Annotated in this window: 52 protein-coding genes, 2 tRNA genes and 1 pseudogene (1 of these 55 running past the window's edge); 26 read left to right on the forward strand and 29 right to left on the reverse strand. The window is 66.6% G+C overall.

The window, feature by feature from the left end; genetic code table 11:
* A pseudogene (locus H0T81_RS09005) lies at window positions 1–353 on the forward strand (MFS transporter); the annotation flags it as partial.
* 3 nt (window positions 354–356) lie between these two features.
* Here H0T81_RS09005 and recA read toward each other — a convergent pair.
* Window positions 357–1,439 (reverse strand): recombinase RecA, encoded by a 1,083-nt coding sequence (recA, locus tag H0T81_RS09010; RefSeq protein WP_294012016.1) that lies wholly within the window; start codon window positions 1,437–1,439, stop codon window positions 357–359.
* Between the two features lie 189 nt (window positions 1,440–1,628).
* Here recA and H0T81_RS09015 point away from each other — a divergent pair, with 189 nt between their 5' ends.
* The gene (locus H0T81_RS09015) at window positions 1,629–1,856 is read left to right on the forward strand and encodes a hypothetical protein (protein WP_294012019.1); all 228 of its coding nucleotides are present in this window, start codon (window positions 1,629–1,631) and stop codon (window positions 1,854–1,856) included.
* 252 nt (window positions 1,857–2,108) lie between these two features.
* Here the strand turns inward: H0T81_RS09015 and H0T81_RS09020 are convergent, their stop codons facing one another.
* The 5 genes from H0T81_RS09020 to H0T81_RS09040 all read right to left on the reverse strand — a co-directional run bounded on the left by H0T81_RS09020 (window position 2,109) and on the right by H0T81_RS09040 (window position 8,621).
* On the reverse strand, window positions 2,109–2,768 hold the full coding sequence (locus H0T81_RS09020; protein WP_294012403.1) for an ATP-dependent Clp protease proteolytic subunit: 660 nt from the start codon (window positions 2,766–2,768) through the stop codon (window positions 2,109–2,111).
* Between the two features lie 133 nt (window positions 2,769–2,901).
* Window positions 2,902–5,712, reverse strand: coding sequence for a TonB-dependent receptor (locus tag H0T81_RS09025; protein WP_294012022.1), 2,811 nt, complete (start codon window positions 5,710–5,712; stop codon window positions 2,902–2,904).
* A gap of 131 nt (window positions 5,713–5,843) precedes the next feature.
* Complete coding sequence (locus tag H0T81_RS09030; RefSeq protein ID WP_294012025.1) at window positions 5,844–6,782, reverse strand: glycosyltransferase family 2 protein; 939 nt, start codon at window positions 6,780–6,782, stop codon at window positions 5,844–5,846.
* 97 nt (window positions 6,783–6,879) lie between these two features.
* Window positions 6,880–8,484, reverse strand: a complete 1,605-nt coding sequence (gene tig, locus H0T81_RS09035; RefSeq protein WP_294012027.1) for a trigger factor — start codon at window positions 8,482–8,484, stop codon at window positions 6,880–6,882.
* A 52-nt stretch (window positions 8,485–8,536) separates the two neighbouring features.
* Window positions 8,537–8,621, reverse strand: a tRNA-Leu gene (locus H0T81_RS09040).
* Between the two features lie 114 nt (window positions 8,622–8,735).
* On the opposite strand from H0T81_RS09040, the gene H0T81_RS09045 reads away from it, so the two are divergent.
* Entirely contained in the window at window positions 8,736–8,924 is a 189-nt protein-coding gene (locus H0T81_RS09045) for a hypothetical protein (RefSeq protein ID WP_294012029.1), read from the forward strand.
* Window positions 8,925–8,955: 31 nt separating this feature from the next.
* Here the strand turns inward: H0T81_RS09045 and H0T81_RS09050 are convergent, their stop codons facing one another.
* The 8 genes from H0T81_RS09050 to H0T81_RS09085 form a co-directional block, all read right to left on the reverse strand.
* Complete coding sequence (locus tag H0T81_RS09050; protein WP_294012032.1) at window positions 8,956–9,588, reverse strand: hypothetical protein; 633 nt, start codon at window positions 9,586–9,588, stop codon at window positions 8,956–8,958.
* Window positions 9,589–9,604: 16 nt separating this feature from the next.
* Window positions 9,605–10,831: a M48 family metalloprotease gene (locus H0T81_RS09055; RefSeq protein WP_294012035.1), complete on the reverse strand. Its 1,227-nt coding sequence runs from the start codon at window positions 10,829–10,831 to the stop codon at window positions 9,605–9,607.
* On the reverse strand, window positions 10,831–11,607 hold the full coding sequence (locus H0T81_RS09060; protein ID WP_294012038.1) for a hypothetical protein: 777 nt from the start codon (window positions 11,605–11,607) through the stop codon (window positions 10,831–10,833). The genes H0T81_RS09055 and H0T81_RS09060 overlap by 1 nt, the downstream gene beginning before the upstream one ends.
* A 100-nt stretch (window positions 11,608–11,707) precedes the next feature.
* Window positions 11,708–13,345, reverse strand: coding sequence for an alkaline phosphatase family protein (locus tag H0T81_RS09065; RefSeq protein WP_294012041.1), 1,638 nt, complete (start codon window positions 13,343–13,345; stop codon window positions 11,708–11,710).
* An 18-nt stretch (window positions 13,346–13,363) separates the two neighbouring features.
* Window positions 13,364–14,839: an Asp-tRNA(Asn)/Glu-tRNA(Gln) amidotransferase subunit GatB gene (gene gatB, locus H0T81_RS09070; protein ID WP_294012044.1), complete on the reverse strand. Its 1,476-nt coding sequence runs from the start codon at window positions 14,837–14,839 to the stop codon at window positions 13,364–13,366.
* Window positions 14,840–14,842: 3 nt separating this feature from the next.
* Window positions 14,843–16,321: an Asp-tRNA(Asn)/Glu-tRNA(Gln) amidotransferase subunit GatA gene (gene gatA, locus H0T81_RS09075; protein WP_294012047.1), complete on the reverse strand. Its 1,479-nt coding sequence runs from the start codon at window positions 16,319–16,321 to the stop codon at window positions 14,843–14,845.
* A gap of 61 nt (window positions 16,322–16,382) precedes the next feature.
* On the reverse strand, window positions 16,383–16,670 hold the full coding sequence (gene gatC / locus H0T81_RS09080) for an Asp-tRNA(Asn)/Glu-tRNA(Gln) amidotransferase subunit GatC (protein ID WP_294012050.1): 288 nt from the start codon (window positions 16,668–16,670) through the stop codon (window positions 16,383–16,385).
* A 45-nt stretch (window positions 16,671–16,715) separates the two neighbouring features.
* Entirely contained in the window at window positions 16,716–18,416 is a 1,701-nt protein-coding gene (locus H0T81_RS09085; RefSeq protein WP_294012053.1) for a DUF4153 domain-containing protein, read from the reverse strand.
* A gap of 176 nt (window positions 18,417–18,592) precedes the next feature.
* Here H0T81_RS09085 and H0T81_RS09090 point away from each other — a divergent pair, with 176 nt between their 5' ends.
* The 3 genes from H0T81_RS09090 to H0T81_RS09100 are packed head-to-tail and all read left to right on the forward strand — an operon-like array spanning window position 18,593 to window position 21,095.
* Entirely contained in the window at window positions 18,593–19,708 is a 1,116-nt protein-coding gene (locus H0T81_RS09090; RefSeq protein ID WP_294012056.1) for a DUF3089 domain-containing protein, read from the forward strand.
* Window positions 19,705–20,178, forward strand: a complete 474-nt coding sequence (gene ruvX / locus H0T81_RS09095; RefSeq protein ID WP_294012058.1) for a Holliday junction resolvase RuvX — start codon at window positions 19,705–19,707, stop codon at window positions 20,176–20,178. The genes H0T81_RS09090 and ruvX overlap by 4 nt, the downstream gene beginning before the upstream one ends.
* 11 nt (window positions 20,179–20,189) lie before the next feature.
* Window positions 20,190–21,095, forward strand: coding sequence for an aspartate carbamoyltransferase catalytic subunit (locus H0T81_RS09100; RefSeq protein WP_294012060.1), 906 nt, complete (start codon window positions 20,190–20,192; stop codon window positions 21,093–21,095).
* A 6-nt stretch (window positions 21,096–21,101) separates the two neighbouring features.
* On the opposite strand, the gene H0T81_RS09105 is transcribed toward H0T81_RS09100, so the two are convergent.
* The 3 genes from H0T81_RS09105 to H0T81_RS09115 are packed head-to-tail and all read right to left on the reverse strand — an operon-like array spanning window position 21,102 to window position 23,892.
* A complete protein-coding gene (locus tag H0T81_RS09105; RefSeq protein ID WP_294012062.1) occupies window positions 21,102–22,460 on the reverse strand; it encodes an SPOR domain-containing protein in 1,359 nt (452 codons plus the stop codon).
* A gap of 4 nt (window positions 22,461–22,464) precedes the next feature.
* A complete protein-coding gene (locus tag H0T81_RS09110) occupies window positions 22,465–23,166 on the reverse strand; it encodes a hypothetical protein (protein WP_294012064.1) in 702 nt (233 codons plus the stop codon).
* Window positions 23,167–23,178: 12 nt separating this feature from the next.
* On the reverse strand, window positions 23,179–23,892 hold the full coding sequence (locus H0T81_RS09115) for a ParA family protein (protein WP_294012065.1): 714 nt from the start codon (window positions 23,890–23,892) through the stop codon (window positions 23,179–23,181).
* Window positions 23,893–24,040: 148 nt separating this feature from the next.
* On the opposite strand from H0T81_RS09115, the gene H0T81_RS09120 reads away from it, so the two are divergent.
* Complete coding sequence (locus H0T81_RS09120; RefSeq protein ID WP_294012068.1) at window positions 24,041–24,955, forward strand: SPOR domain-containing protein; 915 nt, start codon at window positions 24,041–24,043, stop codon at window positions 24,953–24,955.
* A 4-nt stretch (window positions 24,956–24,959) separates the two neighbouring features.
* Here H0T81_RS09120 and serB read toward each other — a convergent pair whose 3' ends face one another.
* Window positions 24,960–25,838, reverse strand: coding sequence for a phosphoserine phosphatase SerB (gene serB / locus H0T81_RS09125; RefSeq protein ID WP_294012071.1), 879 nt, complete (start codon window positions 25,836–25,838; stop codon window positions 24,960–24,962).
* Between serB and miaA the strand changes: the two genes are divergently transcribed.
* Window positions 25,831–26,760, forward strand: a complete 930-nt coding sequence (gene miaA / locus H0T81_RS09130) for a tRNA (adenosine(37)-N6)-dimethylallyltransferase MiaA (RefSeq protein WP_294012074.1) — start codon at window positions 25,831–25,833, stop codon at window positions 26,758–26,760. The genes serB and miaA overlap by 8 nt on opposite strands.
* 77 nt (window positions 26,761–26,837) lie before the next feature.
* Window positions 26,838–27,824 (forward strand): ketol-acid reductoisomerase, encoded by a 987-nt coding sequence (ilvC, locus tag H0T81_RS09135; RefSeq protein WP_294012077.1) that lies wholly within the window; start codon window positions 26,838–26,840, stop codon window positions 27,822–27,824.
* Here ilvC and H0T81_RS09140 read toward each other — a convergent pair.
* A complete protein-coding gene (locus H0T81_RS09140) occupies window positions 27,799–27,975 on the reverse strand; it encodes a hypothetical protein (RefSeq protein ID WP_294012080.1) in 177 nt (58 codons plus the stop codon). The genes ilvC and H0T81_RS09140 overlap by 26 nt on opposite strands.
* Window positions 27,976–28,073: 98 nt before the next feature.
* Entirely contained in the window at window positions 28,074–29,858 is a 1,785-nt protein-coding gene (gene mutL / locus H0T81_RS09145; RefSeq protein ID WP_294012083.1) for a DNA mismatch repair endonuclease MutL, read from the reverse strand.
* A 153-nt stretch (window positions 29,859–30,011) separates the two neighbouring features.
* On the opposite strand from mutL, the gene H0T81_RS09150 reads away from it, so the two are divergent.
* From H0T81_RS09150 to H0T81_RS09205, 12 genes are all read left to right on the forward strand, one after another.
* Window positions 30,012–31,055 (forward strand): rod shape-determining protein, encoded by a 1,044-nt coding sequence (locus tag H0T81_RS09150; protein ID WP_294012086.1) that lies wholly within the window; start codon window positions 30,012–30,014, stop codon window positions 31,053–31,055.
* A 14-nt stretch (window positions 31,056–31,069) separates the two neighbouring features.
* A complete protein-coding gene (gene mreC / locus H0T81_RS09155) occupies window positions 31,070–31,945 on the forward strand; it encodes a rod shape-determining protein MreC (RefSeq protein WP_294012089.1) in 876 nt (291 codons plus the stop codon).
* The gene (gene mreD, locus H0T81_RS09160) at window positions 31,945–32,466 is read left to right on the forward strand and encodes a rod shape-determining protein MreD (RefSeq protein ID WP_294012092.1); all 522 of its coding nucleotides are present in this window, start codon (window positions 31,945–31,947) and stop codon (window positions 32,464–32,466) included. The genes mreC and mreD overlap by 1 nt, the downstream gene beginning before the upstream one ends.
* The gene (mrdA, locus tag H0T81_RS09165; protein WP_294012095.1) at window positions 32,463–34,391 is read left to right on the forward strand and encodes a penicillin-binding protein 2; all 1,929 of its coding nucleotides are present in this window, start codon (window positions 32,463–32,465) and stop codon (window positions 34,389–34,391) included. The genes mreD and mrdA overlap by 4 nt, the downstream gene beginning before the upstream one ends.
* On the forward strand, window positions 34,388–35,500 hold the full coding sequence (rodA, locus tag H0T81_RS09170) for a rod shape-determining protein RodA (RefSeq protein WP_294012098.1): 1,113 nt from the start codon (window positions 34,388–34,390) through the stop codon (window positions 35,498–35,500). The genes mrdA and rodA overlap by 4 nt, the downstream gene beginning before the upstream one ends.
* Window positions 35,501–35,622: 122 nt before the next feature.
* Window positions 35,623–35,698, forward strand: a tRNA-Lys gene (locus H0T81_RS09175).
* Window positions 35,699–35,851: 153 nt separating this feature from the next.
* A complete protein-coding gene (locus tag H0T81_RS09180; RefSeq protein WP_294012100.1) occupies window positions 35,852–36,697 on the forward strand; it encodes an aldo/keto reductase in 846 nt (281 codons plus the stop codon).
* A 435-nt stretch (window positions 36,698–37,132) separates the two neighbouring features.
* Entirely contained in the window at window positions 37,133–38,230 is a 1,098-nt protein-coding gene (locus H0T81_RS09185; RefSeq protein WP_294012102.1) for an ABC transporter ATP-binding protein, read from the forward strand.
* A gap of 24 nt (window positions 38,231–38,254) precedes the next feature.
* The gene (locus H0T81_RS09190) at window positions 38,255–39,142 is read left to right on the forward strand and encodes a sugar ABC transporter permease (RefSeq protein ID WP_294012105.1); all 888 of its coding nucleotides are present in this window, start codon (window positions 38,255–38,257) and stop codon (window positions 39,140–39,142) included.
* Window positions 39,132–39,968 carry a carbohydrate ABC transporter permease gene (locus tag H0T81_RS09195; protein ID WP_294012108.1) on the forward strand — a complete coding sequence of 279 codons (837 nt, stop codon included), beginning with the start codon at window positions 39,132–39,134 and terminating at the stop codon, window positions 39,966–39,968. The genes H0T81_RS09190 and H0T81_RS09195 overlap by 11 nt, the downstream gene beginning before the upstream one ends.
* On the forward strand, window positions 39,968–41,269 hold the full coding sequence (locus H0T81_RS09200; protein WP_294012111.1) for an extracellular solute-binding protein: 1,302 nt from the start codon (window positions 39,968–39,970) through the stop codon (window positions 41,267–41,269). Before H0T81_RS09195 ends, H0T81_RS09200 begins: the two co-directional genes overlap by 1 nt.
* A gap of 187 nt (window positions 41,270–41,456) precedes the next feature.
* Entirely contained in the window at window positions 41,457–44,387 is a 2,931-nt protein-coding gene (locus H0T81_RS09205) for a TonB-dependent receptor (RefSeq protein ID WP_294012114.1), read from the forward strand.
* 151 nt (window positions 44,388–44,538) lie between these two features.
* Here H0T81_RS09205 and H0T81_RS09210 read toward each other — a convergent pair whose 3' ends face one another.
* Window positions 44,539–45,567, reverse strand: a complete 1,029-nt coding sequence (locus tag H0T81_RS09210; protein WP_294012117.1) for a glycoside hydrolase family 43 protein — start codon at window positions 45,565–45,567, stop codon at window positions 44,539–44,541.
* Between the two features lie 64 nt (window positions 45,568–45,631).
* A complete protein-coding gene (locus tag H0T81_RS09215; protein WP_294012120.1) occupies window positions 45,632–47,017 on the reverse strand; it encodes a glycoside hydrolase family 43 protein in 1,386 nt (461 codons plus the stop codon).
* A 76-nt stretch (window positions 47,018–47,093) separates the two neighbouring features.
* Here H0T81_RS09215 and H0T81_RS09220 point away from each other — a divergent pair, with 76 nt between their 5' ends.
* Complete coding sequence (locus tag H0T81_RS09220) at window positions 47,094–48,188, forward strand: glycoside hydrolase family 43 protein (RefSeq protein WP_294012123.1); 1,095 nt, start codon at window positions 47,094–47,096, stop codon at window positions 48,186–48,188.
* Window positions 48,189–48,192: 4 nt separating this feature from the next.
* Here the strand turns inward: H0T81_RS09220 and H0T81_RS09225 are convergent, their stop codons facing one another.
* Window positions 48,193–49,545, reverse strand: a complete 1,353-nt coding sequence (locus H0T81_RS09225; protein ID WP_294012126.1) for an APC family permease — start codon at window positions 49,543–49,545, stop codon at window positions 48,193–48,195.
* A 67-nt stretch (window positions 49,546–49,612) separates the two neighbouring features.
* Here H0T81_RS09225 and H0T81_RS09230 point away from each other — a divergent pair, with 67 nt between their 5' ends.
* Window positions 49,613–50,572 carry a nitronate monooxygenase family protein gene (locus H0T81_RS09230; protein ID WP_294012129.1) on the forward strand — a complete coding sequence of 320 codons (960 nt, stop codon included), beginning with the start codon at window positions 49,613–49,615 and terminating at the stop codon, window positions 50,570–50,572.
* On the opposite strand, the gene H0T81_RS09235 is transcribed toward H0T81_RS09230, so the two are convergent.
* Window positions 50,569–51,057, reverse strand: coding sequence for a DUF1465 family protein (locus tag H0T81_RS09235; protein WP_294012132.1), 489 nt, complete (start codon window positions 51,055–51,057; stop codon window positions 50,569–50,571). The genes H0T81_RS09230 and H0T81_RS09235 overlap by 4 nt on opposite strands.
* 97 nt (window positions 51,058–51,154) lie before the next feature.
* On the reverse strand, window positions 51,155–51,355 hold the full coding sequence (locus tag H0T81_RS09240; protein ID WP_294012135.1) for a DUF465 domain-containing protein: 201 nt from the start codon (window positions 51,353–51,355) through the stop codon (window positions 51,155–51,157).
* 164 nt (window positions 51,356–51,519) lie between these two features.
* On the opposite strand from H0T81_RS09240, the gene H0T81_RS09245 reads away from it, so the two are divergent.
* Window positions 51,520–51,675: a YdcH family protein gene (locus H0T81_RS09245; RefSeq protein ID WP_294012138.1), complete on the forward strand. Its 156-nt coding sequence runs from the start codon at window positions 51,520–51,522 to the stop codon at window positions 51,673–51,675.
* 39 nt (window positions 51,676–51,714) lie between these two features.
* On the opposite strand, the gene dksA is transcribed toward H0T81_RS09245, so the two are convergent.
* Complete coding sequence (dksA, locus tag H0T81_RS09250; RefSeq protein ID WP_294012405.1) at window positions 51,715–52,080, reverse strand: RNA polymerase-binding protein DksA; 366 nt, start codon at window positions 52,078–52,080, stop codon at window positions 51,715–51,717.
* Between the two features lie 394 nt (window positions 52,081–52,474).
* On the opposite strand from dksA, the gene surE reads away from it, so the two are divergent.
* Window positions 52,475–53,242 (forward strand): 5'/3'-nucleotidase SurE, encoded by a 768-nt coding sequence (gene surE / locus H0T81_RS09255; RefSeq protein WP_294012141.1) that lies wholly within the window; start codon window positions 52,475–52,477, stop codon window positions 53,240–53,242.
* On the opposite strand, the gene H0T81_RS09260 is transcribed toward surE, so the two are convergent.
* The 3 genes from H0T81_RS09260 to H0T81_RS09270 form a co-directional block, all read right to left on the reverse strand.
* On the reverse strand, window positions 53,197–53,568 hold the full coding sequence (locus H0T81_RS09260) for a hypothetical protein (protein WP_294012144.1): 372 nt from the start codon (window positions 53,566–53,568) through the stop codon (window positions 53,197–53,199). The two genes, surE and H0T81_RS09260, sit on opposite strands and share 46 nt — an antisense overlap.
* Window positions 53,565–54,593: an SDR family oxidoreductase gene (locus H0T81_RS09265; protein WP_294012146.1), complete on the reverse strand. Its 1,029-nt coding sequence runs from the start codon at window positions 54,591–54,593 to the stop codon at window positions 53,565–53,567. The genes H0T81_RS09260 and H0T81_RS09265 overlap by 4 nt, the downstream gene beginning before the upstream one ends.
* 69 nt (window positions 54,594–54,662) lie before the next feature.
* Window positions 54,663–55,193: a CAP domain-containing protein gene (locus tag H0T81_RS09270; protein WP_294012148.1), complete on the reverse strand. Its 531-nt coding sequence runs from the start codon at window positions 55,191–55,193 to the stop codon at window positions 54,663–54,665.
* Between the two features lie 269 nt (window positions 55,194–55,462).
* Here H0T81_RS09270 and H0T81_RS09275 point away from each other — a divergent pair, with 269 nt between their 5' ends.
* Window positions 55,463–56,318: the start of an ABC transporter ATP-binding protein gene (locus tag H0T81_RS09275; protein WP_294012151.1), read on the forward strand. The gene runs 923 nt beyond the window's last position; 856 of the gene's 1,779 nt are visible here — the first part of the coding sequence; its start codon is at window positions 55,463–55,465; its stop codon lies off the right edge, out of view.

A 56,318-nucleotide genomic window follows, 5' to 3' on the forward strand; every position in this document is an offset into this window, starting at 1 on the left:
CGGCAGGCGGCGAGACCCTCGCCTTGTTCGTCCTCTTTCAGGGTCTGGCGATGGCCTGCTTCGCCTTCACGTCGGCCAACATGGGCGCTCTGGCGATGGAGCATATGGGGCCGATCGCCGGCACCGCCTCGTCGGTCCAGGGGGTCGTCGGAACGATCGGCGGCGCCGCGATCGGCCTCATCATCGGCCAGGCGTTCGACGGCACCGCGCAGCCCTTCCTGTGGGGCACCGCCGGCTGTGCCGCTCTGTCGCTGATGATCGTGCTTCTGACCGAGCCGAAGCGGCTGTTCGCCGGCGTCGACCAGCGAGGCCAGGCGGAGGCGCTGAACCCGGCGCCGCCGCCCGAAATCTAGCTCTCAGGCCCCGATTTCGTCCTCGACGCTGTCGGCGCCGATCATCAGCGCCTCGGCGACCTCGTCGGTCTTGCCGCGGATGGCATTCTCGATCCGCAGTGCGACGTCGGGGTTCTCCTTGAGATAGACCTTGGCGTTCTCGCGGCCCTGGCCGATGCGCACCGAATCGTAGCTGAACCAGGCGCCCGATTTCTCGATCAGGCCGGCCTTCACTCCCAGGTCGAGGATCTCGCCGACCTTCGACACGCCTTCCCCGTACATGATGTCGAACTCGACCTGCTTGAACGGCGGCGCGACCTTGTTCTTGACCACCTTGACCCGGGTGGCGTTGCCGACGATCTCGTCGCGGTCCTTGATCTGGCCGATGCGGCGGATGTCGAGCCTCACCGACGCGTAGAATTTGAGCGCATTGCCGCCGGTCGTGGTCTCGGGGTTTCCGTACATCACGCCGATCTTCATTCGCACCTGGTTGATGAAGATGACCGTGCAGCGCGAGCGGCTGATCGACCCGGTCAGCTTGCGCAGCGCCTGGCTCATCAGCCGCGCCTGAAGCCCGACATGGCTGTCACCCATCTCGCCCTCGATCTCCGCCCGCGGCACCAGCGCCGCGACCGAGTCGATCACCAGCACATCGATCGCGTTGGAGCGAACCAGCGTATCGACGATCTCGAGCGCCTGCTCGCCGGTGTCCGGCTGCGAGACGATCAGCTCGTCGATGTCGACTCCCAGCTTCTTGGCATAAGCCGGGTCGAGCGCATGCTCGGCGTCGACGAAGGCGGCGCTTCCGCCGACCTTCTGGGCCTCGGCGATCGCGTGCAGCGCAAGCGTCGTCTTGCCCGAGCTTTCGGGGCCGTAGATCTCGACCACCCGGCCGCGCGGAAACCCGCCGACGCCCAGCGCGATGTCGAGGCCGAGGCTGCCGGTGGAGACGGTGTCGATCTCGATCTTCTCGCGGCTGCCCAGCTTCATCGCCGAGCCCTTGCCGAATGCCCGGTCGATCTGCGCGAGCGCCGCCTCGAGCGCCTTTTGCCTGTCCATATTGCCCGAATCCAACCCTGTGCCGACGACTTTGAGCTGCGCTGACATCACCTTAGTCCTTTCGTCAATCGGCGCCATGCCGATGTGGCCCTCTTCGATCGGCGGTCGAGCCCCGCCTCGCGAAGCCCATCGTGTATACCCTTTGTTCCGGTAGAACAAGAGGGGAACATTTCGATTATCCGGAACGCTTGCGACGCGGCTCGGTTCTAGCGCAAATCAACGCGCAAGGAGGCGACCATGGCAAAGAAACCGGCGGCCAAAAGCACGGGCGGAGCAAAGAAGGCGACCACCGGCACGAAGAGCGGCGGGACCAAGACCGGCGCCAGCAAATCCTCCAGCACCAAGAGCAGCGCCAGCAAGTCGGGCGCGAGCAAGAGCAGCACCAGCAAAAGCGGCGGTTCTAAGACCGGCGCCAGCAAGAGCGGTGGCACCAAGAGCGGCAGCAGCAAGTCGCGGAAGAAGTAAGCGGGATCGCGTGCCGGGGGCACCCGCGTTCGCCTCTGGCGCGCGTTTCGGTGCTCCAGAAATGGTAAACCCCACCGGTTTGACCCGGCGGGGTTCCCATGCTTCGGTTCCGAAGAACCAAAGCACGCAGTCACCCTAGCCGCTCAGTCCGGGCATGCAAGTCGTTTCCCGGGGCCGGTTGGCCGCCGGTGCCAAAAAGCTGTGGATAACTCAAAAAACGCGGCGCGCCGGGTGCCGCGGCGACCTTCGGTCCTACACCGGGGTGATGTCGGCCGCTCCGGTCTTGTCGCCCTCGCCGCTGTCGGGGCGTCGGTCGAAGACCTCGTCGATGATCCCGAACTCCTTGGCCTCGTCGGCCTCGAGAAACTTGTCGCGGTCCATCGCCTTCTCGATCGCCTCGAGCTTTTGGCCGGTATATTTGGCGTAAAGCTCGTTCAGCCGCTGCCGCATGCGCAGGATCTCGCGGGCCTGGATCTCGATGTCCGCGGCCATTCCCTGGGCGCCGCCCGAGGGCTGGTGGACCATGATCCGGCTGTTGGACAGCGCGACTCGCATCCCGGGCTCGCCGGCGGCCAGCAGGAAGCTGCCCATCGAGGCTGCCTGGCCGATGCACACGGTGCCGACCTTCGGGCGGATATATTGCATGGTGTCGTGGATCGCGAGGCCGGCGGTGACCACCCCGCCCGGCGAGTTGATGTACATGAACACGTCCTTCTTGGGGTTCTCGGACTCGAGGAAGAGCAGCTGCGCGGTGATCAGCGAGGCCATGTGATCCTCGACCGCGCCGGTGACGAAGATGATCCGCTCGCGAAGCAGCCGCGAATAGATGTCGAAGCTGCGTTCGCCCCGGTTCGACTGCTCGATGACGATCGGAACGAGCTGGGCGATGATGTCCTGGTGGTCCATGGTGATGAGCGGATCCCTTTCGTTGGCGTGAGCCTACATCGGGGCAAAGCCGGAAAGGTTCAAGCAGCGGTTGACGCCAAGAAAAAGGGCGGCCCCCGATCGGCGGCCGCCCTCTCCCCCAGTTACCAGTTGAGAGCAGCTACATTTTCACCGTCGCCCGAGCGTACAGGTAACGGCCCGGTACGTCGTAGGTGGTCGGGTCGAAATTGTTGAGGCTGCAGCTGATGCAGCCCGGCGGGTCCTTGTCGAACAGATTGTTGACGCCCAGCGCAAAGCCGAAATTGTCGGCGAAGCTGGGCGCGAAAAAGCGCAGCTGCAGGTCGGTGTAGAACCGCGAGTTCAATTTGTTGCCGTTCTGCGATTCGGTGACGCTTTTGATGTAGCGCTCGGTGATTGAGGCGCCGACGTTGGTCCCGTTCCAGTCGAGGATGGCGATCGCCTTGTGCTTGGGGAACGCCTGGTCGGGGCTGCCCTGCTCGGTCCCTTCGCGGCTGATCTTGGCCGTTCCGGTCGCGATGGGCACGAACACGTCGTAGTTGAACAGGAAGCTGTTGTTGAACGTGAAGGCCAGCGTCCCCCACCCCGCCGGAGCCGTGCGATAGGCAAGGTTGACGTCGAGCCCTTCCGTCTTGATCCCGGCGATGTTCTGCAACACGCCCTGGATATTGGTGATCTCGCCGGTCGCGGTGCGATTGACCAGTGCGCAGGCGGTCGAATCATTGTTGACGACGCAACGCTGCAGCGTCGTGACGGCGTCGATCGCCTGGATGGCTCCGTCGATCTTGATTTTATAATAATTCGCCTCGATCGACGCACGAGGCAGGAAGGACGGGCTGTAGACTCCGCCGAAGTTCCACCCCTTCGAGGTTTCCGGCTTCAGGTTTTCATTACCGCCGGTGATGACGGCGATTTGCGGGTTGATCTGGGTGTAACCTGGCGGAACTCCCTGGGCGAGACAGTTGGCGAGGATCGCGCCGGTGGGATTCTGATCGGACGAGCAGGGATCCTCCAGGGTTTGGTCGAATCGGGATGGAGTCCCGAACAGCTCACCGATGCTCGGCGCCCGGAAGCCTTCGGAATAGGTGCCGCGGAAGCGCAGGTCCCTCACCGGCTTCCAGTTGACTCCGCCCTTGAACGTCGTGGTCGAGCCGGAAGCCGAATAATCCGAGTATCGCGCTGCGCCGCTGAGCTCGAGCAACTGGAAGAACGGCCGGTCGGCGAGCAGCGGCGCGTTCACTTCGGCATAGGCTTCGTCGACATTGTAGCCGCCCTTGGTCGGTCGCGCCGGAATGTCAGAGCCGAGGCCGGCGGCGACGATCGGGTCGGGGTCGAACCGCCCGCTGTAATCGCGGTGCTCGACTCCGATCGCGACTCCCAGCGGCCCGCCGGGAAGGTCGAACAGGCCGCCGGAAATATTGCCGGTCGCGCCCCACAGCTTTTGCTGGCTGCTGTCGTTCTGGATGAAACGGACCCAGTCGTACATCGCCGGAGTGATCGAGCCGGCGCCGCCGAAGATGTTGAACGGAACGCACGGAGCGGTGCAAGCGGCGACCGGCCCGAGCGCCTGCTGCAGATTGGCGGCATTGATGTTGCCGAGCATTCGCTGCCTGGCCTTGTTGCGGCCGTAAATGCCGTTGACGTCCCAGAACCATTCGCGGCCGAACAGGCCGAGCTTGCCGTCCAAGGTCGCGGTTCCGTAACCGGTATCGACTTTTTGGTTGTAGCGCCGGGGACCGCCTTCGACGACCCGTCGGCCGATGAAGACGAGGTTGCTTGAGTCGAGGGTTACCCCGAACGGATTGAACGGGTTGGTCGCGTCGATCGTGATAAGGTCGAGCAGATTGCCGTTTCCGGCGGCCGGGCCGACGAACAGCGGCAAGGGCGCCGCCTGATTCTTCGATTCGCGCCGGTTGAGCACGATCTTCGCGGTCAGGTTCGTCGCCTCGCCGAGCTCTTGCCGGAAGTTGGCGAACCCGCCGTAGCGCTCGAGCGGAGTGGCGATGAAATTGAACGGAGCGAAATTGAAACGATCCGACGCGCCAGCGAACGGGCGAAAATCGGCGACCGTCGGAGCTCGACCGATCACCGGAGCGATCAAAGTCAGGTCCTGGTCGAGAAGGATGAATCGACCCCGGGGCGTACCCGAGCTGCAGGTGTTGGTGCAGGCGGTCGCATAGGGCTCGGGGAAGCGCGACAAGGCGCGGTCGCCCGAGCGGATAGGGTCCTGCTTCACAAAGTTGGCGCCAACGACGATCTGCGTCGGGCCGTCGCCATTGCCCCAGCTCAGCTGGTAATTCTGAGTGAAGCCGTCGCCTTCGTTGTAACCGCCGAGTTGGGCGGTGGCGTTGAAGCCCTTCTGGCGCCGCTTGGTGATGATGTTGACCACTCCGGCGATCGCGTCGGAGCCGTAGATCGCCGAGGCGCCGTCCTGCAGCACCTCGATCCGCTCGATCATGGATTCGGGGATTGCATTCAGGTCGACCGATCCGGGCACGCCGCTTGCGGAAGCGCCGAGCACGAAACGCAGGCCGTCGACGAGTACCAGGGTCCGGTTCGAGCCGAGATAGCGAAGGTCGATCTCGGCTGCTCCGGCGCCGACTCCGCCGCCGCTCGGCGGATTGCCGAAGTTGCCCGAATTGTTGAACTTGGTGTTGAGGCCGCCGCCGGCGCTCGGCAGACGCTGCAAGACGTCGGTAACCGAGTTGAGGCCGGTCTTGGCGATATCCTCCTGGTCGACGAAGACGATCGGCGAGTCCTGCGACAGCGGGTCGCGGCGGATGCGCGAGCCGGTGACGATGATGTCTCCGCCCGCGGTCGGCTCCTCGGCGGTCGAGGCCGGGGTCTCCGGTGCATCGGGCGGCGGCAGGGTGCTTTGCGCCGAAGCCGAGGTCGCGATGGCGATTGCAGCCAGCGCCGCACCCGCTCGAAGAGCGGTATCGATCCGTGTCATTTGAAACCCCCTTTTTTGCATCGCCGCCGGACTCAGCCGCGAAGACACCACAGCAATAGGTCAGACCAGATTGCGGAGGAAGTCCGCGAGTCGCCGGCACGACACAATCCGTGCCAGGTGATGCAAATCGTCTACACTCGACGGTCTCCGGGTGCGGCGAGCGAGAGATAGGCGAGCCGGCGCACCTCGCGGCGGCCGCGGGTCACGGTGTCGAGGATCATGCCGGCGAAAAAGCACAGTACCGCAACGATAATCATGCCGGTGACCAGGATCGCGGTGGGAAAGCGCGGCACCAGGCCCGTGTCGAGGTAAGTGGCGATCAGCGGCACGGCGAGGATCAGCGCGGCGACCAGCAGCAACGCTGCGATTGCGCCAAAGAACAGCACCGGCCGCTCGGTCCGGTAGAGGGTCGCGATGGTCTTCAGGATCCGCCAGCCGTCGCCGAACGTCGACAGCTTCGACTGCGAGCCTTCGGGCCGCGAGATATAGGCGGTTTCGACCTCGCCGACCGGCATCCGCAGTTCCAGCGCGTGAACGCTGATCTCGGTCTCGATCTCGAAACCCGATGAAAGCACTGGGAAGCTCTTGACGAAGCGCCTCGAAAAGACCCGGTAGCCCGAGAAGATGTCGGAGAAGCTGCGGCCGAACAGGCGGCCGAGAATGCCGGTGAACAGCTGGTTGCCCAGCACGTGGCCGCCCCGGTACGCGGCCTTCTCATCGTGGCGGCGAGTGCCGACCACCATGTCGAGCTGGTCGGCGAGCAGCAGGTCGACCATCGCCTGCGCCGAGTCCGGGTCGTAGGTTAAATCGCCATCGGCCATCACGTACACGTCGGCATCGATGTCGGCGAACATCCGGCGGACGACATGGCCCTTGCCCTGCTGGCGCTCGGACCGGACGATCGCTCCGCCGGCGGTCGCGATTTCGCGCGTCCGGTCGCGGCTGTTGTTGTCGTAGACGTAGATGGCCGCCGACGGCAGAGCGGCGCGGAAACCCTCGACCGTCGCGGCGATGGTGGCTTCCTCGTTGAAGCAGGGCAGCAGCACGGCAATGCGCGGTTGGTCGGACACAAACTTCCCCGTTCGGGCTGAGCGAAGTCGAAGCCCTGCCCGTTGGGCTTCCTAGAGAGAAGCACAGCCCTTCGACAAGCTCAGCGCGAACGGAGCGTTATTTCCCCGTCTTTTTTGAAGCCGGTTTCTTCGCCCCGCCCTTGGAGCCCTTGTCGGCGGCCTTGGCCGCAGCCTTGTTGGCGGGCTCGCTCTTCAACGGCTTCGCCGGTTTGGGAGCGGCCGACTTGGGCTCGACGATGTCGGCCTTCTTGGCGGGCGGCTTCCCGGCTGCCTTCGCTGGAGCGGCATCGGCCTTGGCTTTCTTGCCTTTCGGCTTGGCCGGTTTCGGCGCGGCGACATGCTCATGGCCACAGCCCGGGCCGTGGACGTGGCCCTCCTCGCTCTCGAGATCGGCCTCGAGCTCGGCTCGGCTCGCCTTGCCCTCGGTGACCTTCGCCTTCGAGAACAGGAAGTCGACAACCTTGTCCTCGTACAGCGGAGCGCGCAGCTGGGCGGCCGCCATCGGCTCCTGCTGGACGTACTGGACGAAGCGCTCGCGGTCCTGGCCCTGATATTGCGACGCGGCCTGGGCGATCAGCCGGTTCATTTCCTGCTGGCTGACCTGGACTCCGTTCGCCTGCCCGATTTCCGACAGCAGCAAGCCGAGGCGTACCCGGCGCTCGGCGATGCTGCGGTACTCGTCGGCCTCCTTGTCGATCTCGGCGAGCGCAGCCTTGGAATCCTCCTCATGCTCGGCCTCGTGGCGAAGCTGCTGCATGATGTTGTGGAACTCGGCTTCGACCATCGTCAGCGGCACCGGGAAATCATGCTTGGCGGCCAGCTGGTCGAGCAGCCGGCGCTTCATGTGAGTGCGGGTCAGCCCGTCCAGTTCCTGCTGCTGCTGGTCGCGGATCAGCTTGCGAAGCTCGTCGAGGTTCTTGAGTCCCAGCGACTTGGCGAAATCCTCATCGACCTTGGCCTCGCCGCCGACTTTCACCGCCTTCACCGTCACCGCGAAGGTCGCCGCCTTGCCTTTCAATTTGCCGGACGGATAGTCGGCCGGGAACTTGACCTTGACGTCGCGCTGGTCGCCGGCCTTGGCGCCGACCAGGCCTTCCTCGAAGCCCGGAATCAACCGCCCGGACCCGAGCTCGACCGACATGTCCTCGCCGGTGCCGCCTTCGAACGCGTTGCCGCCGACGGTGCCCGCGTAGTCGATCACCACGAGGTCGCCGATCTGCGCCGCATGCTGCTTTGGAGCATCGCTCCAGCTTTTGTTGGATCGGGCCAGGTTCTGCAGTTGCTCGTCGACGGCCGCTTCGTCGACCTCGACGGTCAGCCGCTCAAGCTCGAGCCCGTCGATCTGCGGCGTGGGCACGTCCGGAAGCGCCTCCAGGCGGACCCGGACTTCGGCGTCCTTGCCCGGCTCATATCGCTCGTCGAGCTCGACCTCGGGCTGCAGCGCCGGGCGCAGCTTCTTCTCCTCGAGCAGCTTCTGGACGCCATCCTGGACCGCTCCGCTGAGAGCGTCGCGCTGGAGCGTGTCGCCGTGCATCTTGCGAATGAGGTTCGGCGGCACCTTGCCCGGGCGGAAGCCGGGCATGCGCACCTGCGGGGCAATCCGCCGCACCTCCTGGTCGACGCGCGCCTCGATCTCCTTGGCGGCGATCGTCAGCATGAAGGCCCGCTTGAGGCCTTGGTTTTCCATCTCGACGGTTTTCATGTTTGCGTGTGCAATCCTAATATTCGCGTGTCGAAGCGGAAGGCGGGCGGCCTGGTGCGCGCGGAGGGACTCGAACCCCCACATCTTTCGACAACAGGACCTAAACCTGCCGCGTCTACCAATTCCGCCACGCGCGCGCGGTTCGCTTCGAAGGTGCGCGGCCTATAGCAAGGATGGCTTGCGGGGCAAGCGCGGCCGGGACCGGCAACCTGCGGCAAGCGCCAGGCGTTCCACCCTTGAGGAGAAACACAATGCAGCAGCTGCCACCATTTCCCGACGACAATCCCCCCGAGCCGTCGCAGCCGGGTCAACCGACGCAGCCGGGCCGGCCGAGCGAAACTCCGAGCGAGACTCCGCCGACCGCTCCGGACATCGACGTTCCCTCGCCATCGCAGCCGGGAACCGACCCCTCGCCGACGCCGATTTCGCCGGTGGGCTGAATGAGCCGCGGCTGATTTGGCGGCGGCGAGCCTAGCCGCGGCGGCGAGCGGAGGCGACGATCGCCTCGAAATCGCCGATCGCATTGGCGTAATAGTGCGAGCGCGCGGCGTCGAACAGGATCATGTAGAGCTTGCCGTCGATCACCGCTCCGACCGCTCGGCCCTTGCGCCACAGCTCGTCGGTGTCGAGATGCTCGAAGTCGAACTGGAAACCGTTGTGGCCGAGGAACGGCCGCGGCTGCAGCGACAGGGTTCGGAAATCGATCGACCCGCCGCGCACCCGGTACAGGGTCTCAAGCATCGCCGTGATCTCGGGGGCGGACATATCCGCGCGGAACTTGGGCACCTGGCGGTCTTCGGTCCGCCTCTGGCGAATGAGGTAACGGCCGCTGCGCAACCCGGTGACGAACGTCATCCCGTCGAGCAGGGGCCCGTTGAGAGTCCAGTCCTCGACCTGGCGGATGTCCTCGAACAGGAACAATCGGCGGGTCCTGTTCCACGGGCGCGGCGGAGTGACCGCAATCGCACCGTCGCCCACCTGGACGCTGCGCACCCGGACCATCGAGTAATAATCGCTTCCGAACCCGGTCCCGTCCCCCATCGACGAACAGCCGGACAACGCCAGCGCGGTTGCAGCGACAATCAGCTTCGGCGTGCGCATCATCGGCTTCAAGCTCCGTCTAGCTAATCATCTGGCGGATGAACGGCGCATCCGCGGCGTTCGGCTGCATCGACAGGTAGCGCGACAGCGCCACTCGGGCTTCGGCCCGACGGCCCGCCTTCATCAGCGACAGGCCGTGCCAGCGCCACGCCTCGGGCGGAGCGTCGGGATAGGCCACCGCGATCGCGTAGCCCTGGGCCGCGCGCAAATCGTCGCCTTGGCGGTTGCGCAGGCGCCACACCTCGGCCTCGTAGAAGCGCAGCAGTCCGTTCCAGCCGTCGCGCGCCAAAGTCTCGATCAGATACTGGCTGGCCCCGGGGTCGTTCAGTTTGACCTGGTCGTCGAGCAGCATCTTGCGGATCGGCCCGATCGCCTGAAGGTAGCGGCCGCGGCGACTGTCGTAGTTCCGGCCGGGCAAGGTCATTTCGCGCGCCGACAATCTGAGGTCGGTCATTCGCGATTCCGGCGACGGGTGGGTTTCGAACAGGCCGACGCGGCGGTCGCGGCGCTTGCGGCGATGCCTGGCGCTCGCGTTGAGCTCGCCGATCAGCTGCTCCCACGTGTAGGCCATCTCGATCGGCGGATAGCCGTTTTCGGCGAGCAGCCGCACGCCCATCGCGTCGGCTTCGGCTTCCATCACCCGGCTGTAGCGGAGGAGCGAGAGGATCGTGCCGAGCTGTGCCAGCTGGGTGATGTCGCCGGTGTTGACGCCGGCCGCTCCGCCGGCAACGCCCGCAACCATCGCGCCAATCGCGAACAAGTCGGTCTTGCGCCGCATGTCGCGCCAGGAGCGGATCATGTGGCGGCGCAGGAAGTGCCCGGACTCGTGGGCGATGACCCCTGAAAGCTGGGCCTCGTTGCGCATTCGCAAGAGCAGCCCCGAGAAAATGATCGTAAAGCCGCTCGGGAACATCACCGCGTTGAAGTCGGGGATTCGCGCCAGATAGATGCGCATGTCCTTGGCCGCCGGTCCGCCGACGGTGCCGATCAAATTCTGCAGATAGCGGATGATCTCCGGATCCTTGATCAGCAGGTTCGATCCAGCGATCTCCTCCTCGACCCTGGCCATCTGCTGCCACAGGCCGATCTCGTCGCGCTCGGTCGGCCGGTATCCCGGGCCGATCAGCGACTGCATTTCCTGCGGCCGAATTCGCGCTTGAGCGATTCCGGTGCTCAGCGAGGCCGCGGCGACCCCGCCGCCGACCAGCAGCGAGCGGCGATTGAACTCATAGCAGCGCAAGCACATCAACGCCTCTCCATCGCTCGGCGGACTTCCAGCCCGGGTTTCATCCGGCCGACCAGCCGATCGACCAGTTGTGCCGAGCCCTCCGGCGAACGGATATCGCCCATTTTGATCCCGGCGATCTGGCTGCCGGTCTGGACGATGTTGAACCACACCACCTCGCCGGTTTTCAGATCGACCAGCGAAGCATAGGCGAACTGGCCGCCGCCGCCGATGTTGGGCGCGCAGAAGCCGACGAAGCAGCCGGCGATCCCAAGCACCTGGAGCGCGACCCGGCCGCCGGAGACGATATTGTCCTCGGCGTGCATGAACAATGCATAGTCGAAGCCCGTCTTGCGGCCGACCTCGACGGCTTGCGAGCCGAGCGTGTAATCGAGGCCCCGGCGGGGCTTGGTCGGCAGATGGGCGCCAAGATATTTGTGCAGCGCGATCGAATTGCCGACGGCGGAATGGAGCCGCTCGAGGTCGGCAATCGTCTCTTCGTTGACTCCGGCAAGCTCGTTGCGGCGGCTCATGATCTGCACCTTGCCGCCGCGCCCGGCCTGCTGGGAGCGCAACGCTGCGATGACGTTGGCGCGGGCCTGCTCGGTCCAGTCGGCGCGCGGCTCGGGCATCCCGCCGGTGGTGATCGAATTGACGGTGACGTCGGGGCGCATCACCAGCAGCCGGTAGTCGCCCTGTGGCGGAGTGAACTGCAAATCGGCGAACTGGCGCGTCTGGACGCAGCCGGCGATCGGAACGCTGAGCGCGAGTGCGAGCGCAATTCCCAGATGACGCATATCAAACCTCCGCGAACCGGAAACAGCGGCTGCTCCGCAAATGTTCCACTGCTTGCGCCCGCCTGAACGGCAGATGAAAAAAATCAGCTTTTTTAAACGATTAGCGCGGCGGGCAAGCGACGCCCTGGACGCCGGTCAGACACTTGCCGTCGATCGACGCGGGATCCACCTGAATACCGAGCATCGCCGCCAGGGTCGGCATGATGTCGACGGTCTCGATCGCCTCGTTGCGGTTTGCCGGCGGCATCGCCGGGCGCCAGAACAGGATCGGCACCCGCCGGTCGTAGTCCCACGGGCTGCCGTGGGTCGCGATGTAGCGCGTCGTGTTGGGAACCGGGGTGACGTGCTGACGCAGCAGCACGACCAGGTCGCCCGAGCGGTCGGGATCGAACGAGGCGCGCGCTCGCTCCAGCATCGTCCAGCGGTCGGGGCTGCCGCTCGGCATCGGGGCGCGGGCGAGCTGCTCGGCCGTGAACACTGCCTGGACCTGCGGATGCGCGGAGTAAGCGGCGACTGCTTCGCGCAGGACCCGCGCCCGGTCCGCCGGCTTGAGCGCTCGATCGATGTAGATGTCGCCGAAGAAATCGCCGATCAGCACCGGGCCGCTCAACTTGAGCTTGGCCGCGATCCGCTTGCCGACTTCGGTCGCGTCAAGCCCCGGTTCGGCCCGCGCGGCGGTCGGCACATTCTGTTGGCGAAGCCGCTCGGGAATGTCGACGAAACCGTGGTCGGCGGTGAGCGCGACCGCATAGTCGAGCCCGCTGCGGTCGAGCAACCGGAAGAAATCGCCGAGGTCGCGGTCGAGCGACAGCAGCTGCAGACACATCTCCTGGCCGCGGATCCCGTAGCTGTGGCCGACGAAATCGGTCGCCGACAGACCAATCGAAAGCAGGTCCGGCGACGCGTCGCGGCCAAGCTGCATCTCCTCGATCAGACCGGCCGCCAGTGCCAGCACGGCGCCATCGAACGCCGGCGAAGCGCGGAAGCCGTTGGCATCGCCTGCACCGCGTCCGAAGCGGCCCGCGCCGACCGGCTTGCCGCCGCCCTCGATCGGCACGAGTCGCGCCTTGTCCGAGCACAGCTGGGGCGGGTCGAGCGGCGCCTGCGAGGCGGCGATCATGGCCGCTACGGCGCCATTGGCCCGGGTGACGCTGTGCGGTGTCGGTCCGGCCTTGAGGTCGCTGGCGAAGCGCTTGCCGTCCCAGTACCAGCGCTGGTCGACCAACTGGCCGCCCATCATCACCGCCGCCCGGTCCTTGCCGCCAACGGCGACGTTGCGGCTCGCCGGCGACGAGCGCTTGAGCCGCTCGCCAAGCGTCATGCCTTTCAAATGCACCGGCGACACGGTGTAGGCCGTCGAGGAGGAACCCGGCGCTCGGACATCCTCGGCGCAATAGACGGACTTGTCGGAGCGGCTCAGCGACTGGTCGGTCCAGTAATTGGCGATGATCCCGGTGCGCGCCGGACGCAGGCCCGTCAGCATTGTCGAGTGGCCCGGGCAGGTCTCGGTCGCGGCGTGGCTTTGATAGCCATTGGGGAACACGGTGCCGCGAGCAAGGCGGCCGAGGCCGCCAAACAGCATCGGCCGGTACTCGTCGAACAAGTCGGCTGAAAGCCCGTCGATCGCCAGCACGATCAGCAGCCGCGGCGGCGGAGCCGGCGGCGGACCCGGCAGCGGCGGGATCGCCGAAGCCGGAACCGCGAGCATTGCTGCGAGCAAGACCAGCAGCTTGCGCATCGAAATTCCCATTCGTTCCTACCCCAGTTTCGCTCGCAGGCGCTCGTTGACGACTTGCGGATTGGCCTTGCCGGCCATCGCCTTCATCACCTGGCCAACGAAAAAGCCGAACAAGGCCTGCTTGCCCGCCTTGTACTGCTCGACCTTGTCGGCGTTGGCGGCCAGGACCTCATCGACGACGGTGTCGATCGCGCCGCTGTCGGACGTCTGCTTCAAGCCACGCGCCTCGACGATCGCACCCGCGCCCTCGCCGGTTTCGAGCATGATCTCGAACACCTGTTTGGCGAGGCTGCCGGAGATCGTGCCGTCGGCGACCAGGCCAAGGAGCTCGGCCGCCTGGTCGGGCGAAATCGGGCAGGTCGAGCAGTCGCGGCCCAGGCGGTTCAGAGCTCCGAACAGCTCCGAGGCAACCCAGTTGGCGGCGGCCTTTGGCTCCGCCCCCTTGGCAAGCAGCGCGTCGAACCAGCGCGCCGTCTCGACCTCGGCGGTCAGAACGCTCGCGTTGTAGGGCGGAATTCCCAGGCCCTCGTAGCGCTTGCGCTTGGCGTCGGGAAGCTCGGGCAGCGAGGCTCGGCAGTCCTCGACGAACGCCTCGTCGAGCTCGAGCGGGAGCAGGTCGGGGTCGGGGAAATAGCGGTAATCGTGCGCGTCCTCCTTCGAGCGCAGCGAGCGGGTGACGCCCTTGTCGGGGTCGAACAGCCGGGTTTCCTGGACGACTTGGCCGCCCGCCTCGATCAGTTCGACCTGGCGGCGCGCCTCATGCTCGATCGCCGCCATCACGAAGCGCACCGAATTGACGTTCTTGGTCTCGCTGCGGGTGCCCAGCTCCTCGCCCGGGCGACGCACCGAGACATTGACGTCGGCGCGCATCGAGCCTTCCTCCATGTTCCCGTCGCACGAGCCGACGTAGCGGAGGATTGATCTCAGCTTCCGCAGATAAGCTCCTGCTTCGGCAGGCGAACGCATGTCCGGCCGCGAGACGATTTCCATCAGCGCAACACCGCAGCGGTTGAGGTCGACGTAGCTCATCGTCGCGTGCTGGTCGTGCATCAGCTTGCCCGCGTCCTGCTCGACGTGGATGCGCTCGATGCCGATCTTTTTGGCGGTGGACTCGTCCTTCTCGTCGAGCAGCACGACGACTTCACCCTCGCCGACCAGCGGGTGATAGAGCTGGCTGATCTGGTAACCCTGCGGCAGGTCGGCGTAGAAGTAGTTCTTGCGGTCGAAGCGGCTCCAGCGGTTGATCTTCGAGTCGAGCGCGAGGCCCGTGCGCACCGCCTGGCGGATGCACTCGGCATTGGGCACCGGCAGCATCCCCGGCATCGCCGCGTCGACCAGGCTGACCTGCGTGTTGGGCTCGGAACCAAAGGTCGTGGACGCGCCTGAAAACAACTTGGCGCTGGAAACCACCTGCGCGTGGACCTCGAGGCCGATCACTACCTCCCACTCGCCCGTGGAGCCCTGGATCCGGTAAGGTGCGGATGCATCAGCCATGGCTCACCACCATTTCTCCGCTCGATGGCTGAAGCCGGCGCGCTCCTCGATGGCGAGGCCGGCGTTGAGCACGCCCTGCTCGTCGAGCTCGCGGCCGATCAGGTGCAGGCCCAGCGGAAGCCCCTGCTCGTCGAGGCCGCCCGGCACCGACATCGCCGGCAGGCCGGCGAGGCTCGCCGGCACCGCGAACACGTCGTTCAGATACATGGCGATCGGGTCGGCGCTCTTGTCGCCGAGCGCGAACGCCGCCGACGGCGCGGTCGGGGTCAGGATCAGGTCGCACTGCTCGAACGCGGCGGCGAAATCGCGCTTGATCAGGGTCCGGACCCGCTGCGCCTTGGTGAAGTAGGCCTCGTAGAAACCGGCCGACAGAACGTAGGTGCCGATCATGATCCGGCGTTTGACCTCGGCCCCGAAGCCGGCGGCACGGGTCGCCGCGTACATCCCGTCCAGGCCGCCCCCGCCTTCCTCACGCAAACCATAACGAACGCCGTCGTAGCGGGCGAGGTTGGACGAGGCTTCGGCCGGGGCGATGATGTAATAGGTCGGCAGCGCATATTTGGTGTGCGGCAGCGAGATCCTGACCGGCTCGGCGCCCGCGTCGCGCAGCCACTCGACGCCCTTGTCCCACAGAGCGTCGATGTCTGCCGGGACTCCGTCGATCCGGTACTCGGCCGGGATGCCGACGCGCTTGCCCGTAAGATCGCTCGACAAATCCGCTTCCCACGACGGCACGGGCAGGTCGAGCGAGGTCGAATCCCTGGGATCGAAGCCGGCCATGGCCTCGAGCAGGATCGCGCAGTCGCGCACCGTCCTTGCCATCGGCCCGGCCTGGTCGAGCGAGCTGGCGAAGGCGACGATGCCCCAGCGCGAGCAGCGGCCGTAGGTCGGCTTGATGCCGCAGATGCCGGTGAAGGCGGCCGGCTGGCGGATCGAGCCGCCGGTGTCGGTGCCGGTGACACCGGGAGCGATCCCAGCCGCGACAGCCGCCGCCGAGCCGCCCGACGAGCCGCCCGGAGTCAGCGCCGCATTGCCTCCGTCCCGCCGCTTCCACGGGCTGATCACCGGCCCGTAGGCGCTGGTTTCGTTGGACGAGCCCATCGCGAACTCGTCCATGTTCAATTTGCCGAGCATCCCCGCGCCCGCTCTTCGGAGATTGGCGCTGACGGCCGATTCATAGGGCGGCCGGAAGCCCTTGAGGATCCGGCTGCCGGCGGTGGTGTCGACGCCTTGCGTCGCGAACAGGTCCTTGATGCCCAGCGGGATGCCGGCGAGCGCGCCCGCCTCGCCCTTGCCGCGCGCCGAGTCGGCCGCCTCGGCGGCGGCGAGCGCATCGTCGGGAGTCTCGACGGTGAACGCATTGAGCGCCCGCGCACCGGCGACCGCGGCGTTGAACGCCTCGGCGACCTCGCGTGCGCTAAAATCGCCCGAGCGGAAGCCGTCGCGCAGCTCGGCGACGGTTTTCGACGTGAGCTCGGTCACCGGTTTCTGTTCCTGGGTCCCGGGTCGCGCCCCGGGATGATCGAGTGCTGTCCGTTGGTCATCACTCGATCACCTTGGGCACGGCAAAGAAGCCGTGCTCGGCGGCCGGCGCGTTGGCCAGCACCGCGTCGCGGCAGTCGCCGTCATTGACGACATCGTCGCGCAGCCGCAGCTTCTGGTCGATCACCGCGGTCAGCGGCTCGACCCCCTCGGTGTCGACCTCGCCCAATTGCTCGACCCAGCCGAGGATGTTGTTGAGCTCGGGGGCCAGAGCGGCGATCTCCTCGTCGCTCATCGCGATGCGCGCGAGCCGCGCGATATGGCGCACCTGTTCTGGGGAGACGGACATAGCGGCGCGGCTAGCAGGGCGCCTCCAGCCCTTCAAGCGACCCGCCTATTCGAATGGCTCACCGACCGGCTGCCCGTCGACGTAGAGCTGCCGGCCGGGAGCCGGCCGCACTTCGATCCGGGCGGTGGAGAGGTCGCCGACCCGCGCCGCCGGCTTGGGCCGAGCAACTTCGACGTCCGCCGGCTGGCTCAGGTCGATCACCGCCGACATGACAATCCCGCCGATAGGGTCACCAGGATTTTCATCACTCATCACCACCAGCAGCCGCGAGCGACCCATGTCGAGAACCGCGCACTCGATATTTGGGGGGCACAGGCGCCGCTGGGCAATTCGCCTGAGGGCCTCGGGCGTCAGCCGAAGCCCGGGCGACGCCACTCGAATTCGCTTGGCGACTTCGTCCGCCTCGACCACCGCGCGAGTCCGTTCGGAGATCGTCCATCGTTTCGTCGCCTTCAGCGCCGACGCGGCCATGGCCCGCCAGCCGGCCGGACCAGTCCGCGCGATATCGGCCAGCCGCTTGCGTCCGGCCGGACCGAAATCGAACGCCATCGCCGCCCAGTCGAATTTCTGCGGCTCGACTCGCCCGCTCTCCAACCGCGCGAGCTGCGAGCGGGCCGAGATCGCTCCGAAGTCGAGGATCGGCAGCGCAAGGAACAGCGCCACGCCGCAGACCGCGATCGCAAGATTGGTCTGTGCGGGCCGCAGCGGATCGTCGAAGTCGCGCCGGCCGCGCCAGATCGACCACCAGCCGGCAAGGCCGTAAGCAATCGCCACGCCGACCGCGATCGCTCCCCAGATGCGCTCTGGAGTCCAGCCATATTCGTTGATCCGGATTCCCATCGCCAGGCCGGCGAGCACGGCCAAGGGCAAGACCACGGCCGCCAGCGCCAGCGCCGACCAGAGCAGCACCGGGTTGGTGGCGCGCTCATCGCGGCCGTCCGCGATCACCGCATTGGCGAGCAGGATCGCGCCCGCGCTGGCGGCCAGCAAAAGCCCCGCCGCGGAAACCCAGCTGTCCCACAACCCCTGCAAGCCAGTGAACGGGATCGAAAGCAGGAAGACGACCAACGCCAAGGCCAGCACCGGGGCCAGCACCGAGAAGACGACCATTACCAGCCGCTGCAGCGTGGCGACGAGGCGGTCCCGCTCGCGCAGTAGGCCGAAGGCACCTCCGAACGCGAACCCGGCCAGAATCCAGTCGAACCATTCGTCCCGGAGCAGCTCCTTGAGCAAATCGATGCCGATCAGGTCGAACAGCCCGGCGATCAGCCAGGCGAGCAGGAAGGTGACGCCGGTGAAGAACAGGCTCGCGGCGCCGATCACCGCATCGGCCCAGGCGTGCGAGTGGAGACGGCCATAAGGGAACCGCCAAGCGCCCTCGTCCCGGATCGTCTGAAACAGGGGCGCCGCGACGATCACCGCGAACAGCGCCGAGAAATAGGGCCACTCGAAAATCTCGCCCTCGCGGTTGTAGCCCGCGGAGAACCAGCCGACGAAGGCGATCACGAGCCCCCAGCCCAGGGCGAAGGCAAATGCCCAGGGCCAGCGCAGCCGTTCCACGGTCACCAGGAACGACAGCGTCGCGATGGCGACGAACGTGGCGCCCGCCTGCCGGGCGGCGCTCACGGAGCCGTCGTCGCTATCGGTCAGCAGATGGAACAGCAGGCCCGCGATCGCAGCGAGCGCCGCCATGATCCACGGCCTAAGCGGCCATTCCTGCGTCTGGGCGTCGAGCCGTTCGGACATGTCGCATCCCCCTGAACAAGGCTGTGCCAGCCGCTGACGAGTGCATCAAGGCCGGAAGGCCTGGGTCGTGGCCGTTGCCTCCTGGAAAAAGCATGAGGAACTTCTGAGGCCTTGCTGAAATCGCGCCCGGAGCGCCTCCTTGCCCGCCCATCGCCCCTCCCCTAACGCCCGCGCCAATGTGCGCCCGCCGCTTCCTGTTCGTCGTCTTCATCCTGACCCTGCTCGCGGTCGCGGGCGCGGTCGCCTTTCATCAATGGGGTTCGCGGGCGCTGCTCGAGCAAGCCAAGCCCGTCGGCCGCTTCGCTCCACCGCCGCCGGCCAGCGGACCGGACTACACCAACGCGGCCCACTGGATCGCTCGTCCGGGGCTCACCAACGACCCGTCCTGGTGGCGCCCGACCGACGAGCCGCGCCCGTTGGTGCCGAAGGGCGCGCACGCCTTTTACATCCACCCGACCACCTACCTGAAGCGCGACCAGTGGAACGCTCCGCTCGACGACCGCGAAAGCCGCTTCCGCGCCGCTCTGTTCGTTCAAAGCCAGGCGAGCGCCTTTGCCGACGGCGCCGCGGTCTGGGCGCCGCGCTACCGCCAGGCGGCCTACGGCGCCTTCCTGCTCGACAGCAAGGACGCCCGCGGCGCGCTCGACCTCGCCTACGCGGATGTGGCACGCGCATTCGATCAGTTCCTCGCCAGCGTACCGGCCGGCGAGCCGATCATCCTTGCCGGGCACAGCCAAGGCTCTCTCCATTTGTCGCGGCTGCTCCGCGAGAAGGTCGCCGGCAAGCCGCTTCAACGCCGGATTGTCGCGGCTTACGTCGTCGGCTGGCCGCTCAGCGTCACCGCCGACCTTCCGGCGCTCGGGCTGCCGCCGTGCCGCTCGGCCGAGCAGGCCGGCTGCATCTTGTCGTGGATGAGCTTTGCCGAGCCCGCCAACCCCGACCTGGTGATCGACAGCTATGAAGGCTCGGCCGGGCTGACCGGGGCCAAACGCGAGCGCGAGGACATCCTGTGCGTCAACCCGCTGACCGGAACCCGGGACGGAGCGGCGCCGCCGGCGGCCAACCGCGGCACGCTGGTGCCGTCGGCCGATCTCCGCTCGGCGAGGCTGCTGCCGGGCCGGGTCGGGGCGCGCTGCGACCGGGGGCTGCTGATGCTCGAAGGCGCGATCCCACTGCTCGGCCCCTACGTGCTGCCCGGCAACAACTATCACGTGTACGACTATGCGCTGTTCTGGGACGCGGTTCGAACCGACTCGCTGCGGCGCGAGCGGGCGTGGCAGGCGCAGCGATGATCACCGGCAGCCCCGCCGAGTTCGCAGCGGCGCTTCCCGTCCCCGGCAAGCTCGCCGGACTCGACGTCGGCACGAAAACCATCGGGCTTGCGCTATGCGATTCGGGCTGGAGCTTCGCCGGGCCGGCCGAGACCATCCGCCGGAGCAAGTTCACCGCCGACCTCGAGGCATTGCGGTCGTTCGTCGAGCGCGAGCAGGTAGCCGGCCTGGTCGTCGGCCTGCCGCTCAATCTCGACGGCAGCGATTCCCCGCGCACCCAGTCGGTGCGGGCGTTCGCTCGCAACCTCTTGGCCCTTGGCTTGCCGGTCCTGCTGTGGGACGAACGCTGGTCGACCCAGGCGGTCGAACGGGCCATGATCGACGCCGACGTCAGCCGAGCCAAGCGGGCGCAAGCGGTCGACATGCTGGCCGCCGCGCACATCCTCCAGGGCGCGATCGACGCGCTGGCCAATATTGCCGCGCCGGAATAAGCGCTCGGGCCGTGGACCTGCTTTCAATCGACTCCCTTAGCGACGACCAGATCGCGACGATCCTCGACGAAGGCGACCGATGGGTGGAGTCCAACCGGTCGGGCGCGGCCACGCACGCACCGCTCGGCGGCCGGATCGTCTTCAACCTGTTCTACGAAAACTCGACCCGGACCCTGATGTCCTTCTCGGTCGCCGCGCATCGGCTGGGCGCTGAGGTCGTGACCCTGCCGGTCGAGCATTCGTCGGCAAGGAAAGGCGAGACGCTCGACGACACGGCGCGGACCCTCAACGCGATGCGGCCCGATGCCCTGGTCATTCGCCACTTCGAAAACGGAGCACCGGCGCGGATGGCGCCGATCATGGACTGCGCGGTGATCAACGCCGGCGACGGCACCAACGAGCACCCGACCCAGGCCTTGCTGGACGCTCTCACCATCCGCCGCCACTTGGGCCGGGTGGCCGGGCTCAAGGTGGCGATTTGCGGCGACATCAAGCACAGCCGGGTCGCGCGCTCCAATGCCAAGCTGCTTTCCCGCCTCGGCGCCGAAGTCCGGCTCGCCGGCCCGCCGATGCTGTTGCCGGACGATCTTCACGGTAGCGGCGACGTCGATCGAGCGATCGAGGGTGCCGACGTGGTGATGATGCTGCGCATCCAGCGCGAGCGTCTCGAGAACGACCTCGGCGATGCCCCGGGCGAATATCTGTCGCGCTACGGACTGACCGCCGAGCGCCTCGAGCGGGCGGCGCCGAGCGCCGTCGTCATGCACCCGGGCCCGATGAATCGCGGAGTAGAGATCGACAGCGCGGTGGCCGACGACCCGGAGCGATCGCTGATCCCGCTTCAGGTCGAAACCGGAGTCGCGGTCCGGATGGCCTGCCTTCGATTGCTGGTCGGAAGTCCATCCCGACCGGTATGAATTGGCCTAGCGCGAGGCGAGGCGCACCGGCGCGTCGCCGGCGACCGAGCGCACGAAACAGCTTCCGCCCGCCCGCCGCACCGACTCGCAAAGGCTCTTCGCGTCGCTGGGGCTGGAGAAGCCCTTGACCGAAAGGCGGTAGACGAGTCCGTTCCGGCTGTTGAAGCGCGCGCTCATCGGCGTGTAGCCGCGAAGTACGGAATGGCGCCTGGAAGCGGCGTTCCACGCGGCAGCGACCCGCTGCGGCGAGCCATAGGCGCCGAGTTGCACGACGGCGGTCGAGTTGCCCTCGCGGCGGTTGAACGAGGCCGGACGAGCGGGCTTGAGCTTGGCGGTGAAGCTGGCCGAGAGAGCCTTGGGGCGAGCGGACCGCTTGGGCTCGACATAAGCCGGCTCGAATTCGGGAGCGGTTTCGACGAACGCCGGTACGGGCGCCATAGCGGGCGCCGGAGCGGCGGCTTCCACGACCGGCGCGGGGGCTGGCTCGGGAGCCGGCGCGGACGCGAGCTGGTCGAACTGCGGCGCATAGGCCTGCTCCGGGACCGGCGGCGGCGCGTAATAAGCGGCGACCTGCTGCGGCGGCTGGACCGGCGGAGCGGCCTGGGCGCTGCGGGTCGAAGCGCCGCGAAGCGCGAGTCGAGTGGGCTGGCCGGGGTCGCCGGCGACCGGCTTGACGCCCGTCAGTGCGGCAACCTGGTCGGACGCGAAGCGGGGCTTGGCGAACGCCATCCACTCCTGGATCCGGGCATCCAGCAGGTCGGCCGACACGTCCTGGGCGGCGATCGTGCGGGCGGCGTCCCAATCGCCCGACAGGGCGTAAGCGAGAGCAAGGTTCTGGCGCAGCCTGGCATCGGCTCCGGGCTGGCGCGCGGCGGCCTCGAGCAGGCCGGCGGCTTCCTGCGGCTGGCCGGCGAGCGCGAGGGCAAGGCCGTAATCGGCCGGCTCGAGCATTCCGCGGGCTTCGCCGAGCAAGGCCAGAGCTTCGCCATTGCGGCCCTGGGCGATCTCGACCAGCGCGAGCTTCAGAACCACCTGCGGCTGGTTGGCAACCAGGGCCAGCGAGTCGCGATAAGCGGCTTGCGCCGAGGCAAAGCGGCCCGAACCGAAGTAGATATTGCCGAGCAGCGCCCGGAAGCCGGCGTCGTTGGGGCTTTTTTCGACCGCCCGCTCGGCAAGGCTGAGCGCGGTTGCAAAATCATTGTCGTTGAGAGCGGCCAAAGCCCGCATCGCGAGGCCGATGTCGCCCCTGGCGTCCTTGCCTCCGAAGGAGGTCGTGCTGCGCCCGGCCGGAGTGGCGCAACCGGCGATGACCGAAGCCAGAGCGATTGCCGACAGAGCGGAGCCGAAGCGGAGCGGATTTGACATCAGATTATCCCTTGCGGTTGGCCTTCACGGCCATTGCGTCGAGCTCCGGCATGGAGCCGAGCAGCGAGTCGAGCGCATCGGTGACCAGCATCTGGGCCGAGCGGCCGCTGACGGCGCAAGCCAGGCGAAGTTTCAAGTGGCGGCCCGGGTCGAGGCGCAGAGTGAACGCCGCCTTGGCCTTGCTTCCGGCAGCCGCTCGCGGAGCGGAGACTCGGCGGGCGGCGACGGGGACGACTGGGGCGACGGTGGCACGGGCGGGCGGCAGCTCGACCACAACCGGCGGCTCGCTGGCCGCCCGGTCATCGGTTTCCGCTTCGGCCTCGTAGAGCTCGGCGGTCTCGTCGACCTCCTCGCCTTCCTCGGTCAGGTCCTCGTCCGGCACGTTGAGCCGGCCGGCGATCTCCTTGTGCTGGCTGTGGACCGGCGACTGAACCGGCGACTGAACCGGCGATTGCACGGGGGTCAGCGCTGCGACCGGGTTGCGCAGCGGCTGCTCCTCGAGCTCCTCGCCGAACGCATCGTGGGTCTCGTCGCGCGGTGCGGAGGCCGGCTTGGGAGGCTCGAAGCCCATGTCGTCCCAGCCGAGGTCCTCGAGCGCGCCGCCGCCCTGGCCGAAGCCCTGGGGCCGCATCGCCGGGCGAGCGGCGCCCTTGCGAGCCAGCAGGCCGGAGGAGAGCGAGGCGAAAGCCTTGGGTTCGCTTTTCACTGGACCGTTCCCTTACTGGCCGGCCACGCGGCGGCCGAAGCCGCCAACCGGACGAGGGGAATTCGGAGCCGCGGCTCCGGGAGCGGCGAACACGGTGCGGCGGAAATTCTTTTCGAGACGGTCGGAAATATAATCCCACAAGTCGACGACCTCACGGGCCGAGCGGCCGTTGGGATCGACTTCCATGACGGTTCGGCCGTCGATCATCGATGCCGCGTAATCGGTGCGGTGATGGAGCGTGACGGGGGCGACGGTGCCGTGCTGCGACAAGGCGACCGCAGCTTCGTAGGTGATCTTGGCCTTGGGGGTGGCGCCGTTGACAACGAAGATCAAAGGCTTCCCGGCGCGGTCGCACAGATCGACGGTCGCACCGACGGCGCGAAGGTCGTGCGGGCTCGGACGGGTCGGGATGACGATCAGCTCGGCAACGGCGATGACGCTCTGGATGGCCATGGTGATCGCCGGAGGAGTGTCGATCACCGCGAGCCGAAAGCCCTGCTGGCGAAGAACTTCAAGGTCGGAAGCAAGTCGGGCGACCGTCGTCTGAGCGAAGGCCGGCATGTCCGCCTGGCGCTCGTTCCACCAATCGGCGAGGCTTCCCTGCGGGTCGATGTCGATCAGGCAGACCGGGCCCGCGCCCGCCAGCTGCGCCTGCACCGCAAGATGTCCGGACAAGGTCGTCTTTCCCGACCCGCCCTTCTGCGATGCCATTGCCAGAACGCGCATGCTTTTCCCCCGCCCAGTGACTTGCGTTGAGCGCCGGGAGTGACACTCAAGCCTCTAAAATCTGGTTAACAATGGCACGACCGTGTTGCCCGGCGGGAACAGGTGGTTAGTGGACCCGATGCAATCAGGAACGCGGATCTTTGCGCTGATGGCGATTGCGCTGGCCTTGGCTGCGCCCGCCAGCGCCCAGTCGGTGAAGGCGGGGATCGATGCCTGGCAGCGCGCCGACTATGACTCCGCGGTCAAAATCTGGCGGCCGCTCGCCGAGGCGGGCGATGCCGACGCCTCCTTCAACCTCGGCCAGGCCTACCGGCTCGGCCGTGGAGTCCCGATTGGTCTCGCGGCTGCCCAGACCTGGCTCGAGCGGGCAGCGCGCAAGGGCCACCTCGATGCGCAGACGACGCTCGGCCTGCTGCTGTTCAACGGCGGCAACCGCATCAGCGGGCTGCGCTGGTTGAGAATGGCCGCCGAACAGGGCGAGCCGCGAGCGCTGCTGATCTACGGGACCGCATTGTTCAACGGCGATGGAGTCGTGCGCGATCCGGTGCTCGCCTACGCTTATGTCAGCCGAGCGGCGGCGCAGGGCCTGGCGCCGGCGCAAGCGACTCTCGCCGAAATGGACAAGTTGGTCCCGCTCGATGAGCGCCGGAAGGGCGTGGCGATGGCCCAGAACCTCGCCAAAGCTGCCGAGACGGAGCCTGCAAGGGCCAAGCAGCCAATTGCGCCAAAGCCGCGGGCCGGTGCAACGGCCGAATCCGCGCAAAAGTCCCCCGCCAAGACTGCGGTCAAGCCATCCGCGACTGGAGCGGAACCTGCACCGGCCAGGGCAAGCGGCCCGTGGCGGATCCAGCTCGGCGCCTTTTCCAGGCGTGGGTCGGCCGAAGCGCTTTTCAACAAGCTCGCCGGCCGCGGGCAGCTGGCTGGCCGGCGACCGTTCTATGTCGCCGCTGGAGCCGTCACCCGGCTCCAAATTGGGCCGTTCGAGAGCCGGGCCGCTGCGGCCGCCGCGTGCGCGGCGCTGTCCCGCCAGGGGCAGCCCTGCTTCCCCGTCGCCGCGAAGTAACCGCTCAAGCCGTCGCCCACTCGCGCCGCGGGATTCCCTGCGCCCACAGCAAAGCGTCGAGGCCGTGGTGGTTGACGCACGCATCCGCGACCTCGGCGAGCACCGGCTTGGCGCGATAAGCGACGCCGAGCCCCGCTTCCTCGATCATCAGCCGGTCGTTGGCGCCGTCGCCGACCGCGAGCACGTCGGAGCGCTGCAGCCCCAACTCTTGGCGCGCCTCGATCAACGCCGCGCGCTTGCCCTCGGAGTCGACGACCGGGCTTCCGACCTCGCCGGTGAGCAGTGCATCGGCGATCCCCAGCCGGTTGGCGTGCACCCGGTCGAACCCGACCTCGCGTGCGACGGGCTCGGCAAAGGACAGGAAGCCGCCCGAAACGAGCAGGCAGCTCGCACCCAGCCCGCGCATGGTCTGCACCAACGTCATCGCGCCCGGGTTGGGCCGCACGCGCTCGGCAAGGCAGCGGACGATCGCTTCCTCCTGCAATCCGGCCAGCAGCGCGACCCGCTCTCGCAAGGCGGCTTCGAAGTCCAGTTGGCCCTGCATCGCCCGCTCGGTGATCGCGGCGATCTCGCTTTTGAGCCCGGCGAAGTCGGCGAGCTCGTCGATGCACTCCTGGCCGATGATCGTCGAATCCATGTCGGCGACGAGCAGCTTTCGAAATCGCGGGCGATCCGACTGCACGACGACATCGACTTCAGGAAGCGCTTCGAGCACCCAGCGCGCGGCCCTGAGGTCGGCAGAAAAACGCAGCTCGGCGGCGTCGCCGTCGTCGATCCAGTCGGCGAATTCGGCGCCCGGATCGAGCTCGCGGAGCAGCCCGAGCGCCCGGTCGACCAGCCTGTCATCGAGCCGTCCGGCTGCTATCAGAGTTGCAATGCCCACTCGTCCTCCAGTCGCCCTCATTGCCGGTCCGACGGCAAGCGGCAAGTCGGCGCTAGCGCTGGCGCTCGCCGAGCGAACCGACGGAGTGATCGTCAACGCCGACAGCGCTCAGCTGTACCGCGATCTGAGGGTTCTGAGCGCGGCTCCGAGCACCGACGACATGGGCCGCGCCGAGCACCGGCTCTACGGCGTGATCGACGGTGCCGGGCCCTGCTCGGCCGCGGACTGGGCGGCCATGGCGCGGCGCGAGATCGACGCCATCCACCGGCAACACAGGCTGCCGATCCTCGTCGGCGGGACCGGGCTTTACCTGCGCACATTGCTCGACGGGATCGCGCCGGTGCCGCCGATCGACCCCGAGATCCGCGGCCAGGTTCGCAACGCCGCCGCCGAAGCGAACCATGCACGTCTCACCAAGCTCGACCCGGCCGCCGCGGCTCGGCTCAAGCCGGCGGACTCAACGAGGACCGCGCGCGCGCTCGAGGTGGTGCTGTCGACCGGGCGGACGATCGGCGACTGGCAGCAGCACCGCCGGGGCGGCATCGGCGGCGCGATCGCGCTTCGACCCCTGATCCTGTTGCCGCCGCGCGACTGGCTGTACGCGCGCTGCGACCAGCGCTTCCCGGCGATGGTCGCGAATGGCGCGGTCGAGGAGGTCGAAGCGCTGTTGCAACGAAATCTCGATCCCAGGCTGCCGGTGATGCGGGCGATCGGCGTCCGCGAGATCGCGGCCTGCCTGAGCGGCGAGACCGGCCGCGAGCAGGCGATCGCGCTCGGCCAGCAGGCGACCCGCCAGTATGCCAAGCGGCAATACACCTGGTTTGCTCACCAGCCGCCCCCCGAATGGCCGCGCTTTACCGGCATTCCGATCCCTGTTCGGGCTGAGCTTGTCGAAGCCCTGTCCTTTCTCCAAAGCGGATAGTCCGAAGGACAGCCCCCTTCGGCTTGCCTTGGCAGGCCGCTCAGGACAGGCTTCGACAGGCTCAGGGCGAACGGTTTATGGACATTCTCCGCGAGGCCGACATCGACCCCTCCCCGCTCGCCGGCAAGCGCGTCGCGATCGTCGGCTTCGGCAACCAGGGCCGGGCGCAGGCGCTCAACCTCAAGGACAGCGGGATCGATGTGGTCGTCGGCCTGCGCGCCCTATCGGCGAGCGCGGACCTCGCCGAGGGCGAAGGGTTGAAGGTTGCGCTGATCGAAGAGGCCGTGGCCTCCGCCGACGTCGTCATGCTGCTCGCGCCCGACGAGATCCTCGGAACATTATACCGCGAGATCGAGCCGCACATCCGAGACGGCGCAGCGCTGGGTTTCAGCCACGGGCTCGCCATCCACTTCGATTTCATTGCACCGCGAGCCGACCTCGACGTGATCCTGGTCGCTCCCAAGGGACCCGGAACCGCGCTTCGGTCGCTCTACGAGGCCGGCCAGGGGATGATCGCCTTGTGGGCCGTCGCTCAGGACTCCAGCGGCACGGCGCGCGAGCTGGCGCTCGCTTATGGCCGTGCGATCGGGTGCGCGCGCGCGGGATTGATCGCTTCCAGTTTTGCCGAGGAGTGCGAGGCCGATTTGTTCAACGAAGCCGCGGTGGTGTGGGGCGCGGTGCCGGAAATCCTGATTGCCGGATTCGACACGCTGGTCGCCGGCGGAATCTCGGAGGAAGTCGCGTTCCTCGAATGCGTCGGCGAACTGAAGCTGCTCGCCGAGCTGATCGACGAGCGCGGGATCGCCGGGATGCGCGAGGCGATCTCGACCACCGCCGAGCTCGGCGCCACCTTGAGCGGGCGACGAATCGTCGATGCCGGGGTGCGTGAACGGATGGCCGCGATCCTGCGCGAAATCCGATCCGGCAAGCTCGCCGACGAGCTCAAGCGCGAGGCAGCCGACGGCTATGCGCGGCTCGAGCGCGCGCGCTCGGACGCGAGGGAGTTACCGGTCGAGCAAGCGTTCCGGCGGCTGCGGCCTAGCCGACCACCTCGGGAGCGCTGACCGGGCGGTCGCCGATCGATGCACGCTCGAGATAGGCGCGCTGCAGCTCGCGGTGCGCGGCTTTGGCCTCGGAATCGGTCGCCGCCAGCGCCAGCTCGAGCTCTTCGGCCGCCCGCTGTGCATAATAAGCGCGGTCTTTTTGGTCGATCATGGCGCCGGCTCCTTCGCGAGGTCGCTTGTAACAGCTTTGGCGGTCAAAGTCGCGTCACCCCGTCCCGCTAGGGAGTCGGCCCAGCGCTTCGCAGCGATCTATTTGCGGCCGAACAGTTTCTCGATTTCGCCGTGGCCGAGCTTCACCCAGGTCGGTCGGCCGTGGTTGCACTGGCCAGAGCGCGGGGTGACCTCCATCTCCCTGAGCAGCGCATTCATCTCGGCGACCGACAGGATGCGCCCGGCGCGAACCGAGCCGTGGCAGGCGATGGTCGCCGCGACATGGTCGAGCCGATCGCGCAGGCTAAGCGCCTGGCCAAGCTCGGCCAGCTCGGCGGCGAGGTCGGCGACGAGGCCGCGGACGTCCGGCGTTCCGAGCGGCGCTGGAGTCGCCCGCACCAGCATCGCAGTGGGGCCGAATCGCTCGATCTCGAGCCCCAATTCGGCAAGCTCGGGCGCCGCCGCTTCCAAGCGATCGCAATCGGGCTCGTCGAGCTCGACCACCTCGGGAATGAGGAGCGCCTGGGGGGCGACCGCTCCGCCTCGCCCCGCGCGCCGCATCCGTTCGAGCACCAGCCGCTCGTGCGCCGCATGCTGGTCGACGATCACCAGCCCGTCGCGCGCCTCGGCAACGATATAGGTCGCCGCGACCTGGCCGCGCGCCACTCCCAGCGGGAAGCTTGGCACCGCCTCGGTCGCGGCTTCGGCCCGAGCCGCGGGGGCGTGGTCGAAGAGGGCGCGAGCCTCCGCCACCATCGTCTCTCCGGCTGAAACCCTGGTCTCGGCGAGGGGGTGCGTTTCCGCGAGGCCGGCGCCTTCGCCGGGAGGACGGTCGAGGTCGCTGGTCCACATCACCGGCGCCGCCGCCTGATCGTGAGCGGCGCTTCGGTGCCCGGCGTCGTCGAGCGCTCGGCGAAGGCCGCCGATGATCAACCCGCGAACCGCCGACGGGTCGCGGAAGCGGACCTCGGTCTTGGCCGGGTGGACATTGACGTCGACGTCCTCGAGCGGGACTGCAAGGAACAGCGCCGCGACGGGATGGCGATCGCGGGCGATGAGGTCGCGATAGGCGGCGCGCAGCGCTCCGACCAGCACCCGGTCCTTCACCGGCCGCGAATTAACGAACAGGAACTGCTGGTCCGCCATCCCGCGGTTGAAGGTCGGCAGGCTGATCACTCCGGTCAGGCCGAGCCCGTCGCGGCCGCAATCGATGCCGATGCCATGGCGGTCGAGCTCGTGGCTGAGCAATTCCGCGACCCGCGCCGGGGCTGCGGCCGACTGCAGCGACAGCACTCGCCGGCCATCATGCTCGAGGCTGAAGGCGACGTCGGAGCGCGCCATCGCCAGCCGTTTCACGGTGTCGAGGCAGGCCGAATATTCGGCCCGCGCGCTGCGCAGGAACTTGCGCCGCGCCGGCACCCTGGCGAACAGGCCCTCGACCCGGACGCGGGTTCCGGGCGGAAGCGCGGCCGGCCCCTCGCCCGCCCGCCCGCCGTGATCGACTTCGATCCGCCAGCCGTCCCCTGCCCGATTGGCGCCGCCGCGCTCGCGGCTCTCGAGAGTCAGGCGCGACACGCTGGCGATCGATGGCAGCGCCTCGCCGCGAAAGCCGAAGCTGGTCACCCGGTCGATCGCTCCGTCGGGAAGCTTGGAAGTCGCGTGCCGCTCGAGCGCCAGCGCCATCTCGGCCCGGGGCATTCCGCTGCCGTCGTCGCTCACCTCGATGAGGTCGGTGCCGCCGCCGGCCAGGCGGATCGCGACGCTGCGCGCGCCGGCATCCAGGGCATTCTCGATCAGCTCCTTGAGGGCGCTCGCCGGGCGCTCGACCACTTCCCCCGCAGCGATTCGATCGATCAGCTCCGAGGGAAGTCTCGTTATTGACATGTTCAGGGTCCTAGCCCAATCGAAGCCACTCCGCGAAGCGCTGATTTTCTCCGGAATTTACAACGTTTTCACGGGGTGGGGTTTACCGTTTCGTAAATCGGGGTAGCGGCCGCGTTAACCCTAAATTGCGGATTAGCGAGAGATACAAGACAGATGTTCTGGGCGCGCTGGTTCAAATGGATGTCGCACGACATGGCGATCGATCTCGGGACCGCCAATACGCTGGTCTATGTGCGTGGCCGCGGCATTGTCCTCAACGAGCCGTCGGTGGTCGCGATCGAGACGATCAACGGGGTCAAGCGGGTCAAGGCCGTCGGCGAGGACGCCAAGCTGATGATGGGCAAGACGCCCGACCAGATCGAGGCGATCCGTCCGCTGCGCGACGGCGTCATCGCCGACATCGACGTCGCCGAGCAGATGATCAAGCATTTCATCCACAAGGTGCACGGCGGCAAGATGCGCGCCTGGCGCTTCCCGGAGATCGTCATCTGCGTTCCCAGCGGGTCGACCTCCGTCGAGCGCCGCGCAATCCGCGACGCGGCGTCCAACGCCGGGGCGAGCTCGGTCTATTTGATCGAGGAGCCGATGGCGGCCGCGATCGGCGCCGACATGCCGGTCACCGAGCCGATCGGATCGATGGTCGTCGACATCGGCGGCGGCACCACCGAAGTTGCCGTTCTCAGCCTGCGCGGCCTCGCCTACACCACCTCGGTGCGGGTCGGCGGCGACAAGATGGACGAAGCGATCAGCTCCTATGTCCGGCGCAACCACAACCTGCTGATCGGCGAAGCGACCGCCGAGCGGATCAAGAAAGAGGTCGGAATCGCCAAGCCGCCCGTCGACGGCATCGGCAAGACCGTTCACATCAAGGGCCGCGACCTCGTCAACGGAGTGCCCAAGGAGATTTCGATCAACCAGGGGCAGATTGCCGAGGCCTTGTCGGAGCCGGTCGGAACGATCGTCGAAGGCGTCCGGATCGCGCTCGAGAACACCGCGCCCGAGCTTGCCGCCGACATTTGCGACCAGGGGATCGTGCTGACCGGCGGCGGAGCGTTGCTTCAGGGGCTCGACGAGGTGCTTCGCGACGAAACCGGGCTGCCGGTGACGGTGGCCGAGGATCCGCTCACCTGCGTTGCGCTCGGAACCGGCCGCGCGCTCGAGGAAGAGCAGTTCCGCGGCGTGCTGCAAACCGCCTGACGGAAGGCTGAGCGTTGGCGCCCCCGCGCCCCGGTTGGTCGAGACGGGCGCAGTACGGGCTGTTCTTCAGCTTTCTGGCGGTCATCGCCGGAATTGCCGTTGGCCTGTTCTTGCTCGCTTTGTCGCTGGTCGCGCCCAAGACCTTCCAGTCGGTCCGCGGCGCTGCTCTCGACGTGACCGCGCCGGTGACCATGGCTCTCCACGAGGTCAGCGCGACCGCCGAAGGGCTGGTCAGCGGGGCGGGCGATTATTGGGATGCCGCGCACCAGAACGCCAAGCTCAAGCGCGACCGCAAGGCGATGCTCCAGCGGATGATCGAGGCCAAGGCGATCCTCCAGGAAAACCGCCAGTTGAAAGCGGCGCTGAAGCTTCGCGAACGCAATCGAAACACCGTTGCCGCCGGGCGGATCGTCGGATCGTCGTTGAGCAGCCCGCGCCGCTACGCGATCCTTTCGGTCGGCACCCGCGACGGAGTGCAAGTGGGGATGCCCGTCCGATCGGCAGACGGCCTGGTCGGCCGGGTCGTCGACTCCGGCGCCCTCGCCTCGCGGGTGCTGCTCATATCCGACCGGGCGAACATCATCCCCGCCCGGCTGCTTCGCGGCGGACTGCCGGTGATCGCCCAGGGACGCGGCGACGGCACTGTCGACGTCCGGCCGCTGGAGGTCGGGCGCAACCCGTTCCGGCGCGGCGACATCATCATCACGTCGGGCACCGGCGGACTCTATCACCCGCTGGTGCCGGTCGCCCGCATCGTCCGCCTCGACGACGACGGCGCGATCGCGCTGCCGCTCGCCGACCCCGCCAACACCAGCTTCGCCGTCGTCGAACCGCCGTTCGAGCCCGAAGCGGGAGCGGCGGCCGCGCGCGAAGCCGCGGAGGGCCCCTGATGGTCCGCACGGCGCTCAACTCCGGACGCCAGATCGGGCGAGGCCCGCGGGTCGCCGCCGCCTATATTCCGGCCGCGACCGTCGTCGCCGCCTCGTTCCTGTCGGCGCTGCCGATCGTCTCGACGAGCGGCTGGTACCCGGACTTCGGCTTCCTCACGCTCATCGCCTGGCGGCTGCTTCGGTCGGACCCGTGGCCCGCCTGGTGGGCAGCGCCGCTCGGTTTCGCCAACGACCTGATCACCGGTGCTCCGATCGGCCTGTCGGTCGCCTGGTGGACCGCAACCATGCTGCTGCTCGACCTGATCGATCGGCGCACCATATGGCGCGATTACTGGATCGAATGGGCGCTCGCAGCGGTGCTTCTGCTCCTCAATGAAGCGGTCGAGCGCTGGGCGGCCGGGATGATGGGAGCAGCGCTGCCGATCGTTTCCATCGCGCCGCCGCTGCTGATCGCGGTCTTTACCTTCCCGATCGCCGCCTGGATCATCGGCCGGCTCGATCATTGGAGGCTCGGACGGTGAGAAACGGCGGCGCCAACCGGGTCACATCGGTTCACCAGTCGCTGACCTTTTCGCGGCGGATGGTGCTTGCCGGCGGCGCCCAGGTTGCAATCGGAGCGGTCCTCATCGGCCGCCTCGGCTGGCTGTCGGTCGCCGAGAACGAGCGCTATCAGCTGATGTCCGAAAGCAATCGGGTGCAGCTGATCATCGTGCCCCCGAGGCGCGGCTGGATCATCGATCGCTACGGCAAGCCGATCGCGATCAACCGAAGCGACTTCCGGGTCGATTTGATCCCCGAGCAGATCGGTGACGTCGAGCAAACCCTGACCACGCTGGCCGAGCTGCTCGACCTCAACGTCGACGAGGTCGATCGAATCCTCAAGGAACTGAAGGCGGCCAAGGGATATCAGCCGGTCCAGGTCGCCGAGAACGTCCCCTACGAGAATTACGCCGCGGTGACGGTGCGGCTGCCCGAGCTGCCCGGAGTCCAGCCGATGCGCGGCTTCTCCCGCTATTACCCCGACGGACCGGCGGTCGGTCACCTGGTCGGCTATGTCGGCGCGGCTTCGGCCGAGGAGTATGAAAAAGAGAAGAACCCGCTGCTGATCACTCCTGGCTTCAAGATCGGCAAGGAGGGTCTCGAGGAGACTCTCGAGCAGCGGCTGCGCGGGACTCCGGGCGGCCAGCGCGTGGAGCTCACCGCCCGCGGCAAACTGGTGCGCGAGCTGACCCCCAAGCCCGACCGCAGCGGAGCCACCGTTCCGCTGGCCATCGACTCCGACCTGCAGGAGTTCGCGGCTCGGCGGCTCGGCGAGGAATCGGGCTCGGTCGTCGTGCTCGACTGCCTGACGGGCGACGTTCTCGCCTTTGTGTCGATGCCGGCCTACGACCCCAACAGCTTTTCCGACGGAATCGGCCGCACCGAGTGGAAGATGCTGTCGGAAGACCCGCGCCGGCCGCTTCTCAACAAGGTCCTGAACGCGCTGTATCCGCCCGGCTCGACGATCAAGCCGATGGGCGCGGTCGCCTTGCTCAAGCACGGCGTCGAGCCGAACGACCGAATCTTCTGTCCGGGCGGCTATCAGCTCGGCAACCGCTTTTTCCGCTGCCTCGGCCGGCACGGAACGGTGGACATGCGCCGCGCGATCGCCAAGAGCTGCAACACCTATTTCTACGCGATGGGTCACCGCATCGGCTACGACAAGATCGCGCCGACGGCAAAGCTGCTGGGCCTCGGCCAGAAGTTCGGCCTGCCGGTCGTCAGCCAGAGCTACGGCACCGTCCCCGACAGCGAATGGAAGGAGCGGCGCTACAAGCAGAACAAGCGGCTGATCGAGCGACCGGACTGGACCGCTTCGGACACCCTCAACGCGTCGATCGGACAGGGCTTTCTGATCGTCAATCCGCTGCAGCTGGCAGTGATGAGCGGGCGGATTGCGCTCGGCCGCGACATTCAGCCGCGGCTGGTCGGCATCGGCAAGGAGCCCGCGCCGCTGCTCGATATTCCCAAGGAGCATCTGGAGATCGTCCGCGGCGGCATGTGGCAAGTGGTCAACGGCGACGGCACCGCGGGCGCCAGCCGGCTGCCGCTGGACGGAATCGAGATGAGCGGCAAGACGGGCACCGCCCAGGTCCGGCGGATCGCCGGCGGACAGCGCGGCCAGAGCGGCGAACGCAGGTTTCGCGACCACGGCCTGTTCGTCTTTTACGCTCCGTCGGACAAACCGCGATACGCCGGCGCGGTGGTCATCGAGCATGGCCTTGGCGGCGCCAAGGCCGCGGCGCCGGTGGCCAAGGACGTGCTGACCTTCCTGTTTGACCGGCGCAAGGCGTTGGAGTCCCTCGCCGCGCTCGAGCAGCAATGGGGCGGATCGCTGGCCGAGCGAACCGCTCGCCGAGCGGCGGCGATCAAGGCGGCCAGCGATCCCCGGGTTCCATTGGCATGATCTCGTCGGCGATCATCCCGCAGCCCCTCGCGAAGCTGCCGTGGCGGCTGATCTTCCTGATCGCCGGGATCGCTGCGATCGGGCTCCTGACGCTCTATTCCGCGGCCGGCGGTTCGGTGCGGCCGTGGGCGCTCCGCCAGGGCACGACGTTCCTCTTTTTCCTGAGTGTCGCGGTGGCCATGTCGTGGATCAAGGAATCGACCATCAAAAGCCTCGCCTTCCCGGCCTACGGCGTGATCCTGGTGATGCTGATCCTGGTCGAGATGCTCGGCTTCGTCACCAAGGGCGCCCAGCGCTGGCTCGACATCGGCTTTATCCGCCTGCAGCCAAGCGAGTTCATGAAGCCGGCGATCGTGCTGGTTCTCGCGCGCTTCTATGAGCTGCTGCCGGTCGGCTACACCCGCAAATGGCGGGCCATTTGGCCGGCGGCGCTATTGATCGGAGTCCCGGCCGGCCTGATCCTGGTGCAGCCGGACCTCGGCACCTGCACGATGGTCGTGCTCGGCGGACTGACGGTGATGTTCGTCGCCGGAGTACCGATGCGCCTGTTCGTCGGCGGCGCCGTGACGCTCGCCGTCGCCGCCCCGATCGCTTACGCGTTCATGCACGAATATCAGCGCAAGCGCGTCCAGACCTTCCTCGACCCGTCGAGCGATCCGCTTGGAGCGGGCTATCACATCAGCCAGTCGCAGATCGCGATCGGATCGGGCGGGATCTTCGGCAAGGGCTTCCTGAACGGCAGCCAGAGCCACCTGGATTATCTCCCCGAAGGCCACACCGACTTCGCCTTCGCCGCCATGGTCGAGGAATGGGGGCTGCTCGGCGGGATGCTTCTGATCCTCGCTTTCGGAGCGGTGATCCGCTGGGGAATGGCGGTCAGCATGCGCTCCGCCAGCCGCTTCGCACAGCTCGCGGCCGCCGGCCTGTCGGCGACGATCTTCTTCTATGTGTCGATCAACTTGATGATGGTCATGGGTCTCGCCCCGGTGGTCGGAATCCCGCTGCCGCTGGTCAGCTTCGGCGGCTCGGCGGTGATGACCGTGATGCTTTGCCTCGGGCTTCTGATGGCGCTCGAGAGGCAGCAGCGGACGACCTCGCGGCTGGTGTGATCCTGGCCACCGCGCTTGAACCAGCCTGCTTGAACCGGGGGCGTTGCACCCCACCTTGCCGCATGCTACCGGCGCGCCGCGCAACGAGCGGACGAACGCCGGCGCATTTGCCTCTTGGCAGTGGACGCATAGCTCAGTTGGTAGAGCAGCTGACTCTTAATCAGCGGGTCCTAGGTTCGAGCCCTAGTGCGTCCACCATTATTTTCAATGACTTGGCGGCTTCCACCGATCCTGCGGCGCGCCGGGGGTACGGCATTAGCAGCTTTAGGTCCGCCAGGAGACCCTTGCGCCACGCCGATCGCCGTGGTCTGCGGAAATGGCGGCGAAAGCTGTGTGCATGACGGAGGCCACATGACTGTGCTGCAAGACGAGTTCACGCTTTGGAATGGGCTGCGAATGCCGAAAGTGGGCTTCGGCACTTGGCAGATCACCGATGCCGCGGAGGCGTATGAAGCGACTTCGTCCGCACTTGCGTGCGGCTACCGCCATATCGATACCGCTCGGGTGTACGGAAACGAGGACAGCGTCGGCCGCGCTGTTCGTGACAGCGGCATCCCACGCTCCGAAATCTTCGTGACTTCGAAGCTGCCGGCCGAGATCAAAGACCCTGACGAGGCGCTGGCGAGCTTCGAGACGACGATGGCCACAATCGGGCTCGAGCATTTGGACTGTTATCTGATTCACGCGCCGTGGCCGTGGCACGACATCGGCCGCGATTGCTCGGCGGGCAACAAGGCGATTTGGAAGGCTTTCGAAGCGATCTATCGATCAGGCCGTGCGAAGGCAATCGGTGTATCAAATTTCAACGTGCGCGACCTCGCGGTGATCCTCGACGGATGCTCGATCAAGCCGATGGTCAACCAGATCCGGTTTTTTATCGGCAACACGCAGGAGGAAGTCGTCGACTTCTGCCGCGGCGAGGACATCCGGGTAACCGCCTATTCTCCCCTGGCTACTGGCAAGATACTCCAGCACCCCGACATCGTGGCGGTCGCGCAGCGCTGCGGTAAATCAGTCGCGCAGGTATGCATCCGCTACGTCATCCAAAAAGGGCTCGGGCCGCTGCCCAAGTCCACGCGGGCCGAGCGCATCCGCGAAAATGCGGACGTCGATTTCGAAATGACCAGTGCGGACATGAGTCTGCTGGATAGGTTGAACGATACCGACAAGGTTCATCACGGGCAGGAAGCAACGTAGCGGTCGGCTTCGCGTCCGCTTTCCACCCATTGCGGACATTACCAAGCAGCTAGGTGCGCGTCATCCGGCGCCGAGCGTGGTCAGCAGTCCGTCCGTCGTCGCCAACCTCCCACTCGCGTCAGCCGTGAAGTGCGAGGAAGGCGTGCACCGCGTGGACGCGCACAAGTCAGCCTTACTTTGCCGGTGGCGCTGGGGGCTGTGGCGCGGCGGCAAGGCGTTGCGAATAGCGATGCATCACCTGCCAGTGGCCAGCGCGCCGAACCCAGGTATCGGTGACTAGGAAACGTACGACCCGCGGCGGCTCTCCTGTTCGCATGGTCACGGCCGTCAGGGGCCATCCTCCGGTCTTCAATATGGCTTACCGAGTTTAGCAATTCGCTTGGTTGCGGGCGCCGTTCGTTCTTGTAGAAGGTGCCGCGCAAGGGGAGAGTTCGATTGGCAAGCCTTGAGCTCAGCGGCGTCCGCAAAGCGTTTGGATCGACCCCCGTGCTGGACGACATTTCGCTGTCGCTCGAGGCCCGCGAGTTCATCGCTTTCCTCGGCCCGTCGGGATCGGGCAAGTCGACCCTGCTCAGGATCATTGCCGGCCTCGAGAGCGCGGACGCCGGCGAAATCACCCTCGAGGGCCAACGCATCGACCACCTGCCGCCGGGCCAGCGCGGAGTGGCGATGGTGTTCCAGCACTACGCGCTCTACCCGCACATGACCGTCCGCGAGAACATGGCGTTCGGGCTTCGCAACGCGCGCGTTGCCAAGGACGAGATCGAGAGCCGCGTCGGCGATGCCGCCCGAGCGCTCGAGATCGAAGAACTGCTCGACAGGAAGCCCGGGCAGCTGTCCGGCGGCCAGCGGCAACGCGTCGCCATCGGCCGCGCCCTAGTCAAGCACCCCAAGATCTTCCTGCTCGACGAACCGCTGTCGAACCTCGATGCAGCGCTGAGGATGCGCACCCGGGTCGAGCTCGCGCAATTGCGACAGAAGGTCGACGCGGCGGTGATCATGGTCACCCACGACCAGGCCGAGGCGATGACTTTGGCCGACCGGATCGTGGTGATGAACGACCGCACGATCCAGCAAGTCGGCCCGCCGATGGAAATCTACGAGCGGCCGGCGAACGTGTTCGTCGCCCAATTCGTCGGGTCGCCGGCAATGACTTTGCTGCCGGCCGAGCCGGTCGAGGGGCGAAGCCAGAACGCCAAGCTCAAGCTTGGCGACGGAGCCGAGGTCGAGACCGCCGTTCCTCGTTCGCAGCTCAAGGATGGCGAGCTTCGGATCGGCCTGCGCCCCGAGAACGTCCGGGTGATCGCCAAAAGCAAGGCGACGACGAGGGCGAAGGTCGAGCTCGTCGAGCGGCTCGGTGAACGGACTCTGATCTACGGGCGGCTTTCGAACGGCCAGGCGATCATCGCCGAGGACGAAGGCAACAGCCGGGTCAAGATGGGCGATGAGGTGGGGATCAAGATCGACGGCGCGGCGGCCCATGTCTTCGATGCCGACGGCACCAGCCATCACGCGCGCGGCCGAGCCAAATGAGGCTTAGCGAATGAAGTTTCACTCATGACATTGGGCGGGCGGCGCGCGCAGCTCGAAGGGTTCGCCTTCGTCGCTCCGTTCCTGATCCTCTATGTATTCCTGCTGATCTATCCGCTGCTGCGCGGCATATTGCTGAGCTTGCATCTCGCCGACCCGTTCGACGACGGCCGCTTTGTCGGACTTGGCAACTACGCGCAGCTCGCCGCCGACCCGGTGTTCCTCCAGTCGATGTGGAACACGTTCAAGGTCACTTTGATGATCGTGCCCGTGCTGACGGTGATCGCGCTGGCGCTGGCGCTCGCGCTCAATCGCGCAACTCGCGGCGCGGCGATCTTCCGCGGCATTTTCTTTGCATCGTCGGTGTTGTCGGTCACCATCGTCACGCTGATCTGGCGGTTCGTGCTGGCGCCCGACGCCGGCCTGCTGGGCGAGCTGTGGACGGCGCTCGGCTGGGAACCGCTGCCGTTCCTCAGCCACCCGGACCTGGCTCTCCCGGCGCTTGCGATCACGACCATCTGGTGGTCGCTGGGCTTGCCGATGATGCTGTTCCTTGCCGGCCTCCAGCAGATCCCGGAGGACATTTACGAGGCCGCGGCGCTCGACCGAGCGACCAAGTGGACGACCTTCTGGCGAGTCACGCTGCCGTCCCTGCGCCATACCCTGATCCTGGTCATCATGCTTCAGACCGCGGCCCAGCTCCAGCTATTCGGTCAAGCCCAGCTGCTGACCGCGGGCGGACCGAGCGGCGCGTCGCGAACCGCGGTTCTGTTCATCTTCGAAGTCGCGTTCGGTCGCTGGGAGATCGGCTATGCGACCGCGGCTGCCGAGGTCCTGTTCCTGCTGATCGTGGCGGTCACCTTCGCGCAATATTGGTTGACGACCCGCAACCAGGAAAGCAGCCGTGGCCGCTAGCCCGAGCCGCACCCGGCTTTCGCCACTCGCGTTTGCGGGCGTGCTGGTCGGCGCCGCGATCATGGTCGCGCCGCTGGTCTGGACGCTCCTGCTTTCACTGAAAGCGAACAGCGCGCTGCTCGGCAACAGCGGCGCTGCACTGTCGCCGCCCTACACGATGGAAAACTACCAGGCGATCGTCGGCAATTACCTGACCATGCGGTGGCTTGTGAACAGCCTCATCGTGTCGCTCGGAACGACGGCCGGAGTGCTGATCCTGAGCAGCCTCGCCGGCTATGGTTTCGCGCGCCTCCAGTTTCCGTTCCGCCGAAGCCTGTTCATCTTCGTGCTGCTCGGGCTGGCCATCCCGCAGCAGGCGGTGATCCTGCCGCAGCACCGGCTGTTTGCCGACCTTGGGCTGCACAACAGCTATCCGGGACTCATCCTTCCAGGACTGGTCGGCTCGTTCGGGGTGTTCTTCATGACGCAATATTTTCGCGCCATTCCGGTTGAGCTCGACGAAGCGGCGATGCTCGACGGAGCGTCGCGGATGCGGACGTTCTGGAAGGTGCTGCTGCCGCTGACTCTGCCGGCCCAGGCGACGCTCGGAGTGTTCACATTCCTGGGATCGTGGAACGACTATTGGTGGCCGCTGATTTCGGCGACCCGGAGCGACATGTACACGCTGACCGTCGGCCTCGCGTCGAGCCAGATGAACTACGCGCAAACCAGCGGGCTGGGATTCCTGATGGCGCAGGCGGTGTTCGCCTCGATCCCGATCTTCATCGTCTACATCATCTTCCAGAAACAGATCATTCGAGCGATGGCCGGGACGGCGGTCCGGTGATGCGCGCGATTGTCGGACTGCTTGCGCTGGCGCTTGCCGGCTGCAGCCAAGCGCGGGATGGCGCGAGCATATATCTGCAACGCTTCTTTGGTGAATGCACCGCCGTCTACGGAACGACGACCGATCTTTCCAAGGTCGAAGGCGAGTGCGGGATCATCACGACGATGATCAACAAGTTCAACGCCGAGAACCCCGACGTCGAGGTCAGCCAGAACGTCGTCGCCTGGCCCGGCTACGCGCAGCTGACGGCGCAGGTCGCCGCCAGGGACCCGCCCGACATCGTCACGATGCACACCGGAGTGATGTCGGACTACGCAGCCAAGGGGCTGATCGAACCGATCGATGCCTACCTTCGCGACGCCGGAATCTCCCCCGCCAGTTTCACCGACGCGAGCCGCCGCGCGGTGACTCTGAACGGGCGCATCTATGGACTTCCGTGGGACACCCACGGCGGCCTGTTCCACGTCAATCTGTCGCTGTTCAAGCAGGCCGGCCTGATGCGCGGCGGCAAGCCTGTGCTGCCGCAATCCGCCGAAGAGCTGTTGCAGCACGCGCGCCAGTTCAAGGCGCGCACCGGCAAGCCCTATCTGATCCAGAGCCTGGTCGGCGACCCGGCCTACCAGACCCGCAACATGTACACTTATTTGATGGCGCAGGACGCGGCCATCTTCCCGGACCCGAACCACATTCGACTGACGACACCGGAGGCGCGGCGCGTCGCCGCCTTCATTCGGCGCATCAGCGAGGAGCGGCTGACGACGCTCAACCAGGACACTCCGGCGGCGATCGCCAGCTTCATGAACGGCGAGGGCGGGATCTACCCGACCGGCACCTGGATGATCGGCCAGTTCGAGGCCGAAGCAAACACGCCCGGGCGGCCGTTGCACAACAGCTATGGAGTCTATCCCTACCCTCGCCTGTGGGGGCGCCAGGCGTCGTTCGTCAGCGGCCACGCGTGGGTGGTGCCGAAGCGCGAGCGAAGCGCCGAGCAGCGCGCCGCGATGGCGCGCTTCTTCCGCTTCATGGCCCGGCATAATTTCGACTGGGCGCGAACCGGACATTTGCCCGCCTTCCGGTCGGTCGTCGCGAGCCCGCAGTTCAAGGCGCTTCCGCACCGCGAGGACATCGCCCCGCTGGCGACCATCGGCCAGCCGCTGCCAGGCTATGTGCAGCGGCAGTCGGCGATCGAGGGATTGGTCGGCGAGGAAGTGGCCGCGGCGGTCAACGGCCAGAAACCGATCGATCGCGCGCTCGCCGACGCCGAGCGGCGGGTCAACAACCTGCTCGCGCAGGTCGACTGAGCAAAAGTGCGCCTTTGCTGCCACAGCCCGCAGCGCTCGGAATTCATTGCGGAATAAGGGGCTTGTAAGGGCAACTGGCCAACGGCATAGCGACGACAGCTGTGTGACGCTGTGGGGGACTGGACACAGTCCAAGGGGAGGCTGATCGATGCGCCGTATTTCCACTAAACTCTGGTCGACGTCCGCAATGGCGGTCGCGCTGATCGCGGCCCCCGCCGCGGCGCAAGTGACGGACCCGGCAACTCCGCCCGATCCGACGGTCGAAGCGCAGGAGCAGCCCGCCGATCCCGAGGCCGGCGTCGCGCAGACCGACGACGCGGTTCAGACCGCGGCCGGCGCCGACCAGGCAGAGGGTGCCGCCGACGACGACACGATCGTCGTCACCGGCCTTCGCCGAAGCTTGCGGTCGGCGCAGAACATCAAGCGCAACAGCGAGCAGATCGTCGATGCGATCGTGGCCGAGGACATCGGCAAGCTGCCCGACATCGCGGTATCCGACACGGCTGCGCGAATTCCCGGCTTCCAGGTCGAGCGCGAACGCGGCGAAGCTGGCAGAGTGCTGGTGCGCGGCCTGGACGAGTTTTTCTACACGACGACCTACAACGGCCGCGAGATCTTCACCGCGGAGAGGCGCTCGGTCGCACTGCAGGATTTCCCCGCCGGCGGGATCAGCGCGATCGAAGCGTTCAAGACCTCGACCGCCAACCTCGTCGAGCCGGGCCTTGCCGGCCTCGTCAACGTGCGTTCGCGCCGCCCGTTCGATTTCAACGGTTTCGAGCTCGCCGGATCGGTGTGGAGCGGATACCCGAACCAGTCGCGTGATCCGAAGGTCAACGCGCAGCTGCTAATCTCCGACCGGTGGGACGCGGGCGGAGGCGAGCTCGGGGCACTGATCAACTTCTCCTACACTCGGCTTCACTACCAGGATTCGATTCGCCGCCATGGCTTCTTCATTGCTGACCTCGCCGGCGGCCGCTCGCCGGACTGGCCGGAGATTCGCTACAATGAGGGTGATCGCTGGCGGCCGTCGATCAACAGTGCGCTGCAATGGCGGCCCTCGGAGGACACGGAAATTTACCTCGAAGGCCTCTGGCAGGGCTACCGCGAGGAGGTCACCGACCGGATGTGGTCGCAGCCCTTGTGGGGTGGTGCGAGCTACTCGAACATCGTGTTCGACGAGGGCACCAACCGGATCATCAGCGGCACCGTCAATACGCCGACCGCATGCTGCGGCGGCAATCATGCGTGGGGCTTCCAGGGCGCGACCAAGCGCAAGACCGACACCTTCCAGTTCGCGCTCGGCGGGCGACAGGATTTGGGGCCGCTGGTCATCACCGGCGACATCGCGCGGACCAGCAGCCGCTTCGATCTTGAAACCGAAAGCGTCGACTTCGAAATCAACCGGAAGGACTATTCGGTCAACTGGTTCACCGGCCGGCCGGGTGGCTCCGGGCCCACCTTCGAAGTTGTCGGAATCGATCCCGAGGACCCAGCCAATTACAACTACCGCGGCTTCTTCGAGGATTATCTCACCGCCAAGGGTGACGACTGGCAGTTCCGCCTCGACGGTGAATATGAGCTCTCCGGAATATCTTTCCTGCCGAAGATCCAGGCGGGAGTTCGGTTCGTCAACCGCGACGCATCGGCCCGCGGCGGTGCCCGGTACTGGAACTTCGCTCAACGCGGCATCCCAATCTCCGCTGTGCCGCTCGACTATTCGTTGTTCCGGCCGGCGTTCCGCGGCGACGACGACAAACCCTTCCCGACAACGTGGCCGGCGCCGACGTTCAGAAGCGTCCACGACAATCTGACCGAGCTGCGGCAGTTCAACATCAACTTGGGCGGAACTGCATTCGGGTCGAACACCGTCGACGACCCGGCGATCGACCCCGGTCGGACTTTCAAGATCGATGAGGAATCGCTCGCCGGCTACGGGCAGCTGAATTATGACTTCACAGCGGGGGCTGAAACAGCGATCAGCGGCGTCGTCGGCCTACGAGCGGTCAACACCCGGACGAACACTAAAGGCACGCTGTTCACCCCGACCGGGACCGAAGATATCGACTTCCAGAACGAGTACACGGACTGGCTGCCGAATGCGAACATGAATGTCCGCTTCAGCCCCGAATGGCAATTGCGGCTGGCGGCGACGCAAACCCGGACGCGACCCAGGTTCGACCAGCTCAATCCCGCCCTGAGGTTGGAGCCGCCCCCGGGTTGCACTCCCGGGGGAACGACGGACTGCGTTCGAATTGGCCGTGGCGGAAACCCGTTCCTGAAGCCGCTCGATTCCAACAATTATGACGCGAGCCTCGAATATTATTTCTCGCGCAACGGCTTTGCCTCGGTCGCGCTGTTCCACCGCGATATGAGAGGGTTCGTCGCGACCAGCGCGATTGAATTTCCGGATCCGGATCCTCTGACTGGCCTCCCGCTGGTGATCACCGGTCCAGTTAATACAGGCAAGGGCAAGATCAGAGGGGCCGAAGCGCAGGTCAGCACTTTCTTCGACTGGGAGTTCATGCCGACCTGGGCGCGTGCTTTCGGGGCCCAGGCGAACGTCACCTACATCGACGCGAAAGCCGATTTCCCCGTGTTTGGCGAAGAGCGTCGCTTGCGCATTCCCGACGTTTCGAAGTGGACCACGAACCTCGTCGGAATGTACGAAGCAGGCGGGCTGACGCTCCGGCTCGCTTACAACCGGCGCAGCCAGTTCCCCGAGGGCGGCCTTTCGCTGCGGAATGGCTTTACGCTCCAGGGGCGCGGCAATCCGATATCAAGGCTCGATTGGTCGAGCAGCTACACGGTGACCGACAATTTCACCCTGTTCTTCGACTGGACCAACATCCTCAAGAAGCCGTTCAAGTCGGACATCGTGCGGGTCAATTATGCGGCCGGCGAACCGGTGGGCGAGTCGGAAATCTTCCCGATGGTAACCCGCTTCGAAGAGTCGATCATGACCGGCGGCGTCCGCTTCCGCTTCGGCGGCGGCGGGCCACGGATTGCGGCAGCGCCTGCGCCGGTCCTTCCGCCACCTCCGCCGCCGGCAGCAGCGCCGCCGCCGGTGTTCGAGCCGGCTCCACCGCCACCGCCGCCGCCGAGCGGCCAACGCGGCTAAGCGGCCAAAAACTTCTATCTGCGAGGGCGGCCTGAAACGGCCGCCCTTATTTTTTGCGTGACTTCACTTCTTTTCCGGCGGGTGGCGGATGGCGGTCAGCGCTAGGCTGGCGGGGCGATCGGCGGCAGCACTGCGGCGGGCCGGTCGACTCTCACCGCGCTCTGGCGCGTTGCCGCAGGCTCGGCGCCAGCAGCGGCTTGCCATCCTTCCAGAACAGCGGGGCGATGTAGAGGTAACGCTTGTCATCGGCCTTGCGGCAGCCGCTGGTCGCCGCCCACGCGTGGAACGCCATGAAGGTCCGCGCTCCGACCTGGAATATGCCCGGATGGCCGGGGCCGCTGAGACAGCCGGCTTGACGCTCGTTGAAGCTGTTCAGGATCGGGTTCTCGGGCGCGTCCTGGCACGGGCCGAGCGGCCCGGCGCAAGTCGCGTAGCCGGTCGCATAGCGCGACAATCGCTCCTTGGGGTCCCAGCCGTAAAACGCCGCCGAGTAGAACAGCTGGTGGCCGGCCGGCGAACGGACCATCGACGGCGCCTCGACCAGCCGCCATTCCCATTTGGCGTCGTCCTTGATCAGCGGCACGGCCGCGCCAACGACTTTGAGGCCGTCGTCGCTGAGCCGCTGTCCCCAGATGTAGGTGGTCTTGCCGACCGCGTTCCCGTCGCTCTTGTAATAGACGTAGAGCTTGCCGTCGGAATCGCGGAACGGGTTGGCGTCGATCGTGCCGCCCTGGTCATACTGGCAGACCAGCGGCTCGGTCGATTGATCCCGGAACGGGCCTTTGGGATGGTCGGCCGAAGCGACTCCGAGGCACTGCATTTTCCGCCGGCGGGAATGGGCGGTGTAATAGAGCAGCCACTTGGCCCCGACCTTCATGACTTCCGGCGCCCAGGTGCGGCCTTCCTGCACCCAGGGCGCGAGCGCCGGCATCCCGTCGATGCGCCTGCCGGCCTGGTCGGCGACCGGCGACCAATTGACCAGGTCACGCGACACCAGCATCGGCAGGTTGATCCCGTCGTTGGTCGCATAGGCGACAAACTCGCCGCCATGCAGAACCACGTGCGGGTCGGGGAAATTGTTGCGGTAGACGGGAACGAACGACGGCTCGGCGAACGCGGCAGCCGACAAGCCGGCGAGCAGCAATGCGGCCAAGCGGCGGGCCTTAAGCGATACTGGCATCGGACTCCCTCTCGATGCGGGGGCGAAGGCGCTATCCTAGCACAGCGGCCCCGCTCGCCAAGCGTCAGCCGATGGTGACCTTCGTTTGGGTAAACCGAAGCGGCACCGTCATCAGCGCCCGGAACGCATTGTAGCCGCCGGTGCCGGGGTGGAACGCGTGGAAGAACAGTTGCGGATCGCCGTCGAGTCCCGGAGCCACCGAGGCGTGGCCCGGCGCGATCCATTCGCGAGTTGATTTGAGCAATGGCTCGGCCTGTTTTTCGTAGGGTCCGAGCGGGTGGTCGGCGACCGCGACCCCGATGCCGTACGCGGGTGTCGAAAAGTCGTTGCCCGCGTAGAACATCCAATAGCGGCCCTGCTGCCGGGTGACGAACGGCCCCTCGATCAGATGGCCCTCCCAATCGAGGTCGTTGCACAGCACCTGTACCGGCTCGCCGATCAGCGACTCGCCGTCGTCGGCCAGGCGCTGGCCGTGGACCGGAGTGGTCATCGCCTCGAGGATTGCCGGGGCGAGGCCACAGTCGATCAGCGCCCGCTTCACCCGGTCCCACGCGTTGAGCGCCGCCTCGATCAGCGGCTGCATCAAATAAAACCGCTCCATCGGCCGGCGGGTGTTCGCCCACCCGACGATCGCTGCCGCGAAGGCCGCGGTGCGCCGGTCCGAATCGGACTCGAACAGGCGCTCGATGAGCTCGGGATGGTCGCGCAGGAGGCCGGCGAGCGGGCGCGGCCAGATGCCGTTCGCATCGTCCTTCCAGAACAGATAGCAGTCGCCGTTCGCGTCGATGAAGATGTGCGAGTCGATGACCCCGCCGCTCATCATCCCGCCCGGCACGCCCGTGGTGTTGACCGCCTTTCCAGTCAGCAGCGGCCGGCCGAGATCCCGGAACGGGCCCGTCGGGCTCGGGGCTTTGGCAAGCCCGATGGCGAGCGCGTTGGATTTCTGCCGGGCGGTGAAAGCGACCCAATATTCATCGCCGACCCGGGCCATCTCAGGCGCCCAGAAGTCGGCGACCCGAGTGCCGGTCGCGGTCCATCCAGGCTCTTGCCCGCGGGGAAAGACGAACGACTTGTGCTGCCACTCGATAAGGTCGCCTGAATGCAGGATCGGGAATGCATCGGGCGCGTCGTTGGATGTCGCGACGAGATAATAATCGTCGCCGGCCTTCAGCACCGCCGGGTCGCCGTAACCGCACAGGATCTGCGGCGAAATGTTCTCGGTCAGAAGCGGCTGCCACGAAATTTCACTCGCCGGGTGCTCGGCCGGCTCGGCCAGCATGTGCGGCATGCGAGTGCCGAAATCGCGCGACAGCTCGGCGTAGAACTGCGCGTAGAGCGGCTGCTCGCTGGCCGCGACGAAATAGCGTTTGGCGGCGCCGTCGGACGCGCGCACGTCGAAGCGCACCCCCTCGCCTTCCTCGGCAGCATCGACCTGGAAAGATATCGGCATCGGCGGGCGCGATAAATGCGCGGGCGGGCGATGAGAAGCCCTTCCGGGTTGGGACGCCCCAGCCTATGGTGACCCCATGCTCCGATTGCCTCCGACGCTGATCGCCGTCGCCGCGCTCGCCTTGTCGAGCTGTGCGACGCCCGTCGCGCGCTCGCCGGTCGCCGGCACTTACGCGAACCCGGTGCTGAATGCCGACTTCCCCGATCCGGCGGTTCTGAAAGCGCCCGACGGATTCTATTACGCCTATGCGACCCAGACCGAGATCGGCGGCAAATGGGTCAACATCCAGCTCGCCCGGTCGCCCGACCTGGTCACCTGGCAGCATCTCGGCGACGCGCTTCCGGCCAGGCCCGGCTGGGCGTCCAAAACCCAGGATTTCTGGGCCCCGCACGTCGCCCGGCATGGCGACACCTACTACATGTATTATTCGGCCAAGCCCGACGCGGCTCTCAGCGACGACAAGCGCGGGCTGTGCCTCGCGGTGGCGACCGCCGGCGGTCCGCTCGGACCGTTCGTCGACATCGGCAAGCCGCTCCAGTGCGGCGAGGGCTTCGTCAACATCGACCCGATGTCGTTCGACGATCCGGCGACCGGAAAGCGGCTGCTTTACTGGGGCTCGGGGTTCCGGCCGATCAAGGTGCAGGAGCTGGCGCCCGACCGGCTGTCCTTCGCTCCCGGGAGCAAGCCGGTCGACCTCGTCCCGATCATCAAGGACGATCCCAACCAGTATGAGCGGCTGGTCGAGGGCGCCTGGGTGATCCGCCGCGGCGGCTGGTACTACATGTTCTACTCCGGCAATAATTGCTGCGGACGCGAGGCCAATTATGCCGTCCTCGTCGCCCGCTCGAGGAGCGCCACGGGCCCGTTCCAGAAGCTTGCTAGCGCAACCGGCGCTCCGACCAGCGCCACCGGCGCCGCGACGAGCGCGATCCTGGAGAAGCGCGGAATCTGGTTCGCGCCGGGACACAATGCGATCATCACCGACGCGGCGGGTCAGGACTGGATGGTCTATCACGCGGTCGATGTGCGTCGCGCGCGCACCAAGGCGGCCGACGCCGTCAACACGCGCCGGATCATGCTGATCGACCCGATCGTCTGGCGCGACGGGTGGCCGCGGATCGAAAACAACGGCCCGTCGACCGAGCGCAAACGCGCGCCGCGGGTGCGCTGACCTTTTAGCCGCCGAGTGCGATCGGTTCGGGCTGGTTGCGCCGCATCCACAATCCGATCGGCACGCAGATCGCGACCGCAGCGACGATGAACAACCCGCTGGTCCAGTCGGCCGCAAGGAACGCGATCAACATCCCGACGTCGAGCAGCAGCGCGAGCGCGGGCAGCCACGGGTAAAGCTTGGCGCGGTAAGGCCGCGCCAGCTCGGGGGCCTCGCGGCGCAGCTTGAACAAGGCAAAGTCGGCGACAACAAACGGCACAATGCCCAGTGCGGCCATGATCAGGAACACTGTTGCGAATTGGCCGGTGAGAGTCAGCCCGAGCGCCGCCGCAGCGCTCAGCGCGAGCGCCACGCTGGGTGTCCCGCCGCGGTTGACCCGGAGCGCAGCGGTCGGGAACATCCTTTGCTCTGCAAGCCCATAGAGGATTCGCGGCGCACCCATCAGATTGGCGTTGAGGCAGGTGAGCGCGATCAGCACCGCGCCGATCGCGATCAGCTTGAACGCGAAGGGCCCGATGACCGGAGCCAGCGCATCGGCTATGGGCAAAGTCGATTTAGCAAGAGCGGCGGGACTCATCGTCAGGTACAGCGCCGCGCTGATCAGGCAATAGAGCGCCATGACGGCGAGCACGGTCATGAACATCCCGCGCGGAATGTTGCGGCTCGGATTTTGATCCTCCTCCGCGAAATAGGCGACGTTGGAAAAGCCTGTATAGCCCCCGAAAATCGTCTGATAGGCGACGATGATCCCGGTCGCGCCGATTGGACCGACGGCATGGCCGAGCGCCGAGCTGTCAATGGGCCGGGAGAACAAAATCAGCATGACCAGGGCGACCAGGAACAGCATCTTGGCCGCGCTGCCGATGATTTGGGCGGTGCTTCCTTCGCGCACTCCAAGCCAGTTGATTGCGATGAAGACGGCGAGGAAGCCGACTGCAATCGCGGTTACGTAGGACGCCAAAGGTGGAACGGCCAAAACCGTGAAATCGGAAGCGAGGATCGAGAGCGCCGCGACGGCCGCGATATAGCCGAGCCAGTCCGTCCAGCCGACCAGCAGGCCACCGGGCTCGCCGAATGCGGCGCGCGCAGGGACGAACAACCCACCCGCACGCGGCAAAGCCGTCATCAGCTCCGACACGACATTCGCCTGCAGCAGGCAATGAAGGCCGACAGCGAGCCACAAGCCGAGCGCGAAGCCAGCGTGCGGGACCGCGTCGAACACCACGGCCGGGGTTCGCAATATGCCGCCGCCGACGACCGTCCCGACGCCGACCGCGAGCGCGAAGGCCAGGCCCAGCACGCGCAACAGCTGACCGGCTTGCGGCGGCTTCCTGGCAAGCGTGGCGGCGACCTGCATCGACGGACGCTGCCCCGATTATCGCGGCCTGTCTAGGCGACAGAGTTTCGTCAAGCTAAGCGCGGCCATGGGCCTGCCGCCGATCCTTTCGAACCTGCGCATTCCGGTGATCGGGGCGCCATTGTTTATCGTCTCGAGCCCCAGGCTGGTGATTGCCCAGTGCACGTCCGGAATCGTCGGCAGCTTTCCGGCGCTGAACGCTCGGCCGGCCGAGAAGCTCGACGAGTGGCTGCACGAAATCACCGAGAGCCTGGCCGCGCACGACCGAGCCCATCCCGACGCGCCGGCGGCGCCGTTCGCGGTCAACCAGATCGTCCATCGCTCCAACGACCGCTTCGAGCGCGACATGGCGGTGTGCGCGAAGTGGAAGGTGCCGATCGTCATCACGTCGTTGGGCGCGCGGGTCGAACTCAACGATGCGGTCCACGGCTGGGGCGGGATCACGCTCCACGACGTGATCGACGACCGCTTCGCCCGCAAGGCGGTCGAGAAAGGCGCCGACGGGTTGGTCGCCGTCGCGGCCGGCGCCGGCGGCCATGCCGGACGCTGGTCGCCGTTCGCTCTGGTCCACGAGATCCGCCGCTGGTTCGACGGGCCGCTGGTGCTGTCGGGGGCGATCGCCACCGGCGGCGCGATCCTCGCCGCGCAATCGATGGGCGCCGACCTCGCCTACATCGGCTCGCCGTTCATCGCGACGCCCGAAGCCAACAGCTCCGATGCCTACAAGCAGGGGATCGTCGCGGCGAGCGCCGCCGACATCGTCTACACCGACCTGTTCACCGGCGTTCACGGCAATTATCTGCGCTCGTCGATCGTTTCTTCGGGGCTCGATCCCGACGCGCTCGCGGCTGGCACCATCGACGCGATGAAATTCGGGTCGGACGGCTCGAGCAAATCCAGGGCGTGGCGCGACATCTGGGGCTCGGGCCAAGGCATTGGAGCAGTCGACCGAATCCTGCCCGCCGCCGAGCTGGTCGCGAAACTGGCTGAAGAATATGCGGCCGCGAAGGCCCGCGTCTGCAGCTAGTGCAGCTGCTCGCCGAGACCGCGCTCGAGCCGCCCCATCAGCGCCCGCGCCGGGCTGAGCGCCGGTTCCTCGAACATCGTCCCCTCGTCGAGCCTTTTGACTCGCGAGTAGAGGTCGGCGCTGCTGTTGATCAGCCGCTGCGCGGCTGGCGGCAGCTGGGCGACGATCGCCGGGTCGCTGTCCGCCGCATGGCCGAGCCGCCGTTCCGGACGGCGGCCCTGGCGCGCCGGGATCTCGCCGCTTTCGATCGCCCGCTGAGTCAGCAGCCAGGCGACGATGTGCATGATCCGGGTCGTCACCTTCAACGACTCGCAGGCAAAGCCGACACGAACGAACGGCTCGAGCTCCGAGCGCGCCTCGCGCCCCGCCTGGTCGAAATAGGACCGGGCTTCGTCGGCCAGCAGCATCGCCTCCGTGTAGAACGCGTCGACCAGCCGCGGAGTGATCCGCGCCTCGGGCTGAAACATGTCGGTCGAATCGTCCATTGCTTCTCCAGACTGCCACCGATGACCGGCGCTGAAAACGATTGAAAATGGGCCTCGGCTGCCTTTCGGCCCCAAATCGTCCCGTCTCGGGACGGGGTCAGGCGATGATGTCCGGCACGCTTCGGTCGCGCAGCCGCTCGATTTCGTCCTTCAATCGAAGCTTGCGCTTCTTCAGCCGGGCAATCTCGAGCTGGTCGGCCGTCCCTTGCGCGATCAGCGCCGCGATCTCATCGTCGAGGGCTCTGTGCTCGAGCTGCAACGCGGCAAGCTGCTGCGCGGCAGTCTCGTCGTCGTTCATGCGCGCAGCCTAATCCATTCAGGCGTCGATTGGAAAAGTTCATGGCCGGCGGGCAAGGCAGGCCGCGCCGGGCTGTCGCCGAACCGTAATGATCGCCCGAGACAAAAGCCGAGAATCGTGATTTATTGGCGGACGGTCTTTCAACCCGGAAAGGAATCCCGCCGATGGACAAGGCACCTGTCGAGGATCTGGCATCCAAGCATGCAGCGCTTCACGCGCTCATCGACGAGGAAGAAAATCGCCCGCATCCCGACGAGGATTTGCTCCACCGATTGAAGAAGGAAAAGCTGAGGCTGAAGGACTTGATGCTCGGCCACTAGGGCCGGCCAAACGCCCCATACTGAAAGCGCGACGGCCGCTCAGTCGTCGCGCGACACCTTTTCGATCCGCTCGTGGCGCTCCTGCGCCTCCAGGGTCATCGTCGCGACTGGCCGAGCCTCGAGCCTGGCGAGCGAGATCGGCTCACCCGTCACTTCGCAATAGCCATATTCGCCTTCGTAAAGGCGGCGGATCGCGCATTCGATCTTGGCGATCAGCTTGCGCTGGCGGTCGCGGGTGCGCAGCTCGATCGCCCAGTCGGTCTCGCTCGATGCGCGGTCGGCGAGGTCGGGCTCGCGCAGGCAATCGACCTGGAGCTGCGCCATGGTCGCCCGCGATTCCTCGATGATCGCGTCCTTCCACTCCTTGAGGCGGCGGAGGAAGTAAGCGCGATGCTTGTCGCACATGAAGTCTTCGCGCTCCGTCGGGCCATAGCCCTCGGGAAGGATCAGCCGGTCAAACGGTAGCGGGTGTTCGCCATAAAGGTCGACAAGTGCGGTCGCCATAACCCCTCCCCAGTCGCGGCCCATCGAAAGAAGCTTCGATCAAGGCCACATATCCCGCCGCCGCTGCGGCCGGGCCCACCGGTGCAGCCGGAGGCGATTAAATCAGGCTTTCCCGCCACTTAAGACCGGGAAAGCCGGTCATCCCCAAGGCGCCTATAGTTAAGCCCCAACGCCTTAACAAGGACTGACGAAGGACGGCCGAAGAAAAGCGCAACATGTTGCCATTATGGCGCAATTCGGCCGTTGAGCGGTCCCGGTTGCGGCTTGCGTCCGCCTCGCCCATAGCGCCCGTTCGATGCGCATCCTGCTGACCAACGACGACGGCGTGAACGCGCGCGGAATGGCGCTCCTCGAAGCGGTGGCGCGCAAGCTCGCCGACGACATCTGGGTGGTCGCCCCGTCCGAGGAACAGTCGGGCGCGGGCCACTCGCTGACCCTGACCCAGCCGGTCCGCCTTCGCCATCATGGCGACCAGCGCTTTTCGGTCACCGGAACTCCGACCGACGCAGTCATGCTGGCGCTCGCCCATGTGATGAAGGATTCGCCGCCCGACGTGATCCTGTCGGGCATCAACCGCGGCGCCAACCTCGGCGAGGACGTCACTTATTCGGGCACCGTGTCGGCGGCGATGGAGGGAGCGCTCGCCGGCGTCCGCTCGATCGCCTTGAGCCAGGGCTATTCGCGCGAGGGCATGGGCGACACGGTCCCGTTCGCGGCGGCCGAAGGCTGGGCGGAGCGCGTGCTGTCGCCGCTGCTGACATTCGAGTCCGCGGCCGGCACTCTGATCAACGTGAATTTCCCCGCGGTCCCGGCCGACGAGGTCAAGGGAATCCGGGTCTGCCGCCAGGGGATCCGCGATTACGGCCGGTTGCGGATCGTCCAGCGCACCGACCCGCGCGGTTACGACTATTACTGGTTCGGCCTCGGTCCGATGGTCGAGACCCCCGGGCATCTGACCGATCTGGAGGCGGTCGCCGACGGCTATGTCTCGGTGACCCCGCTCCATCTCGACCTAACTCACGACGAATCCTTGCTGCCGCTCGGCCGCCAGTTCGAATCCTGACCAAGCAGCTCCGGCCGGCGCCGGGCGAGGACGAAGATCAAGCTCGGGATCAGCATCGTCAGGACGATGTCCTTGAGGGCTTCGCCAAGCTGCATCCCCGGGTCCGGCCAGACGTCGACCAGGAAGTCGTTCACTTCGTTGATCAGGACCAGCGCCAGCACCGCGAGCAGCGGCCTCCACCGCGCCACCGAGCTTTTGAACAGAACCGCGACCAGCAGCTGAATTAGCACGCCGACAAGGATGTGCAGAGCGTCCATGCTGATCCCCGTCGAATGCTCGACGAGCAGCTTGAACTGATGCCAGTCGAAGATTTGCAGGAAATTCATCGCGCCGAGTGCAGGTACCAGGGAAGCGCTTCGGCGATGCCGTCGCCGATGCGGTGCGTCGGTGCATAGCCGAGCAGCCGGTGGGCCTTGGCGATGTCGGCTTCCGAATGGAGCACGTCGCCGCGGCGGAAATCGGCGTGGACCGGCTCCTTGTCGTAATGCACCTGGTGCCGGGCCAGGCCGTCGCGCAACAGGCCGAACAGCTGGTTCAATGACGTTCGCTCGCCGACCGCGACATTGTAAACCTGGTTCTGCGCATCCTCGCCGGCGAGCGCGGCGCGCAAATTCGCCTGGACCGCATTGGCGACATAGCAAAAATCGCGGCTGGTCGAGCCATCGCCGTAGATCTCGATCGGGCTGCCGCTCATCATCGCCGCGATCCATTTCGGGATCACCGCTGCATAGGGCCCTTCCGGGTCCTGCTTGGGGCCGAAAACGTTGAAATAGCGCAGCCCGATCGACGGGAAATCATAGCTGCGCGCATAGACCGACGCGTAGATCTCGTTGGTGAGCTTGGTCGCCGCGTAAGGTGACAGCGGATTGCCGATCCGCTCCTCGCGCTTGGGCAGGTTGGGCTCGTCGCCGTAGGTCGAGCTCGACGCGGCATAGACGAAGCGCCTGACGCCCGCGAGCCGAGCAGCGTCGAGCATGTTGACGAAGCCGGTCACGTTGACGTCGTGCGATGTCAGCGGGTCGGCGAGCGATCGCGGAACCGAACCGAGCGCGGCCTGGTGAAGAACGATCTCGACGTTCTCGACCGCGCTGGCGCACGCATCCCGGTCGCGAATATCGGCCTCGATCAGCTGAAAGCTCGACCAGCGCTCGTCGCCAACCGCGGCCCGCACCTGGTCCAGATTGCCGCGGTGCCCGGTCGCGAAATTGTCGAGCCCGATCACCTGCTGGCCGGCGGCGAGCAAGGCTTCGACCAGGTTCGAGCCGATGAAGCCGGCCGCGCCGGTCACCAGCCACCGCCCACTGACCTTGCTCAGGCGGCCGGCGACGTCGTCTTGCAGTTCGATGGGCATTCGGGCGGGCTCGCTGGGCGGTTGTCGGTCCCGCCCCTTAGCGCGTGCCGGCGCCCAACCGGAAGTGCGTTAGCCTACGTAGCGCCCGTCCACATTTCCTGGCGGCGAATAACGGCAGATCAGATAGTCCCAGCTGCCGGTCGAGTGAATCACGCAGCCGACGCGCGTCGTGCCCTTCCAGATCAACTGAGTGTAGTGCGACACGTCGTTCCAGTTGCCCGTCCGGCTGACGTACGGGAACATGCCCGCGCGAAACATGCGCCGCTCGTCGATCCAGGTGCGGACCATCTGCTCGGGCGAGTAGGAACCGCGGGTTCCCATCCACAGATTCTCGCGCTGGCCGGGGCGCATCGCCCGCGGCGAGTGCTGCAGCCGGCCGACGCGCGCGAGCATCGGTCCGTACGCCGCCGCCGAGGCCGCGAGCTGCGGGTCCCACTGCAACGGCGGCAGGTTGAGCCGCGCCCGCTCGGAATTGTGCGACGCGAGCAATCGAACGGCGGTGTCCGTTCCGCGCGAATAGAGCATCGTCGCCGAATTGGCCGCTGTCGGCCACACCGTCAGCGCCATCAACGTCAGGCAGCTCGCAATCAGTTTTTTCACAACCCACCCCCGGAGGATTAAGACTGGAAGCAAATTAGGTTTCGAAATCCTAATGACATCTGAATTTCGGCCCCATTTACGATGGAACGTTGCGGTCAGGGGCCGAAAAGAGGTGCATTAACAGTGTGTTGTCGGAACCGCCGAGATCCGGTCGGGAGTACCGGCGGCACACCGCCTCACAACGCGGGCGCAAAGTGCTATTGCGCGCCAATGATTGCTCGTTCGCATCGGCCGGAGGCATCCGCGTGGTAGCCCCTGAGGGCCGCGGCATGGCGGCGGACCTCGCGCAGCTGTACCGATTCCTGTCTCCGGCGCGGCGGCGGCAATTCTTTTCGGTGCTGGCGCTGATGGTGCTCGGCGCAATCGCCGAGCTCGTGGCGATCGGGTCGATTGTGCCATTCCTGTCGCTGCTCGCCGGCGACTCCGGAGGGGAGCTGTTCCCCTGGCTGACCGACCTGTTCGAAGCGGTCGGTGCCGGCGACCACCGCGAGCAACTGGTCGCGGCGGCGCTGCTGTTCATGGCCGCCGCGCTGGTCGCTGGAGCGTTGCGCCTGCAGCTCGCCTGGTCGACCGAGAGCTTCGTGCTCGGCCTCGGCCACGAGCTTTCGGTCGAGATCCAGCGCCGCACTCTGGCGCAGCCTTATTCCTATCATGTCAGCCGCAATTCGAGCGAGATCATCGCCAGCCTCGAGAAAGTCCGGATGCTCACCTTCGGCGTTCTTTTGCGGCTGATGCGAGCGGTGACGGCGGGCTTCATCGCGCTGTTCATCATCGCCGCTTTGGTGCGGATCGATCCGTTCACGGCGGCGATCGCCGCCGTCGCGTTCGGAGTCCTTTACGCACTCGTCTCGGCCTTCACTCGGCAGCGGCTGGCGCGAAATTCGGCGATCCTCGGCTCCGCCTTTGAGCGGCGGGTACAAATCATCCAGGAGAGCCTCGGCGGAGTCCGCGACGTGATCATCGACGATTCGCAAAGCGTCTATGTCGACGAATTCCGCAAGGTCGACTGGCGCTTGACCCGCGCGCAGGTGACCACTTCCTTCATCGGCAGCGCCCCACGCTTCGTGATCGAAGCGGCCGGGATGGTTCTCATCGCCGCGCTTGCCTTGGCGATCGCCGGCCGTG

This window comes from Sphingomonas sp. (genome assembly GCF_013812825.1).
Lineage (GTDB): Bacteria > Pseudomonadota > Alphaproteobacteria > Sphingomonadales > Sphingomonadaceae > Sphingomicrobium.

Excerpts from the sequence above, each read along its gene's own strand:
- recA (WP_294012016.1), bottom strand. The coding sequence starts at position 1,439 with ATGTCAGCGCAGCTCAAAGTCGTCGGCACAGGGTTGGATTCGGGCAAT.
- H0T81_RS09015 (WP_294012019.1), top strand. The coding sequence starts at position 1,629 with ATGGCAAAGAAACCGGCGGCCAAAAGCACGGGCGGAGCAAAGAAGGCG.
- H0T81_RS09025 (WP_294012022.1), bottom strand. The coding sequence starts at position 5,712 with ATGACACGGATCGATACCGCTCTTCGAGCGGGTGCGGCGCTGGCTGCA.
- tig (WP_294012027.1), bottom strand. The coding sequence starts at position 8,484 with ATGAAAACCGTCGAGATGGAAAACCAAGGCCTCAAGCGGGCCTTCATG.
- H0T81_RS09045 (WP_294012029.1), top strand. The coding sequence starts at position 8,736 with ATGCAGCAGCTGCCACCATTTCCCGACGACAATCCCCCCGAGCCGTCG.
- H0T81_RS09050 (WP_294012032.1), bottom strand. The coding sequence starts at position 9,588 with ATGATGCGCACGCCGAAGCTGATTGTCGCTGCAACCGCGCTGGCGTTG.
- H0T81_RS09055 (WP_294012035.1), bottom strand. The coding sequence starts at position 10,831 with ATGTGCTTGCGCTGCTATGAGTTCAATCGCCGCTCGCTGCTGGTCGGC.
- H0T81_RS09060 (WP_294012038.1), bottom strand. The coding sequence starts at position 11,607 with ATGCGTCATCTGGGAATTGCGCTCGCACTCGCGCTCAGCGTTCCGATC.
- H0T81_RS09065 (WP_294012041.1), bottom strand. The coding sequence starts at position 13,345 with ATGCGCAAGCTGCTGGTCTTGCTCGCAGCAATGCTCGCGGTTCCGGCT.
- gatB (WP_294012044.1), bottom strand. The coding sequence starts at position 14,839 with ATGGCTGATGCATCCGCACCTTACCGGATCCAGGGCTCCACGGGCGAG.
- gatC (WP_294012050.1), bottom strand. The coding sequence starts at position 16,670 with ATGTCCGTCTCCCCAGAACAGGTGCGCCATATCGCGCGGCTCGCGCGC.
- H0T81_RS09085 (WP_294012053.1), bottom strand. The coding sequence starts at position 18,416 with ATGTCCGAACGGCTCGACGCCCAGACGCAGGAATGGCCGCTTAGGCCG.
- H0T81_RS09090 (WP_294012056.1), top strand. The coding sequence starts at position 18,593 with ATGTGCGCCCGCCGCTTCCTGTTCGTCGTCTTCATCCTGACCCTGCTC.
- ruvX (WP_294012058.1), top strand. The coding sequence starts at position 19,705 with ATGATCACCGGCAGCCCCGCCGAGTTCGCAGCGGCGCTTCCCGTCCCC.
- H0T81_RS09105 (WP_294012062.1), bottom strand. The coding sequence starts at position 22,460 with ATGTCAAATCCGCTCCGCTTCGGCTCCGCTCTGTCGGCAATCGCTCTG.
- H0T81_RS09115 (WP_294012065.1), bottom strand. The coding sequence starts at position 23,892 with ATGCGCGTTCTGGCAATGGCATCGCAGAAGGGCGGGTCGGGAAAGACG.
- H0T81_RS09120 (WP_294012068.1), top strand. The coding sequence starts at position 24,041 with ATGGCGATTGCGCTGGCCTTGGCTGCGCCCGCCAGCGCCCAGTCGGTG.
- miaA (WP_294012074.1), top strand. The coding sequence starts at position 25,831 with ATGCCCACTCGTCCTCCAGTCGCCCTCATTGCCGGTCCGACGGCAAGC.
- ilvC (WP_294012077.1), top strand. The coding sequence starts at position 26,838 with ATGGACATTCTCCGCGAGGCCGACATCGACCCCTCCCCGCTCGCCGGC.
- H0T81_RS09140 (WP_294012080.1), bottom strand. The coding sequence starts at position 27,975 with ATGATCGACCAAAAAGACCGCGCTTATTATGCACAGCGGGCGGCCGAA.
- mutL (WP_294012083.1), bottom strand. The coding sequence starts at position 29,858 with ATGTCAATAACGAGACTTCCCTCGGAGCTGATCGATCGAATCGCTGCG.
- H0T81_RS09150 (WP_294012086.1), top strand. The coding sequence starts at position 30,012 with ATGTTCTGGGCGCGCTGGTTCAAATGGATGTCGCACGACATGGCGATC.
- mreD (WP_294012092.1), top strand. The coding sequence starts at position 31,945 with ATGGTCCGCACGGCGCTCAACTCCGGACGCCAGATCGGGCGAGGCCCG.
- rodA (WP_294012098.1), top strand. The coding sequence starts at position 34,388 with ATGATCTCGTCGGCGATCATCCCGCAGCCCCTCGCGAAGCTGCCGTGG.
- H0T81_RS09180 (WP_294012100.1), top strand. The coding sequence starts at position 35,852 with ATGACTGTGCTGCAAGACGAGTTCACGCTTTGGAATGGGCTGCGAATG.
- H0T81_RS09190 (WP_294012105.1), top strand. The coding sequence starts at position 38,255 with ATGACATTGGGCGGGCGGCGCGCGCAGCTCGAAGGGTTCGCCTTCGTC.
- H0T81_RS09200 (WP_294012111.1), top strand. The coding sequence starts at position 39,968 with ATGCGCGCGATTGTCGGACTGCTTGCGCTGGCGCTTGCCGGCTGCAGC.
- H0T81_RS09205 (WP_294012114.1), top strand. The coding sequence starts at position 41,457 with ATGGCGGTCGCGCTGATCGCGGCCCCCGCCGCGGCGCAAGTGACGGAC.
- H0T81_RS09210 (WP_294012117.1), bottom strand. The coding sequence starts at position 45,567 with ATGCCAGTATCGCTTAAGGCCCGCCGCTTGGCCGCATTGCTGCTCGCC.
- H0T81_RS09215 (WP_294012120.1), bottom strand. The coding sequence starts at position 47,017 with ATGCCGATATCTTTCCAGGTCGATGCTGCCGAGGAAGGCGAGGGGGTG.
- H0T81_RS09220 (WP_294012123.1), top strand. The coding sequence starts at position 47,094 with ATGCTCCGATTGCCTCCGACGCTGATCGCCGTCGCCGCGCTCGCCTTG.
- H0T81_RS09225 (WP_294012126.1), bottom strand. The coding sequence starts at position 49,545 with ATGCAGGTCGCCGCCACGCTTGCCAGGAAGCCGCCGCAAGCCGGTCAG.
- H0T81_RS09230 (WP_294012129.1), top strand. The coding sequence starts at position 49,613 with ATGGGCCTGCCGCCGATCCTTTCGAACCTGCGCATTCCGGTGATCGGG.
- H0T81_RS09235 (WP_294012132.1), bottom strand. The coding sequence starts at position 51,057 with ATGGACGATTCGACCGACATGTTTCAGCCCGAGGCGCGGATCACTCCG.
- H0T81_RS09240 (WP_294012135.1), bottom strand. The coding sequence starts at position 51,355 with ATGAACGACGACGAGACTGCCGCGCAGCAGCTTGCCGCGTTGCAGCTC.
- H0T81_RS09245 (WP_294012138.1), top strand. The coding sequence starts at position 51,520 with ATGGACAAGGCACCTGTCGAGGATCTGGCATCCAAGCATGCAGCGCTT.
- dksA (WP_294012405.1), bottom strand. The coding sequence starts at position 52,080 with ATGTGCGACAAGCATCGCGCTTACTTCCTCCGCCGCCTCAAGGAGTGG.
- surE (WP_294012141.1), top strand. The coding sequence starts at position 52,475 with ATGCGCATCCTGCTGACCAACGACGACGGCGTGAACGCGCGCGGAATG.
- H0T81_RS09260 (WP_294012144.1), bottom strand. The coding sequence starts at position 53,568 with ATGAATTTCCTGCAAATCTTCGACTGGCATCAGTTCAAGCTGCTCGTC.
- H0T81_RS09265 (WP_294012146.1), bottom strand. The coding sequence starts at position 54,593 with ATGCCCATCGAACTGCAAGACGACGTCGCCGGCCGCCTGAGCAAGGTC.